This window comes from Butyrivibrio sp., from assembly GCF_017433805.1.
Classification (GTDB): domain Bacteria; phylum Bacillota; class Clostridia; order Lachnospirales; family Lachnospiraceae; genus Butyrivibrio.
On the sequence record NZ_JAFRGN010000033.1, the window covers coordinates 57672 to 115342 of the forward strand.

At 42.2% G+C, this 57671-nt stretch carries 45 protein-coding genes (2 of these 45 cut by a window edge); 44 read left to right on the forward strand and 1 reads right to left on the reverse strand.

The features are described 5' to 3' along the window. From IJI01_RS08515 to IJI01_RS08585, 15 genes are all read left to right on the forward strand, one after another. Positions 1 to 734 carry the end of a LicD family protein gene (locus IJI01_RS08515; protein WP_292188728.1) on the forward strand. Its footprint begins 1435 nt before the window's first position, so only the last 734 of its 2169 coding nucleotides appear in the window; its start codon lies off the left edge, out of view; its stop codon occupies positions 732 to 734. A gap of 728 nt (positions 735 to 1462) precedes the next feature. Beyond that, a complete protein-coding gene (locus IJI01_RS08520) occupies positions 1463 to 2560 on the forward strand; it encodes a radical SAM protein (RefSeq protein ID WP_292188731.1) in 1098 nt (365 codons plus the stop codon). Then, entirely contained in the window at positions 2560 to 3978 is a 1419-nt protein-coding gene (locus IJI01_RS08525; protein WP_292188734.1) for a WecB/TagA/CpsF family glycosyltransferase, read from the forward strand. The genes IJI01_RS08520 and IJI01_RS08525 overlap by 1 nt, the downstream gene beginning before the upstream one ends. Positions 3979 to 4020: 42 nt before the next feature. Further along, positions 4021 to 5568, forward strand: a complete 1548-nt coding sequence (locus IJI01_RS08530; protein ID WP_292188737.1) for an O-antigen ligase family protein — start codon at positions 4021 to 4023, stop codon at positions 5566 to 5568. Continuing rightward, positions 5565 to 6992: a sugar transferase gene (locus IJI01_RS08535; protein ID WP_292188740.1), complete on the forward strand. Its 1428-nt coding sequence runs from the start codon at positions 5565 to 5567 to the stop codon at positions 6990 to 6992. The genes IJI01_RS08530 and IJI01_RS08535 overlap by 4 nt, the downstream gene beginning before the upstream one ends. Before the next feature lie 21 nt (positions 6993 to 7013). Further along, a complete protein-coding gene (locus tag IJI01_RS08540; RefSeq protein ID WP_292188742.1) occupies positions 7014 to 8084 on the forward strand; it encodes an NAD-dependent epimerase/dehydratase family protein in 1071 nt (356 codons plus the stop codon). A gap of 3 nt (positions 8085 to 8087) precedes the next feature. Further along, a complete protein-coding gene (locus IJI01_RS08545; protein WP_292188745.1) occupies positions 8088 to 9236 on the forward strand; it encodes an FAD-dependent oxidoreductase in 1149 nt (382 codons plus the stop codon). Between the two features lie 12 nt (positions 9237 to 9248). Then, a complete protein-coding gene (locus IJI01_RS08550; protein ID WP_292188747.1) occupies positions 9249 to 10187 on the forward strand; it encodes a glycosyltransferase in 939 nt (312 codons plus the stop codon). A 9-nt stretch (positions 10188 to 10196) separates the two neighbouring features. Continuing rightward, the gene (locus tag IJI01_RS08555) at positions 10197 to 10937 is read left to right on the forward strand and encodes a glycosyltransferase (RefSeq protein WP_292188749.1); all 741 of its coding nucleotides are present in this window, start codon (positions 10197 to 10199) and stop codon (positions 10935 to 10937) included. A gap of 21 nt (positions 10938 to 10958) precedes the next feature. Beyond that, positions 10959 to 12053: a DegT/DnrJ/EryC1/StrS family aminotransferase gene (locus IJI01_RS08560; protein WP_292188751.1), complete on the forward strand. Its 1095-nt coding sequence runs from the start codon at positions 10959 to 10961 to the stop codon at positions 12051 to 12053. 18 nt (positions 12054 to 12071) lie between these two features. After that, a complete protein-coding gene (locus IJI01_RS08565; protein ID WP_292188753.1) occupies positions 12072 to 13613 on the forward strand; it encodes a DUF6056 family protein in 1542 nt (513 codons plus the stop codon). Positions 13614 to 13615: 2 nt separating this feature from the next. Further along, positions 13616 to 15169 carry a glycosyltransferase family 39 protein gene (locus IJI01_RS08570; protein ID WP_292188756.1) on the forward strand — a complete coding sequence of 518 codons (1554 nt, stop codon included), beginning with the start codon at positions 13616 to 13618 and terminating at the stop codon, positions 15167 to 15169. A gap of 76 nt (positions 15170 to 15245) precedes the next feature. Further along, positions 15246 to 16265, forward strand: coding sequence for a radical SAM/SPASM domain-containing protein (locus IJI01_RS08575; protein WP_292188759.1), 1020 nt, complete (start codon positions 15246 to 15248; stop codon positions 16263 to 16265). An 85-nt stretch (positions 16266 to 16350) separates the two neighbouring features. Next, positions 16351 to 17292, forward strand: a complete 942-nt coding sequence (locus IJI01_RS08580) for a glycosyltransferase family 2 protein (RefSeq protein WP_292188771.1) — start codon at positions 16351 to 16353, stop codon at positions 17290 to 17292. Continuing rightward, positions 17285 to 18487: a lipopolysaccharide biosynthesis protein gene (locus IJI01_RS08585; protein ID WP_292188774.1), complete on the forward strand. Its 1203-nt coding sequence runs from the start codon at positions 17285 to 17287 to the stop codon at positions 18485 to 18487. Before IJI01_RS08580 ends, IJI01_RS08585 begins: the two co-directional genes overlap by 8 nt. A gap of 34 nt (positions 18488 to 18521) precedes the next feature. Here the strand turns inward: IJI01_RS08585 and IJI01_RS08590 are convergent, their stop codons facing one another. Continuing rightward, a complete protein-coding gene (locus IJI01_RS08590; protein ID WP_292188776.1) occupies positions 18522 to 19787 on the reverse strand; it encodes an SGNH/GDSL hydrolase family protein in 1266 nt (421 codons plus the stop codon). Positions 19788 to 20043: 256 nt separating this feature from the next. Here IJI01_RS08590 and IJI01_RS08595 point away from each other — a divergent pair, with 256 nt between their 5' ends. From IJI01_RS08595 to IJI01_RS08735, 29 genes are all read left to right on the forward strand, one after another. Continuing rightward, positions 20044 to 21627 carry an NAD(P)/FAD-dependent oxidoreductase gene (locus tag IJI01_RS08595; protein ID WP_292188778.1) on the forward strand — a complete coding sequence of 528 codons (1584 nt, stop codon included), beginning with the start codon at positions 20044 to 20046 and terminating at the stop codon, positions 21625 to 21627. An 85-nt stretch (positions 21628 to 21712) separates the two neighbouring features. Further along, positions 21713 to 22651, forward strand: coding sequence for a glycosyltransferase family 2 protein (locus IJI01_RS08600; protein WP_292188781.1), 939 nt, complete (start codon positions 21713 to 21715; stop codon positions 22649 to 22651). Between the two features lie 16 nt (positions 22652 to 22667). Then, positions 22668 to 24152, forward strand: a complete 1485-nt coding sequence (locus IJI01_RS08605) for an MBOAT family O-acyltransferase (RefSeq protein ID WP_292188785.1) — start codon at positions 22668 to 22670, stop codon at positions 24150 to 24152. Between the two features lie 12 nt (positions 24153 to 24164). Beyond that, on the forward strand, positions 24165 to 25661 hold the full coding sequence (locus IJI01_RS08610) for a hypothetical protein (RefSeq protein WP_292188787.1): 1497 nt from the start codon (positions 24165 to 24167) through the stop codon (positions 25659 to 25661). A gap of 24 nt (positions 25662 to 25685) precedes the next feature. After that, a complete protein-coding gene (gene udk / locus IJI01_RS08615; RefSeq protein ID WP_292188790.1) occupies positions 25686 to 26312 on the forward strand; it encodes a uridine kinase in 627 nt (208 codons plus the stop codon). 1 nt (position 26313) lies between these two features. After that, entirely contained in the window at positions 26314 to 27522 is a 1209-nt protein-coding gene (locus tag IJI01_RS08620; RefSeq protein WP_292188793.1) for a DUF6077 domain-containing protein, read from the forward strand. A gap of 27 nt (positions 27523 to 27549) precedes the next feature. Further along, entirely contained in the window at positions 27550 to 28344 is a 795-nt protein-coding gene (locus IJI01_RS08625) for a hypothetical protein (protein WP_292188795.1), read from the forward strand. Beyond that, on the forward strand, positions 28331 to 29122 hold the full coding sequence (locus tag IJI01_RS08630; protein WP_292188798.1) for a LicD family protein: 792 nt from the start codon (positions 28331 to 28333) through the stop codon (positions 29120 to 29122). Before IJI01_RS08625 ends, IJI01_RS08630 begins: the two co-directional genes overlap by 14 nt. Further along, on the forward strand, positions 29122 to 30936 hold the full coding sequence (locus IJI01_RS08635; protein WP_292188801.1) for an aminotransferase class I/II-fold pyridoxal phosphate-dependent enzyme: 1815 nt from the start codon (positions 29122 to 29124) through the stop codon (positions 30934 to 30936). The genes IJI01_RS08630 and IJI01_RS08635 overlap by 1 nt, the downstream gene beginning before the upstream one ends. A 1-nt stretch (position 30937) precedes the next feature. After that, the gene (locus IJI01_RS08640; RefSeq protein WP_292188804.1) at positions 30938 to 31903 is read left to right on the forward strand and encodes an ornithine cyclodeaminase; all 966 of its coding nucleotides are present in this window, start codon (positions 30938 to 30940) and stop codon (positions 31901 to 31903) included. 159 nt (positions 31904 to 32062) lie between these two features. Further along, positions 32063 to 33493: an MBOAT family O-acyltransferase gene (locus tag IJI01_RS08645; RefSeq protein WP_292188807.1), complete on the forward strand. Its 1431-nt coding sequence runs from the start codon at positions 32063 to 32065 to the stop codon at positions 33491 to 33493. A gap of 11 nt (positions 33494 to 33504) precedes the next feature. Then, positions 33505 to 34620 carry a hypothetical protein gene (locus IJI01_RS08650; RefSeq protein ID WP_292188810.1) on the forward strand — a complete coding sequence of 372 codons (1116 nt, stop codon included), beginning with the start codon at positions 33505 to 33507 and terminating at the stop codon, positions 34618 to 34620. A 98-nt stretch (positions 34621 to 34718) separates the two neighbouring features. Then, positions 34719 to 35696, forward strand: a complete 978-nt coding sequence (locus IJI01_RS08655) for an SGNH/GDSL hydrolase family protein (RefSeq protein ID WP_292188812.1) — start codon at positions 34719 to 34721, stop codon at positions 35694 to 35696. Positions 35697 to 35766: 70 nt separating this feature from the next. Further along, positions 35767 to 36264, forward strand: a complete 498-nt coding sequence (locus IJI01_RS08660) for a DMT family transporter (RefSeq protein ID WP_292188814.1) — start codon at positions 35767 to 35769, stop codon at positions 36262 to 36264. Then, on the forward strand, positions 36257 to 36601 hold the full coding sequence (locus tag IJI01_RS08665) for a multidrug ABC transporter (protein ID WP_292188816.1): 345 nt from the start codon (positions 36257 to 36259) through the stop codon (positions 36599 to 36601). The genes IJI01_RS08660 and IJI01_RS08665 overlap by 8 nt, the downstream gene beginning before the upstream one ends. Before the next feature lie 422 nt (positions 36602 to 37023). After that, a complete protein-coding gene (locus tag IJI01_RS08670) occupies positions 37024 to 37935 on the forward strand; it encodes a hypothetical protein (protein WP_292188819.1) in 912 nt (303 codons plus the stop codon). Positions 37936 to 38175: 240 nt separating this feature from the next. Beyond that, a complete protein-coding gene (locus tag IJI01_RS08675; RefSeq protein WP_292188822.1) occupies positions 38176 to 41697 on the forward strand; it encodes a GH25 family lysozyme in 3522 nt (1173 codons plus the stop codon). Between the two features lie 132 nt (positions 41698 to 41829). Continuing rightward, complete coding sequence (gene rfbB / locus IJI01_RS08680; RefSeq protein ID WP_292188825.1) at positions 41830 to 42915, forward strand: dTDP-glucose 4,6-dehydratase; 1086 nt, start codon at positions 41830 to 41832, stop codon at positions 42913 to 42915. An 82-nt stretch (positions 42916 to 42997) separates the two neighbouring features. Then, positions 42998 to 43867, forward strand: a complete 870-nt coding sequence (gene rfbA / locus IJI01_RS08685; RefSeq protein ID WP_292188828.1) for a glucose-1-phosphate thymidylyltransferase RfbA — start codon at positions 42998 to 43000, stop codon at positions 43865 to 43867. Between the two features lie 72 nt (positions 43868 to 43939). Further along, positions 43940 to 44419 carry a hypothetical protein gene (locus tag IJI01_RS08690; RefSeq protein ID WP_292188831.1) on the forward strand — a complete coding sequence of 160 codons (480 nt, stop codon included), beginning with the start codon at positions 43940 to 43942 and terminating at the stop codon, positions 44417 to 44419. A gap of 41 nt (positions 44420 to 44460) precedes the next feature. Then, positions 44461 to 45006 carry a dTDP-4-dehydrorhamnose 3,5-epimerase gene (gene rfbC / locus IJI01_RS08695; protein ID WP_292188835.1) on the forward strand — a complete coding sequence of 182 codons (546 nt, stop codon included), beginning with the start codon at positions 44461 to 44463 and terminating at the stop codon, positions 45004 to 45006. Next, positions 45003 to 46004, forward strand: coding sequence for an ABC transporter permease (locus IJI01_RS08700; protein ID WP_292188838.1), 1002 nt, complete (start codon positions 45003 to 45005; stop codon positions 46002 to 46004). Before rfbC ends, IJI01_RS08700 begins: the two co-directional genes overlap by 4 nt. 30 nt (positions 46005 to 46034) lie before the next feature. Further along, a complete protein-coding gene (locus IJI01_RS08705; RefSeq protein WP_292188840.1) occupies positions 46035 to 47381 on the forward strand; it encodes an ABC transporter ATP-binding protein in 1347 nt (448 codons plus the stop codon). A 35-nt stretch (positions 47382 to 47416) separates the two neighbouring features. After that, positions 47417 to 49576: an SAM-dependent methyltransferase gene (locus IJI01_RS08710; protein ID WP_292188843.1), complete on the forward strand. Its 2160-nt coding sequence runs from the start codon at positions 47417 to 47419 to the stop codon at positions 49574 to 49576. A gap of 11 nt (positions 49577 to 49587) precedes the next feature. Then, complete coding sequence (locus IJI01_RS08715; RefSeq protein ID WP_292188846.1) at positions 49588 to 51702, forward strand: glycosyltransferase family 2 protein; 2115 nt, start codon at positions 49588 to 49590, stop codon at positions 51700 to 51702. 21 nt (positions 51703 to 51723) lie between these two features. After that, positions 51724 to 53769: a glycosyltransferase family 2 protein gene (locus IJI01_RS08720; protein WP_292188848.1), complete on the forward strand. Its 2046-nt coding sequence runs from the start codon at positions 51724 to 51726 to the stop codon at positions 53767 to 53769. A gap of 97 nt (positions 53770 to 53866) precedes the next feature. Continuing rightward, positions 53867 to 55606 (forward strand): phospho-sugar mutase, encoded by a 1740-nt coding sequence (locus tag IJI01_RS08725; RefSeq protein WP_292188853.1) that lies wholly within the window; start codon positions 53867 to 53869, stop codon positions 55604 to 55606. A 23-nt stretch (positions 55607 to 55629) separates the two neighbouring features. Beyond that, positions 55630 to 57081, forward strand: a complete 1452-nt coding sequence (locus IJI01_RS08730; protein ID WP_292188856.1) for a glycosyltransferase — start codon at positions 55630 to 55632, stop codon at positions 57079 to 57081. After that, positions 57081 to 57671 carry the 5' portion of a glycosyltransferase family 2 protein gene (locus IJI01_RS08735; RefSeq protein ID WP_292188859.1) on the forward strand. Its footprint extends 369 nt past the window's final position, so the window shows 591 of its 960 coding nt (coding positions 1-591); it begins with the start codon at positions 57081 to 57083; its stop codon lies beyond the right edge, outside the window. The genes IJI01_RS08730 and IJI01_RS08735 overlap by 1 nt, the downstream gene beginning before the upstream one ends.

Here is a 57671-nt window from a genome sequence, read left to right on the forward strand (position 1 = left end):
CGCTATCTGTCTTGGTTGAACAGGAAGCTGTCATCAACGCCGACAGAGTTATCGTAGAGTCTAGTGCCATGCGAGATTTCTATGTTGCCAGGCTCATCGAGATGTGCGGCGAAGAGACCCGCGGCTACTGGGAGCAGAAGGTCTTGAATATGGAGGATGTGGTCGGAGAAGATACACAGGAAAAGTGCACTGAGGCGGGAAATTATAAAGGAAATACTGGAAACGACGGATCAAGTGAAAAGAATGACATAGATGAATCGGAAGATGAATGGATCAAATTCCTTGGGCAGTATGCAGGTAGAAAGGTCATAATTTACCATGTTTCTATAGCTTTTTTATTACGAGATAAGGAGAAATCTATTGATAAGATCCGTAGATCTCTTGAAGTGTTTGCTGAATCAGGAGACAGAGTCTGCGCTATCATAGTGCCACAGAAGCAGATACTAACTGACCTTGAGCGAATTGATGAGGGCTTGTGGCAGCAGTTCCAGGGGGTGGTAGGAAATATTTCTGTGCCAGAAATGACTAGTGCTGAGAACCCGGAAGATAATGGAAATGCAAATATAAGTGATGCTGAGGGAAACACTTTGATTCCCAATTGCATCTACGATGAAGCAGGCTTCTCGCTGGATTATATGGATAAGTGGAGCGGTTATTATGGCGATGCTGATCCTCTTGTTAGAAAGTGCGTCCTAAAGGGAATCCCGGTGATGATCGAGAATATAGAGATCTAAGCAATGATTGTAACCATATTAGCAATGATAATGATAGTAGTGGTAGTGGTATGGAGTGTAGAAATCATGCTGATTTAGATAACAGGGGTAATAGAATTACAGTATTGGTTTGACGATAGGTATTTAACATATTTATGAGAATAATTTACTGCTAGTATCTGAGAAATTGGAAAATGAACGTAGCCCAATTTTTTCTTTACCGCTAGATTGCTGTTTTTTCTTTTTTGATAGTAAGGTAGGGACAAAATTGAAGCTAAAATTGAAGCTTGCCTACGGCTGGAATCGAGAAATCTTTTAAATGAGAGTAAAAAAGGCTCAAACTAAGAAGAATTTTTGACTTGAATCAAATTTCAAAAGTGAATTCTTACTGCTAGAACTCACTTTTTTAATATACAGCCGTAAGAAAAAAATCAGGCTACCGCTGCAAAACGCTTCTGCGAAAAACAGACGTAAAAATGCACTATAAAATGCAATATGATAGACAATATGCCGAACTGCACCCTCCACGCCACAAAAACTTCCCTGCAGCTGTAACAATACCCCCTCCACAGCCGCAAATTAGAATTGATCCTGCATCTCCAATCCAACATCCCCATTTATCAATATACATAAGATAATTGAGAACTTCGCCCGTATGCTATATAATTACTCTGGGTGTGCATGTTCGCATGCATGATCTGCCTGTATGCTATAGCTGCGGGCAATTGTAATTAATATGGAGAAAAGAAATGCCTAAGAAATTAAACGGAACAGTAATCGTCACCTACAGATGTAATGCACGTTGCAACATGTGCAACAGATATAAGGCACCATCTGATCCAAAGGATGAGATTTCAATAGAGACAATTAAGAAGCTCCCTGAGATGTACTTTACTAACATCACAGGCGGTGAGCCATTTATTCGCGAAGATATCAAGGATATCGTAAGAGAGCTTCGTAAGAAGAGTGATAGAATCGTTATTTCTACTAACGGATTCTTTACAGACAAGATCATTGACCTTTGCAAGGAGTTCCCTGATGTTGGTATCAGAATTTCCATCGAAGGTCTTGAGCAGACTAATAATGAAATCAGAGGCCTTCCTGATGGCTTCAACAGAGGCTACACAACTCTGAAGAAGCTCAGAGAGATGGGACTTAAGGATGTTGGCTTTGGTATGACAGTTCAGGATAGAAATGCTCCTGACCTGTGCGAACTGTACAAGCTTTCTGATGAGCTTGATATGGAGTTTGCGACAGCTTCACTCCACAATAGCTTTTATTTCGTAGAGGCCAAGAACATTATCCACGACAGACAGATGGTTGCTGAGCATTTCGAAGAGCTCATTAACATGCTTCTTAAATCCAAGAGCCCCAAGAAATGGTTCAGAGCATATTTCAACCATGGACTTATCAACTACATCTATGGACAGAAGAGACTTCTTCCATGTGATATGAGTTTTGATACATTCTTTATTGATCCATATGGCGATGTTATGCCATGTAATGGAACCAAGGACAAAGAGGTTATGGGTAACCTCAATACTCAGAGCTGGGATGAACTGTGGAATTCAGAACAGGCTGACAGAGTCAGAAACGTAGTCAGACATTGCGACAGAGACTGTTGGATGATCGGATCAGTTTCACCAGCAATGCATAAGTATATCTGGGTTCCAGCATGGTGGGTTATCCGCCACAAGTTCAAGGCTCTTTTCATGAAGAAGCCGTACTCAATGTATGAGAACAAGATAGTAAGAGACCTTCGCGATGGCAAGGTTACCAAGGAAGAATTGGATAAGTGCAGCACCTGTGATATGTGTGCTGTAGCTAATGACGGACTTAAAAAGTGATGAGCACAGGTAAGAGAATTTCCAAGAAAAAATTATTCGTAATAGATGAACTGGCACTGGTGCTGGGTTTCTTTACTGCGCTCATTGTCAGGTACACCAGAATATTCCACACCTGGACTACATTTTATGATGGTCTTTATGTGTCGCTTCTGGTATTCCTTGTGTTGGTTCAGGCGATTATCTTCATGGGCTATGACGCCAGAAGAGCTTCTATCATGTCAATGGACAAGATTCAGAATGCCTTTTCTGTTATCAAGGGACGCATTTTCCTGTTCATAGCAATGATCATTTATCTCTATGTTATTCAGCAGGCTACGAATTCATCAAGATTTGTAATCCCGGCGATAGTGCTGATGGATGCAATTTATGAGTGTATTTTCAGAATGCTCTTTAAGCGCCATTACATTAACAAGTATGGCAACAATGCTGATGTGGCGCTTGAACTACGAGCTCCTTTCCCAGATGAGAACGGGGTAAAAGAGCTGCTTGCTGGCGGTAAGTACACAAGAGCCCTTATCCATGCAGAAGGAGCTGACGATGCAGAGACTAATAGAGTCGCAGCAATCCTTGAAAAAGAAGGAATTCATCCTTATGTTTCTCTTGATAGTCTTGGCTACGCAGTTAGAAGTGGAATTGTCAGCGATATCAATGATTATGCTTCTATCCCTGTAGCAGTAAGAGGCGAGCACTGTGATCTTTTTGGTATTCACTATGCTGTAGCCAGAACTGAGGAGGCGGTGCTTCATGTGATCCGCCATATTCACGAGCTTTCAGGAGAGTATATCTGTTTTTCAAACGTTCATACTTCTGTTATGGGTAAAGAGAACCAGGATTACAGAAGAGTTTTAAACGGAGCGGCTTTTACTTTCCCTGATGGCAATCCAATTGCTCAGTTCCAGCAGAAGATGGGCCATGAGCTCTCAGAGAGAGTTGCAGGACCTGATTTTATGGAGCATATGTTCAGGAACACAGCTGATGGACAGCTTTCACATTTCTTCTACGGAGCATCCCAGGAAACACTGGATGCGCTCAAGGTTAACCTTGAGAAGAAATATCCTGGAATAGTTATAAAAGGAATGTATTCACCACCATTCAGACCTCTTTCTGAGGAGGAGGACAAGGCAGATATAGAGATGATCAATGCTGCGGGGGCAGACATTGTATGGATCGGCCTTGGCGCACCCAAGCAGGAGAAGTGGATGCAGGCCCACAAGGGACTTATTCACGGCGTAATGATGGGAGTTGGAGCTGGCTTTGATTTCCACGCAGGTACTATTAAGAGGGCGCCTAAGTGGATTCAGAACTTTGGCCTTGAATGGCTCTACAGATTGTTCCAGGATCCAGGACGTCTTGTTAAGAGATATGTCGTGACCAATGGTAAGTACATGTATTACATGTTTTGGGAAAAATTCAGGTAATCTATCATCGTTGTGTTGGGATTTTTAATGGGGAAAAGACATATGAATTCTGAAATAATGAGGAAATTCAAAGATAATAGACAGCAGATTGGAGAAGGAATTTACCTTCTCTATTTTGCTGTTATGATAGGAGCCAGGGCAGCAGGGCTCTATGAAGGAATGACAATCTACAATCTTTCACTGGTCTGTGGCCTTGGCCTTTTTGCACTCAAGATGCTGGTTACCCAGTATAGTCTCAAAGAGTATGCTGTTTGCGCGGGATTTCTGCTTCTGTCTGGAATCGTATATTATAAGACTGGTGAAAAAGGTCTTATTGTCTGCTTCTGCACCATGCTTGGAATGAAGGGTGTCAGTGTCATGAAGGTCGTTAAGACCGGAATCATCGTATCTGGAGTGATCATCCTTGTGAGAATCTTTACTGGAGCCTTTGGACTTGTAAATGGCATCTACTATCCTCAGGTAAGAGAAGGCGTTGGACTGATGTTCAGAGAGTCTCTTGGATATGCTCACCCCAACACTCTTCATATGAATGTACTGATGCTGACCATGCTCTGCATGTACTTTGTCAGCAAAGCGCTCAGAGGGGATAAGGTAAGACTTCTTATGTACTCTGCCTTGGCGTTTTTATTTAATCTGTATGTATTCCAGTTTTCAGGAAGCAGAACAGGACTTTTGGGATGCATAGCTTTCCTTATAGTTAACTTCTGGTTCTCAGTAATAAATGGACCAAGACTTTTTGAGAAGCTTGTGTGCTACGCTGCATTTCCAATCGCATGCTTTTTGGCAATTGTATTTCCATTTATTCTTCCAGAGAGCATTTTTGAAAAGGTAGATACTACTATATTTACAACAAGGCTTTCTATAGCAAGGTACTTCTGGGAGAACAATTCTGTTTCTTTATTTGGAATAAGACTTAACAATCCTCATCATTTGTATAAGACCTATGGTATTGATATGGCTCAGCTATATCTTTTCCTGCAGCTGGGACTTGTGGCCTTTGCTGTGATCAGTGTCCTTACAATATGGTTTATCCACAAGAGCCTCAAGGCTGGACATATGCAGGAGCTGGCAGTTCTCATGGGAATGCTCTTTATAGGAATATGGGAACCTCTTTTATATAATCTTGGATTTAAAAATTTTGTTTATATTTTTATGGGTTCAATGATGTTCAACAGTTTTCAGTTAGAGCTCGCATCGCCTAGAATTTCCGGCATTTCCAGTAAAGTTTTGGGAAGAGCAATTGCTTTTGGAGCTGTTGCCGGAGTTTGCGGAATGATGCTGTTTTATCTGCTCACCAGTGAACCAGCAGCTTTCTATGGCAACAGAGAAGCAGATGAGACAGGTAAGAGCCTTGGAATGGAAGCTATTTACTTAACTGAGACAGAAGTATCTCAGCTCAAGGCAGATGGAGACATTGTTGTAGGGTATGTAGATGCCCAAACACCAATGTACAAGTATGATAGCAGCATTGCCGGAATGGAATACGAAAGACGTGGATTAAGTATTGCGATTTACTTGGCATTGTTTATAATTGTGGTACAATGTTTATTTGTAAAAATTAATAAAAATTTTAGAAATGGGGAAGTATGAGTAACAAGTACAGAACACTGCAGACCTACGTTCTGTGGGTAATTGACATGGCGTGCATTATTGTGACGTACATGTTCTTTTCATGGCTGAGATTTAAGGACAACAACGATTGGGGAGATAAGACACTTCATTATATGGTATGTGTGTTATTCCTGTTGTTTTGTACCGGCTACACTTTTTTGGCTGACTGGAACAGGGATTTCATTGTAAGAGGATATATAATTGAATTCCTTCACGTAGTCAGATTTGTTGATGTTATGATGCTTGCATCTATTGCAGTAGTATATTTTCTTGACTGGGCAAGAATTCTTTCAAGATTTGTTATCCTGAATTTCATTTGGGCTGACATTCTTTTGACACTCATAATCAGAGTGATATTCAAGAATATTTTCAGAAGCTATATCTCCAGCGATATGAACGTTGAGAGAGTAGTTGTTGTAGCAGAAAAAGAGCTTATGGAGAGCACAATCAAGAAGCTCATGCGCAACAGCAAGGGCCTTGGTTACAAGGTAGTAAGAGCATATTGTGTTGATGATGAGAAGACTTCAGAGGAAGAACCTTGGTACATTGATGGTGTTCATGTTCACCATGGTATTCAGAATCTGACTGAGAGACTTATCACAGATCCTTTCGATGAGGTATTCATCAATACTCCTAATATTCCACAGCGCAAGATGGAAGACATCATCCTTGGCTTTGAGGAGATGGGTGTTACAACTCACTACAACCTTGAGCTTCCTGATGTTGGCAAGGCTGTTACAGAGGTTGGGGACTTCCTTGATTATACTGTTATTTCTTATAGTATGTTCCGCAGCAGCTATAAGAGGCTATTCATCAAGAGAATCATTGATATTTTAGGTGGATTAGTTGGACTTCTTATTACAGGAATCATCACACTTTTCCTTGCACCAGCAATCAAGCTTGATTCTCCAGGACCTGTATTTTTCTCACAGGTTCGTATTGGTAAGAACGGCAGACGTTTCAAGATCTACAAGTTCAGATCTATGTACATAGACGCGGAGGAGCGTAAAAAAGAGCTTGAGGCCCAGAACGAGATGAGCGGCCTTATGTTCAAGATGGAGAACGATCCTCGTGTTACTAAGGTTGGTAAGTTCATCAGAAAGACAAGTCTTGATGAGTTCCCTCAGTTTCTTAATGTTCTTAAGGGAGACATGAGCCTTGTTGGAACAAGACCACCGACAGAGAACGAGTTCCAGCAGTACAATGAGCACTACAGAAGACGTCTTTCAATGACTCCAGGTCTTACAGGACTCTGGCAGATCAGCGGTAGAAGTGATATCGAAGATTTCGATGAGGTTGTTAAGCTTGACCTTCGTTACATCGATAACTGGAGCCTTACAGAGGACTTCAAGATCCTTCTCAAGACTGTAGGAGTAGTTCTTTTTGGTAAGGGTGCCAAGTAATTAGATTAGGGGATAAGAGTAATGCTTACTAAGAATATTGATCTTAGCAATAAAAGAGTGATCGTCACAGGTGCAGCCGGCTTCATCGGCTCTAACCTGTGTATGGAGCTCCTTAAGAGATACGAGAATATTAAGATTCTCGGTATTGATAATGTTAATGACTACTACGATGTTGGTATCAAGGAAGACAGACTTAAGAAGATAGTCGGTAATCCTAACTTTGAATTTATTAAGGGTAACATTGCTGACAGGGATGTTATTAACAAGGCTTTTGATGAGTTTAAACCTGAGGTTGTAGTTAACCTTGCTGCTCAGGCAGGCGTTCGTTATTCAATCGAGAATCCTGATGCTTATATTGAGGCAAACCTTATTGGTTTTTACAATATTCTTGAGGCCTGCAGACATTCATATGATGCAGACAAGAAGACAGATGGTTACAACGGTGTTGAGCATCTTGTATATGCATCAAGCTCAAGCGTATATGGTTCCAACAAGAAGATTCCATATAGCACAGATGACAAGGTAGATAATCCAGTGTCTCTTTATGCTGCTACCAAGAAGTCCAATGAGCTTCTTGCTCATTCCTATACCAAGCTTTATGGCATTCCTAGCACAGGTCTTCGTTTCTTCACAGTATACGGACCTGCTGGAAGACCAGATATGGCTTACTTTGGATTCACTAACAAGCTGGTTAAGGGCGAGACTATCAAGATATTTAACTTTGGTAACTGTAAGAGAGACTTTACTTATGTTGATGATATCGTTGAGGGTGTTATCAATGTAATGGAGAAGGCTCCAGATGAGAACGAGAATGGTGTCAGATACAAGGTTTATAACATCGGTAATAATGATCCTGTAAACCTCCTTGATTTCGTAGATATCCTTCAGCAGGAGCTCATCAGTGCAGGAGTTCTGCCACAGGATTATGACTTTGAAGCTCACAAGGAGCTTGTACCCATGCAGCCTGGTGATGTAGAAGTAACTTATGCTGATGTAACACCACTTCAGCAGGACTTTGGATTTAAGCCTAACACTCCACTTCGCGAAGGCCTTCGTAAATTCGCTAAGTGGTACAAGGAGTATTACGGCTAATATATGACACAGGGGATGCACAAGTACGACAGAATAATAATCGGAGCTGGTCTCTATGGTTTATACTCAGCGCTTTTTTGTGGAAAAAAGGGGCTGAGTGTTCTTGTGCTTGAAAAAGAACCAGATTCTTTCTCAAGAGCAACTTATATCAATCAGGCAAGAGTCCATATGGGTTATCACTATCCAAGGAGCTTGTCTACGGCCATGAAGTCAGCAGGATACTTTAAAAGATTTGTAGATGACTACAAGTTCTGTATCCATGACAAGTTCGAGCAGATTTATGCTACCTCTGAGAACTTCAGCTGGACTAATGCTGAGCAGTTTGTGGATTTCTGCAAGGCTGCAGGTATCAGGTGCGACGAAGTGCCAGCCAGCAGATGGTTTCAGAATAAAATGTGCGACGGAGCATTTCTTACTGAGGAATATACCTATGACGCACATGTGCTAAGAGACTATCTCCTTGATGAGATCAGTAAGTTTTCTAATATAGAGCTTAAATTTGGAGCGGACATTGAGACTATAGAAAGAGACGCAGATGAGTACGTTGTAAGTCTCAAAGAGGGAAGCAGGTTTTCATCAGGCTTTGTGCTCAATGCTACCTATGCTTCAGTTAATCAGATACTTAAAAAGGCATTTCCAGATGAGAGTTTTGCAATCAAGTACGAGCTATGCGAGATCATTCTCTGTGATGTAGATGATAATCTCAAGGATATCGGACTTACCGTAATGGATGGACCATTCTTTTCCATTATGCCATTTGGTTTAACTGGCAAGCATTCACTTACATCAGTTACATTTACACCACACGTAACAAGCTATGATGAGCTTCCAACCTTTGGCTGCCAGAAGCGTCTTGAGGAAGTTGGCGGATATAAGTGCACTCCAGAATGCCTTGGCAACTGTAACAGATGTCCGGTTAAGCCTGAGTCTTCCTGGGAATACATGAGCCACCTGGCTCAGAAGTATATTAAGCCTGAGTATGGTTTCTATTATAGGAGTTCACTCTTTTCCATGAAACCAATCCTGAAGAGTTCGGAGATTGATGACTCAAGGCCAACAGCTATCAAGGTTCATTCATCAGAGCCTACATTTATCAGTGTATTGTCAGGTAAGATCAACACGGTCTATGACCTGGATGAATATCTTGTGTAAAAGGAAGCAGATATGGAAAATAAATTCGTTTCAATGGTAGTTTACCTTCATAACGAAGAAAAAAATATAGTGCCATTTCTCGATGTGGCGGTGGATGCCATAGGTAATCTTTTCAAAAAGTATGAGATTATCTGTGTTGATGACGCCTGCAGCGATGGAACAGTAGAGAATATCAAGAAGTATACATATGACAATAAGCTTGATAGCATTGTTTCTGTAGTGCACATGGGCTTTTATCAGGGTATCGAGCCTTCAATGAATGCAGGCAGAGATATTGCTATTGGCGACCTTGTTTACGAGTTTGACCACGTGATCGTTGATTACGACAAGAGTCTTATTGAGGGTGTCTACAATGAGATGGTTAAGGGCTACGATATCGTGGCTGCTTCTAATATCAGGGCACATAGATTTACTTCCAGAGTTTTCTACAATCTGTTTAACAGATGCAGTAAGTCTTTTGCCAAGATTGGCCCTGAGACTTTCAGAATTGTTTCAAGACGCGCTATCAACAGAATCAAGACTATTGGAAGTCATATTCCGTACAGAAAGGCTGTGTATGCCAACTGCGGACTTAACATGACAACTATCACCTATGAGCCAGTTGCGGGCTTTGAGGGTAATAATTCCAAGGCAAGCTTTTCAGAAAGAGGCGGACTTGCGCTTGATACCTTTATTTATTTCACAAATGTAATGGAGAGGGCATCAGCTATCCTGAGCGCAGGATTTCTTTTGGCAACGGTTGTATGTTTTGTGTACGCTATTGTTGACCATTTTATGGAGCAGAATGTGGCATCAGGCTGGCCATCAATGATGGGCTTTATGTCAATTGGATTCTTCGGAGTGTTTGCACTTCTCACAATCGTGCTCAAATATCTGTCTGTTCTTCTTAATCTGGTGTTCAGGCAGCAGAGATACATGGTTGCAGATATAGAAAAAGTAGTTGGAAAGTGATTGATCAGTATGGATATAAATATTTTGTTTCCTGTTCTGAATGAACATCTTAGACTTGAAAAGGGAATAGATAAATGCGTAGCTTACATGAGGGAGAATGTTCACATTCCTTATAAGCTCACTATTGTGGACAATGGTTCAGACGACGATACACCTGAGATTGGTAGGCGTCTTGCTGCTAAATACGATGAGGTTGAGTATGTCCGCATCGAGGAGAGAGGCGTAGGTATTGCCTTTAAGACTGGCGTACTTCGCTGCGAAGCCGATATTGTGGGCTACATGGATATCGATCTTTCCACAGACCTTGAATATCTCAGCAAGACCATTGAGATTTTTGAGAAAAAGAAAAGCGTTCAGTATGTGAACGGATCCAGATTTAGCAAGGATTCCAAGACTCACGGCAGAAAGTGGTACAGGAAGATCACATCAGCCGGCCTTGTGTTTATCTTAAAGGCAATGTTCCAGATGAAGGCGACAGATGCTCTTTGCGGATTTACTTTCCTTAGAACTCCTGTGGCACAGAAGCTGGTTAAGATGTGTTCAGATGACAAGGGCTGGTTCTACACAGTTGAGCTACTTCTTCGCGCCGAGAGAACTGGCGTAAATATAGTGGATATGCCTATTGAGTGGGTTGAGGACTACGACACAACAGTTAACGTTCCCAAGACCATCAAAAACTACATTATCAGAATTTACAAGCTCAAGAAAATGTTCAGACAGGAAAAGAGATACGCTACTGTCAACAGATGATAGATACGAGAGGTCATACAGATGCTTAAGAGAATTGATCTTACAAGAGATTACAAGAGACATGAAGAAGAATACCTTGCTGCCATTAAGGCCTGCTGCGAAGATACAGCTTTTTCTGGTGGCAAGTATGCAGATAAATTTGATAAGGAATTTGCTGAGTATCTTGGAGTTAAGTACGTTCAGGGACTTAACAACGGAACATCAGCTCTTCACTGCGCACTGGCTGCGCTTGGAGTTGGCGAGGGCGACGAAGTAATCGTTCCAGCTAACACCTATATTGCATCAGCCTGGGGCGTAACCTACACAGGAGCTAAGCCAGTATTTGTTGATTGTACGGCAGATACCTGGGAGCTTGATCCTGACAAGATCGAAGAAAAGATTACAGACAAGACTAAGGCTATCGTTGGTGTTCACCTTTACGGACAGCCTTTTGATTTCCCAAGGGTAAAAGAGATTGCGGATAAGCATAACCTCTTTATCGTTGAGGACTGTGCCCAGGCTCACGGAGCCAAGGTAGAGGGCAAGATGGTAGGAACACTTGGCGATATCGGATGCTTTAGTTTCTATCCTGGCAAGAACCTCTATGCTTTTGGTGAGGGCGGAGCTGTCAGCACCAACAACGCAGAGTATGATCATTATATGAATGTCATGAAGAATCAGGGCTGCGAAGTCAGATACTACCACAAGATGATCGGTTACAACTATCGTCTTGAGGGCATTCAGGGAGCAGTTCTTTCTGTATCACTTAAATACCTTCCTGAGTGGACCAAGCGCAGACAGGAGATCGGACGCAGATACATGGCTGAGATCACTAATCCTAAGTTTACACTTCAGGCTCATCCTGATAACACAGAGCCTGTTTTCCATTTGTTTGAAGTTCAGGTAGAAGGCAATCCAGAGGATTTCCTTGCTTACATGAAGGATAAGGATATTGAGTGCAATCGCCATTATCCTGTTCCATGTCATCTTCAGGAAGCTTACGCAGAGCTTGGCTACCACAAGGGAGATTGCCCTAACGCTGAGCAGCTTGCTGATCACTGCGCTACACTTCCTCTTTTTCCAGAGATGACAGATGAAGAAGTTCAGATGGTAATTGATGCAGTTAATGCATACTAATTCTTACAGGAGCAGCTTATGTTCAGCTACAGCTTGCCAGAACTTACCAAAAAGATAAATACGAAAAGACTTAGCATGGTCATGACGGTGATGTATATTCTCAGCGTCATGCCTTTGCTTGTTTTGGGGCATTTTAACTGGCTGTCAGCGGATGATATGTCCATGGCCTATGAGGCGCATGAATATCTGATCGGTGGTGGAAGTGCTTTTGGTTTTATCTTCGAGGTTCTGAGAATTACCTTAGATGAATACATGACCTGGGTTGGCTATTTCTTTTCCGCTACACTTTCAAGCCTCTGCCCTGGAATATTTGGCGAGAAACTGTACTTTCTGGTGGTTTACGAGATTATCGGTATCTTAACCCTGGGAGTTTGCTATTTCTTTAATGCGCTGTTTGTGCACGGATTTAAGGGAGATAAGCATCTTGCAAATGTGGCAGCTATGCTGACACTTATGGTACTCACACAGAGTATGCCTGCCGGAATGGTAAGAGTTGAGGCGTTTTACTGGCATAGTGGCGCGATCAACTACATGTTTATGTTGGGACTTGGACTGTTCTGGGTAGGACTTCTCATAAGAGCAGTTTATGATAAAGCGGACAAGAGAAGAGGTAAGCTTATCTGGGCCTGCATCTGGGGCTTTCTTCTCGGAGGCACCAATTATATGACAGCCCTTGAGCTTGCTATTATTTCCGTGCTGGTGCTGATTATTTTAGTGCTTAGCAGAATTTCTTTTATAAAGCTTGAGAATGTTTCTGATGAGCAAAAGAAATATGTAGGGCTTTTATGGATCCCTGCCTGTCTTAATCTTCTAGGCTTTGTATTATCCTGTCTTGCTCCTGGTAATAGAGTAAGAGGCTCTCAGGTAGAGGGCTTTGGAGCTATCAAGTCTATTATGATAGCTATTTATGATGTGTTTGATATCTGTGTTAATGAGTACACCAGATGGGAAGTTATTGTAGCTTTGATGATTCTGGTTCCAGTGTTCTGGAAGCTGTCAGAGAGCATTGAGCACAGATTTGAGCATCCTTTTATCTTTACACTTTTTGCACTTGGAATGACAGCCTCTAATATGGTTCCACCTCTTTTTGCTACAGCGAATATCGAGGCTGGAAGAATTCAGTCAATTATTTGGGGTGAGTACGTGGTTATGCTGGTGCTCATTACCTTTTATGTGACTGCCTGGGTTAGACAGAACCTGGCTGGAAGTGGCGAGAAGGATGTAGAATTATCAGTGCGTTCATCTACTTGGATCTTTGCACTAGTATTCATTTTGGCATTTGGATCAATACTTTGCATCAAGGCTGATCCTCATTATTATTCAGTTACTTCAGCCTGCGCTGATATAGTATCTGGTGATGCGTACGTTTATAGATCAGAGAACCTTAGTAGGCTTCAGACTCTTAAGGATACTTCTGTTACAGATGTAGTCCTGGATGAATATTCGGTTAAGCCTCAGATGCTGTTCTTTAGTGATATTGAGGATGATACGCAGTTTTGGATCAATACAGTAGTTGCCAGATATTACCACAAGAACTCAGTTCTTCTTAGGAAAAACTAATAATGAAAGTTAAGAGTGTTTTTTATAAGATTATTGTGGCGCTGCTGGCAATAGCCGCATGTGCAGTATTTGTCACAAGTCTTTTGACAACTATATATTATGATATGCATGAAGATGTGGATTTTCCTCATTATGGTAGAGAGAATATTCCACTTCTTTTGCTGTGTATGGCGGTAGTGTTTGGAGTGTTCTTTATCTTGCACAGGAAGGATGCTTTTACTAAGTGGAGTAAAGGGTTTCTTATTCTGGCGCTTATCTTCTGCACAGCCTATTGTCTTACGCTGATACTGGCTATCAAGCCTATTCCAGTCACGGATGCAATGACTCTGGACAAGATTTTTGCTGAGTTTGCAAGTGGCGATTACAGCAATTTGACTGAGAAGGGCGGATATCTTTTTACCTGGCCATTTCAGCTTGGATATGTGTTATTTGGCGAAACGATGGATTCCATCTTTGGTCATGCCAACTATATGGTATGGGATATGTTGCTTCTTTTATCAATTCTGGTCACTGTCTTTTTGCTTTACAAGATGACCTGGGAGATATTCGAAGACAAGGCAGTTTGTAGTATCATGGCACTCCTCAGCCTTGGAATGCTTTTCTTTTACAACTACTCAACCTATGTGTACGGGGATGTTTACAGTCTTTTGCCCCAGTCCATAGCTCTTTATACAACAATTCTGTTTGTGAAAAGAAAAAGAGTGGTTTATGCGGTTATTACATCGATCTGCATGGGCCTTTCAGTTATCATCAAGACTAATAGCGAGATCACACTGATCGCCATAGTGATGATCATGATATTAAGCGCGTGGAAGGATAAGAGCACTGAAGGTTACTATGCTTATGAGTTTGCACATAGGCTGGTGGTGAGAATTCTTTTATCTGTTCTAATGATCGGTGTAGTGATGCTTGGAAAGTGGGCAGTTAATGCCTATTACTGTGAAAGAGCTGGCATAGAGGCTATTCCATCAGGAAGCCCTTCAGCTTCCCACATAGCTATGGGACTTCAGGAGTCTGAACTTGAGGATGGCTGGTACACAGGTTACAACTATAAGATTTTTATAGAAAATGATTATGATACTGAGAAGACCAAGGCTGTTGCCATGGAGGAGATCAGAAGCAGAGTTGATACTTTTGTTCATCACCCCAGATATGCCTTTAAATTTTTTGGACGCAAATTCCTGACTCAGTGGGCAGATCCGGTGTGCATTTCAACTCACAATCTGGACTTTGTGAGTAGGCATGTTGAGAATCCGACGGATTTGATGTATTATATTGTTTTTGGTGATGGTAATATTATCACCAGTCAGATAATGAATGTCTTTATGAGCGTTTGTTATCTTTGCGTATTCATATATCTTTTGACCAGGATCAGAAAAGGGGAGTTTCCTGAGCAGGAGATGCTTCTTTTGATAATGATTTTTGGAGGTATTATCTTCCATGAATTCTGGGAAGGATCATCGAGATACACTATGAGGTATTATGTGTACTGGATGCCATTTGCTGCTTATGGGATGAAGAGTATTCTGGACAGGATTTCACTTCGCAGAAGATGACGATGAATATGCGAACAAAATTTGCATTTTAGGCAATTTTTTGAAAAGATATATAGTAGTAATAGGAGAAATAGAAATGCCAATTAGAGTTAATAGTTTTATGGGGAAGTTTGGATGGTTTGCGAGGAAGCATTTTCCTATGCTTGCAAGTAACGCCTATCTGAAGTTGCAGTTTGTTACAAGAAGTAAGTCACAGAAGGCTTATTGTGATTACTTCCTTAATTCCAAGGAAGTTCCAATGCCTAATGTTGTTAATATCGAGACTATCAACAGATGTAATTCAACATGTTCTTTCTGCACAGCTAATGTTCACGACGAGTGCAGACCACTTGCCAAGATTGACGACAACCTTTACAAGAGTATTATTGATCAGCTTGCTGATTGGGGCTACAAGGGACACCTTACACTTTACGGTAACAACGAGCCTCTTCTCGACACCAAGATTGTTGAGAGACACAAGTATGCAAGAGAGAAGCTTCCTGATAGCTTTATCTTCATGTCTACTAACGGACTTATTCTCACAATTGATAAGGTTAAAGAGGTTGCTCCTTACATTAACCAGCTCATTATCAACAACTATTCAATGGAGATGAAGCTCCACAAGAATATTCAGGAGCTCTATGATTATGTTAAGGCTCATCCAGAAGAGTTCAAGAATCTCGATATCCAGATTCAGATGAGATATCTTCAGGAGGTTCTTACTAACAGAGCCGGAAGTGCACCTAATAAGAAAGAGACCAAGAAGATCATCAAGGAGACTTGTCTTCTTCCTTTCACAGATATGTGGATCATGCCTAACGGTAAGATGGGACTTTGCTGCTGTGACAACGTTGAGACAACAGCTTTCGGTGATCTTACTAAGATGACTCTTAGAGAGGCTTGGGGAAGCGAGAAGTTCCAGGCAGTCAGACGCAGCATTGCAGAGGGACGTCAGAACTATCCATTCTGTAAGCACTGCGATTTCATCGATGCTGGCTTCCGTATGCAGCTTGTAAATGCTATTCTTCGTGGTGATCAGGACGCAGCCAATAAGCTTGGCGGTCATGAGCGTATGAAGATTGGTAATCAGAATAATGCTGATGACAAGATAAAATGATATAGGGGATTAAAGTGAAGCAATCCGTATATCATATATAATGGATAGTTATAGGGGATTACAGGTCTTAAAGAGAGGGTAATAAATGGATAAAATAGCAGTACTCATTCCTTGCTACAATGAGGAAAAAACTATTGGTAAGGTTGTAAGGGATGCCAAGGCAGCTCTTCCAGAAGCCACAATTTACGTATATAACAACAACTCCAAGGATAGAACAGCTGAGATCGCAGCTGAGGCCGGAGCTGTTGTAAGAAATGAATATATGCAGGGTAAGGGCAACGTTATCAGACGTATGTTCCGTGAAATTGATGCCCTTGTTTATGTAATGGTCGACGGTGACGACACATATCCTATGGAGTCAGCAAGAGAGATGGTAGATATGGTTCTCAACCGCAATGCTGACATGGTAGTTGGCGACAGATTGTCATCAACTTACTACCAGGAGAACAAGAGACCATTCCACAACTTTGGTAACAACCTTGTAAGAGGCAGTATCAACAAGCTCTTTGGATGTAACATCAGAGATATCATGACAGGCTTTAGAGCATTCAGCTATGAGTTTGTTAAGACCTTCCCAGTTCTCTCCAAGGGATTTGAGATTGAGACAGAGATGACTATTCATGCCGTTTACAACAACATGCAGATCGAGAACGTAGTCATTGATTATAGAGATCGTCCAGAAGGATCAGTTAGTAAGCTCAACACTTATTCAGATGGCTTCAAGGTTCTTAGAACAATCATGAGACTTTACAGAAGCTACAAGCCTTTTGGATTCTTCCTTATGATCGCTATTGTGCTTGCACTTGTTTCAATTGGATTCTTTATTCCAATTCTTCAGGAATACTGGGCTACTCATATGGTTCCCAGATTTCCTACACTTATTGTTTGCTGCTTTATTATGTTGTCAGCTGTTCAGGCATTCTTTGCCGGAGTTATTCTCTCCACAATGGCAATCGGCGACAGACGTCAGTTTGAGATGCAGCTGAACATGCTCCAGAGACACAAGGAGAATGATTATAATGGCTGATTCTAAGAGGAAAAGCCTTGCACTTAGTGCTTCCAAAGATTTCATATTCAGCGTACTTGCGCTGGTCATCTATAACGGTGTCCTGCAGCTACTCATCTATCCTGGGCTCAATGCCCAGGTTGGTGCAGAGGCTTTTGGCACCGTTTTATATTTGATTTCTATTGTATCTGTCATGGGCGCCGGTTTTGGTACAGCTGCCAGCTATTCACGCATGGTTGCCAAGAAGGACAGAACTCAGGAGAATGGTGACTACAACCTGTTCCTGACTATGATCGCAGGAATTTCTCTCGTAGTTACTTTCGTAGCTCTTTTTGTGTTAAAAGAGCTTACGGTCGCTGTATACTTGCAGATAGCAGTTCTCATGATCGTGACAGTATTCAGGTACTATGCGGATGTTGAATACCGAATGAATATCAGATTCGTCAGGTATTTCGCTTTCTTTACCTGCGTATCTGTTGGATACGTTGTAGGACTTCTCCTGTTCCCGTATACCAAGAGCTGGGTTCTTACCATTCTCATGGGAGAACTCTTTGGCATCATCTACACAGTGCTAAGAGGCGGTATATTCAGGGCACCTTTCACCAAGCTTTCTACCAGCTACAGGGAGAATCTAAGGTCAGCCTGGGTGATTTCAGCCAGCAATCTGATCTCAGCTCTTATTCTTAATTCGGACAGGATTTTGTTAAGACTTCTTGTGGGAGCAAGAGAGGTTACTGTGTTCTACACAGCAAGCCTTATAGGCAAGATTGTAGCTATGCTCACAACACCTCTTAACGGCGTTATAATCAGCTACTTCACTAACTACAAGATAAAGCTTGATAAAAAGAAGTTTGGACTTATTAGCTTACTGATGGTGGTTTTGTCAGTTATCGGCGCACTGGCTTGTACTTTGGTTTCCATGGTGTTTGTTAAGATCATGTATCCGGATGTATTCGAGGAAACAAGAAAGTACTTCTTCCTGGCCAATCTGGGACAGATAATGTACTTTATTTCCGGTTCACTTATGGTAATCGTTATGAGCTTTACCAAGGAGAAATTGCAGCTCATTATCAATATCATCTACATCGCTGTGTTTGCAGTAGTGGTTATTCCTGCGACTTTGCTGTTCGGCCTTGATGGTATGGCAGTTGGACTGGTTATTGTATCTTTGGTTCGATTACTGGTTACAGCAGGCTTCGGACTAAAAAAGCTTTAATCCGCGAGGATTAAAGCTTTTATTATTATTATTATTATTCCTGAGTGGCTTCCTGAGAGCTCTGAGATTCTTTAGCTGCCCAGGCCTCCTTAGCCTGCTCAAGTGTTGGTGTATTCTCATTAGGTTTAACGAGCTTGTACTCTCCATTAACGAGAAGCTCGAACTGATCTGGGAAAGCATCCATGAGGACACCGTCGTCGAGACGATAGAACTCATCTGGATCAAAGGTAGCAATGTTAACAAAATCAGATTCTCTGTAGGCCTTAGGCTCATTGAACTCAAATCCATTTGGCCAGTGGGCACACATCCTTGCAAGGATACGTCTGCCGGTTTCTGTAAGGTGAACATTGTCCATCAGGTACTGATCTGCTGTATCAAGGTATAAGTCAAATCTTGACATGAACATTGCATCTACAAGGAAACAGTTTTCTTCGTCTGCTGATACATTTCCCATCTTCTTGGCATAATCTGAAAGTGTTCCAAAACCATTACTTACAACATAGGAATCTCCGAGGTAGTTACCGCTGTTGTCTTTGTAGATTCCATATACAGGAGAGATCAGGAAGAACTTTGCGTTAGGGCTTGCCTGTCTGAGCTCTGAAATTCCAAGACGAAGCGCTCCGTAGTAGGTGTAGATATCTTCGTAGTGTACATCTGTGTTGAACTTATCAAGTGGAACCTTGGCAAAGAAGTCGTTGGCACCATACTCGATGAAGTAGTAATCTACGTCAGCAGGGTTAACTGAATCCATTGCTGTAATGAGGGCTGGCATTGAGCTAAGAACATTGTCCTTTTTAACCTTGCCTGTGAAGGCGTGAACCATACCTACAAAGCTGTTGGAGGTCCAGTTCTCATAGTCCTGATAGTTGGCTGTTGAAGCTTCCAGGGAAGCAGTTGTTCCGCCGATTGCCAGGTTGATTGAAACGGAATTAGGAACTCTCTGTCCTACAAGTGTTGGGATATCTGTACCATCGTTTCTACCATTGGCTATCTGGGAATCTCCGAAGAATACCATCACAACCTTGTCTTCTTTCTCGGGTTCCTGTGTAGTTGCTTCTGTTGTAGCTTCTGTAGTTGCAGCTGCTGTTGTGTAATCTTCAAAATCAGGTGTTGCAAGATCCTCAGCAACGATTATATTTGTGACACTATCAAGAGCTGAACTGTCATCAGTGGCATTAAGAGTTTCATCATTTATATATTCTGTAGCTTCCTTGGTGTCATCTTTTCCAAGGGAACAGCCGGTGATCATCACGGAAAAGGCCATGGTGAGCGCAGCTGCGGTCATCAATTTCTTCTTCATATCATAAAACCTCGCTTCTTTAAACTACTTGCAATTATAAACACCATTTTTTTCAATGTGAAGAGTTTTGGACCAATCTTAAGAAAGTCTTAAAGAATTAACGATATAACGTTAATGCATTCCGGCCATATGTCCTAATATATATACATACGAACCATTACAATAAGTGGCATTACAATTATTGAAGAAATAGACCATTTAGGATATACTACTTATGTTGTATTTTAGCAGTATTATGAAAACAGAGGGAATGCGTATGAAAAAGGCGTTGATAATCGGAGCAGGTCCTGCAGGACTTACTGCAGCCTATGAGCTTTTGACCAAGTCTGATGATTATCAGGTTATAGTTTTTGAGGAGACACAGCAGTTTGGAGGTATTTCCAGAACTGTTAATTACAAGGGAAACCGTATGGATATGGGTGGCCACAGATTCTTTTCCAAGGTGCCTGAGGTCAACGAATGGTGGCAGAAGATGTTACCACTCCAGGGTTCTCCAACATATGATGATATAGTACTTGACCGTCCTATGAAGATGGCGGAGGGTGGCCCTGATCCAGAGAAGGAAGACAGGGTTATGCTGAGAAGACACCGTGTTTCTCGTATCCTTTTTGATTCTAAGTTCTATGATTATCCTATTTCACTTAAGGCTGAGACTTTCAAGAATTTCGGCTTTTTGACAACTCTTCAGGTTGGATTCTCTTATATGGGATCTGTATTCCACAAGAGACCTGAGGATAATCTTGAGAATCTATATATTAACAACTTTGGTAAGAAGCTCTATTCCATGTTCTTTGAGTATTACACAGAGAACCTTTGGGGCAGACATCCAAGTGAGATCGATGCATCCTGGGGTAAGCAGAGAACCAAGGGCTTGTCTATCTTTGGAATTATTAGAGATTATCTTGGAAGACTCTTCAAGGTCAAGAATCGTAAGGTTAACACATCTCTTATTGAAGAGTTCAGTTATCCTAAGCTCGGACCGGGTCAGCTCTGGGAAGTTACAGCTGATGAGATCAAGAAGCTTGGCGGTACAATAATCATGAATGCCAAGGTTACTGGAATCCGCAAGGATGGTAACCATGTTAAGGGCGTTACATATCTTCAGGATGGCAAGGAAATCGAGATCGATGGCGATGTAGTTATCAGCTCAATGCCAGTTAAGGATCTTGTAGCAGGAATGAATGATGTTCCAGCTGAGCCAGCAAGAATCGCAGCTGGTCTTCCATACCGTGATTATATGACTCTTGGTGTTCTTGTTCCTAAGCTTAATCTTCAGAACAAGACTAACATCAGAACTATGGGCAATATCGTTCCAGATAACTGGGTATACGTTCAGGATAGAACAGTTAAGATGGGACGTTTCCAGATTTACAACAACTGGTCTCCATACCTGGTTAAGGATCTCGAGCATACAGTTTGGGTAGGCCTTGAGTACTTCTGCTTTGAAGGCGATTCAATGTGGAATATGACTGAGGATGAGTTTGCCAAGATGGCAATCGATGAGATGGTTAAGCTTGGTCTTATTAACAGTGCATCAGAGGTTATGGATTATCATATGGAAAAAGTTAAGAAGGCATATCCTGCTTACTTCGATACATATGATGAGATGGACAAGCTGGTTGATTACCTTAACACCATCGACAATCTATACTGTGTAGGACGTAATGGCCAGCACAGATACAACAACATCGACCACTCAATGTGCACTTCATTCGAAGTTGTTAAGAACATTGTCAGTGGCGCTACAGATCGTAGCAACATCTGGAATGTCAACACTGAGGAAGAGTACCACGAGACCAACGACAACGCAGAGTCTGAGGACGAGGTTGAGTTGGACTAATAAATTACAGATATTTTATGCGGTGCAGGGGTTCTTTGCACCGCATTGTTGTGTGAATAGGGCACGACAGATTTAGAGAGGTTTTATGAAAAAGATTAGTATTCTGATTCCATGTTTTAACGAAGTGGAAAATGTAGAGCCAATCTCAGCAGCAGTAGAAAAAGTACTGCAGGAGAAGCTCTCTGCCTATGATTATGAGATAGTATTTATCGACAACGCATCAACAGATGGCACAAGAGATAAGATCGAGAGCATCTGCGCTGGTAATCCCAAGATCAAGGCTATCTTCAATGTGACCAACTTTGGCCAGTTCAATTCACCATTCCATGGCATGTGCAGCCTTGATGGCGACTGCGTGATTCCAATCTGTGCAGACTTCCAGGATCCGGTTGAACTGATCCCTGTGTTTGTTGAGAAGTGGGAACAGGGCCATAAGATTGTAAGTGGAATCAAGTCCTCCAGTAAGGAAAACGGATTCATCTATTTCCTCAGGACAATGTATTACAAGCTGATCAAGAACATGTCCAATGTTAGAATGATCGAGCATTTCACAGGCTTTGGTCTGTATGACAAGACTTTCATCCAGCTTCTTCGTAAGCTCAACGATCCGGTTCCATTCATCAGAGGAATCGTTGCTGAGTACGGCGAAGGCTTTAACATGACAACAATTGAGTATGAGCAGCCACAGCGCCGCGCAGGTAAGACTCACAATAATTTCTACACACTTTACGACGCAGCAATGCTGAGTATCACCTCCTACACCAAGGTAGGCCTCAGACTTTGCACTATAGCTGGATTTGTATGTGCACTTATTGATGTTATCGTAGCTTTAGTGTACCTGATACTCAAGCTTACACACTGGTACAGCTTTCATGCCGGCTACGCTCCAATGATCATCGGTATGTTCCTTATGGGAGCTATACAGCTCTTTTTCATAGGACTTATGGGAGAGTACATTCTGAACATGAACACCCGTGTGATCGGAAGACCACTTGTGGTTGAGGAAAAGAGAATCAATTTCTAAGTAAAATGGGGGAATTATGCAGGTTACATCATTTGCATTTCTAGTATTTTTATTTGCAGTTGCAGCACTTAATTACTGCCTGCCACGTAAGTTTAGATATATTCTGCTGCTGATAGCCAGCTTGGGATTCTATGCAAGCCTTGATGTTAAGGGATGCATAGTCCTTGCAATATCAATACTGACAACCTATGCAGCTGGTCTTCTCATGGATGGTAGCGCTGGAACTGATGGCCAGGCAGGAGAGGATAAGAACGGTGGTTTCAAATCCAACAATCTTGTCTTTGCCCTCTGCATCGTCCTCAATGTAGGCATGCTTGTAGTGTTCAAATACCTTGGCTTCTTTGCTGGTTCAGTATTTGCAGTAATGGGTAAAGAGGCGCCGACTATCAGTATTCTGGCGCCAATCGGAATTTCTTTTTACACACTTAAGGCCTTGTCCTATCTGATCGATGTTAAAAGAGGCACCATTAAGGCAGAAAGAAACCTGGCTAAATACGTGCTTTACGTTTCATTCTTTACTCAGATCATTTCCGGCCCTATCGACAGAGCAGACAATCTGATATCTCAGTTCAACTACCCTGTAACGGTTGATATCGAGATGCTCAAGGATGGCTTTTTACAGATACTCTGGGGCTATTTCATGAAGCTGGTTCTGGCTGACAGAATGGCAATCTTTGTAGCTGATATTTATGGAAATCCTGTTCCAGGAACAATCACATTTATTGGAACACTTTTGTACACACTTGAGATTTACTGCGACTTTGCAGGTTATTCGCATATTGTGATAGGAGCAGCAAGGATTCTTGGAATCGATGTTATGAACAACTTCGAAGCTCCTTACCTTTCAGGCTCAATCGCAGAGTTCTGGCGCAGATGGCACATTTCACTTTCCAGCTGGCTCAAGGATTATATCTATATTCCACTTGGCGGCAACAGGAAGGGAGTGGCTCGCAAGTACCTCAATATCCTCATTGTATTTGCAGTGAGCGGATTGTGGCACGGAGCAAACTGGACCTTCGTTGTATGGGGACTTCTCCATGGCCTGTATCAGGTTGTAGGATACCTCATGAAGCCGGTGAGAGACTTCTGGGTAAAGCTGTTTGCAGTAGACAGAGAGTCTTTTGCACACAAAGTGGTTAAAACTGTTATCACATTCCTTTTAGTTAATCTTGCATGGGTGTTCTTCAGAGCAGATACTATCGGAGCAGCCTTCGATGTGATCGGTAAGAGCTTATCTTTTACCCCATGGGTTCTGACAAATGGCGAGCTGTTTAGGCACGGCCTTGACCAGGCGAACATGTTACTACTCCTTATCGGCGTGGTTATCGTATTTATTGTGGACCTTATGAACGTGAGAGGAATCATCCTTAGGGAAAAGATATTGAGACAGCCTTTATGGCTCAGATGGCTTATCATGATCGTCGCAATCCTTGTGGTTGCTGTTTGCGGAATCTGGGGCCCTGGCTACGATGCTTCTAGCTTTATTTATCAGCAGTTCTAACTGGAGTGAGATATGAAAAAGAGGATAATAAATCTAATTAAAATAGCTTTATTTGCCGCAGTTGTCCTGGCATGTATTGTTGTGGCAGCGACAGTTGTGCGTAGAAAAGAAAGTAATGATAAATACGCGGACTTTTTTACCCAGGCAGAAAAAGGCAATATAGACGTTCTTTTCATGGGCTCATCCCATATGATAAATGGCGTTAATCCAGCAAGCTTGTATAAAGATTATGGAATTACTTCCTACAACATGGGTGGACATGGTTCCGTAATGCAGGCTACATATTGGGAGCTTATTGAAGCTCTTGATTATTGCAGCCCCAAGTGGGTTGTGGTTGATGCCTACATGCTTGAGAAGAACTATCAATACCTGGATGTCATGAACGAGAACACACCACAGGAGGACATTGATACATCAATCGATCAGCTTCACCTTAACATGGACTGCTGGCCACTTAACAGACTTAAGCTTGCTGCTATTTCCGATCTTATTCAGGATAAAGAGATCAGAAAAGAGTTTCTGTTTGACTTCATCGTATATCATGACAGATGGAACGAGCTGACCAAAGAGGATTATCAAGTTCTGTCTGGTCAGAACGCTAGTAACAAGCTACTGGGCGGAGAGCTTAGATATGAGGTTGAACTCAAGCCTTCCACAAGTCCTGATCCTGCTGAGGGAGAGCAGCTTTCTGAGCACACAGTTGGTCAGGAATATCTCATGAAGATAATCGATGAGTGCCAGAGACGCGGAATTGGCGTACTTGTAACATACCTGCCATTCTGCCCGACAACAGAGGATAAGATTGCAGCTAACAGTGCAGGCGTTGTCGCAGGCATGTACGATGTTCCCTATATAAATATGCTAGGTTTAGGTATAATAGATGTATATACTGATCTTAATGATACAGGTCACCTGAATGCTCTTGGAGCCAAAAAGGTTACAGATTATCTTGGTAACTGGCTTGTTGCAACTGGAGATCTTGAAGATCACAGAGGACAGGCTGGCTACGAGTACTATGATGAGTGCGCAGCCAGATACGCTGAGGATATGAGAAACTTTAGCGGTAGTGTGAATAACCTCTATTCACAGCTTGAGCTTCTAAACTTTGGAGATGTGGGCTCAGTAGTATACTTTAATCAGGGCTCGGGTTCTTTTGCCGATGCGAGTGTTAAAGAGCTGGTGGCACAGATTACAGGAACTGACAAGATCAAAATCTTAAGTGATGGCCCATACATCATGATAAATGACGCAGGCTCAGGTAATGTATATGAAGCAAGCGGAGAAGAGGCGCTTTCCGGAGTGGCAACAGCTATGGGCACAATGGTTTATCAGCCTGTTGAGCAGCGCTTCAGATTCCTGTATGCGCAGGAGAATGAAGAGGTTAACTACCTCTACGATGATGACCATATCTGGTATGATATTCAGGTCATCACCTATGACAAGAATTCGGGAGAGGTGCTCTCTCACAAGTATTACAGATCCTACGGCAGCAAGTACCGTGAGGACTAAAGTTTTTATGAAAGGAAAAGAATTATGAGCGATAAGGTTTGTATAGTAGGAATTGCAGGAGGAACAGCGTCAGGTAAGACTACCATTGTGCGCAGGATCAAGGAGAAGTTCGGGGATGATATCGTTGTAATCAACCATGATTCATATTACAAAGCACATGATGATCTTTCTTATGAGGACAGATCAAGACTTAACTATGACCATCCGGAATCTTTTGATACAGATCTGATGATCGCTGATGTTAAGAAGCTCAAGAACAACGAAGAGATCGATATGCCTGTTTATGACTACACAGTGCACAACAGATCAAGTGCTACAGTTCACGTAGTACCCAAGAAGGTTATCATTGTTGAGGGTATTCTTATTCTTGAGAATAAAGAGCTCAGAGACCTGATGGATATCAAGGTTTTCGTTGAGACTGATGCTGACGAAAGACTTATGAGAAGAATTCGTCGTGATATGGTAGAGAGAGCCAGAAGTATCGACTCTATCCTTACTCAGTATTCAGAGACTGTTAAGCCTATGCATGAGCAGTTCGTTGAGCCTAGTAAGAAATATGCAGATATCATCATCCCAAGAGGTGGTGAGAACCTGACAGGTATCAGCATCCTTCAGGAGCACTTAAATCTCGTTCTTAGCAAAGAGAGATAATATGATCGCAGCTTTGTTTTCTGTCTTGAAATTAATATTGTTTATGTTCGTGATCCCATTCTGCATCGGAGTACTGTTTAACAGCATACTTCCGGTTGTCAGGAGGACTGTGGGCATCACCTTTATATTTGGATACATGATTTATTTTGCTGTGTTTGAGATCATAGCGATACCATGTATGCTTTGCTATGTCTACAATGCCTTTTCCTACTGTACCAGATTTTATCTGATATTCAGTATTGTTCTGGCTGTGGCGGGAGTTGTTAAGGCTGTTATACTTCTTAAGAAAAACGGACTGGATTATCTGGTTCTTTTCCCTGGTGAGACTCATGCAACAGCTCATGAACTCTTAAGCCCAAGGTCAGACCCAAGGATGCTCAAGCTCAACTATTCACTTGAGAGCCGCATTTACTGGGTGATTTTCTTTGTGCTGTTAGTTGTTCAGATGGTGCTGTCAGTGGTAATGTCCAGCTTTGACGGGGATGATGCCTACTATGTTGTGGAATCACTTCTGGCGCAGCAGGCGGATGTTATGAATACGATCCTGCCTTACACTGGAACTTCCACTTCGCTTGATATCAGACATGCGCTGGCTGTAATTACCATGTGGATAGCCTTTATGGCAAGGGTGAGCGGTGTTCATGCGACAATCATGTCTCATTCAGTTATGCCAATCCTGGTTATTCCTTTTGTTTATCTGGTGTATGTTGAGATCGCGAGAATTCTCTTTAGGAGAAGGCAGGAGGTTATTCCTGTTTTCATGATCATCGTTTCCTTCCTTATGATGTTTGGTAATATCTCAATCTACACACCGGCAACATTTTTCCTGACCAGAACCTGGCAGGGTAAGGCAATGGTTAACAGCCTTGTTTTCCCTCTTATCATGTGGGTGTTCCTGTGGATGCTTGAAGATAGCAGGAAAAGACCTCTCTTTGGGCCTAAGGTTGATAATAACACTGAGTCCTACGAGGAGTACAAGGAGCACAAGATCATATTCAAGATTTCACCCTGGATTTTCCTGACACTTATCAATATGCTGTCTGGAATGTGTACTTCAATGGGAGTTATCTTTGGAACTGGGCTGGTAGCTCTTTTCACATTGGTACTTCTCTTATTCGAGAGAAATCTACGAGTTATACTGGGAGCAATCTGCTGCGTGATTCCTAACGCGCTGTATCTACTGGTATATCTTGGTTTGTTCCATCGCTGATCTGACTTTTTTATATATGAGGTTTGTATGTACGGAATTTTCATGGAGTGCTGGGTTGCCCTTAAGCTTTATGGCGGAAACGGAGTTTTACTTCTTCTGCTGGTAGCGTCCAGTATTTATCTGGTGGCAACAGAGAAAAGCATCAAAAAGAAAATAATGCTTGGCATAATACCGCTTCTGATTCTCTTGGGATTTCTTTTACCAATTACCAAGATTGTGTATGTGGCGGCATTTAATAGTGAGGGCAGTGATACCTATTACAGGCTGCTGTGGCTCATTCCAACTTATGTGACTATTGCCTTTGCGCTGTGTAAGGTTATCTTTTCACTTAAAAAGGCGATGTATCAGAGAATCGCGTTGGTAGTGACACTGGCGTTTATCGCTGTTACCGGTTCACTTGTGTATGCCAATAATAACGTCAAGGTTGCTGAGAATCTGTATCACATTCCACAGCACGTTATTGATATCTGCGATGAGATCGCACCTGCTGATGGCGAGCCAAGAGTTCGAGCAGCATTCCCTTCTGAGCTGGTTCATTTCGTGAGACAGTATGACACTGACATTCTTCTTCCTTTTGGTAGAGAGATGGTTGTAACTCAGTGGGATTATTACAATCCAGTTTATGAAGTAATGGAGAAGCCTGAGGTTATAGATGCCAAGGCTCTTTTGGAGGCAACAAGAGAGACCAAGTGCAGCTATATTGTTCTGGCTGAAAATAGAAAGATAGATGGAGATCTGGTGGATATGGGGCTTGAGCTTGTGAATACGCTCCACGGCTATTATATCTATGCTGATCCGGTGGTGATAAATGAAGAAAGCTAAATCAATAGAGGAGCTTCATGGCATATTGTACGATATGCTACTTGAGGTTGATAGAATCTGTAAAGAGAACAATATTAGATATTTTCTGGCCTTTGGTACGGAGATAGGCGCGGTGAGAGACCATGCGTTTATTCCCTGGGATGATGATATAGACATCAAAGTGATGCGTGAAGACTATGAGAACTTTAAGGCAGCAATGAAGGCTAATCTGAAAGGGCCGCTCAAGTTCACAGAGCCAGTGGATTTACGGCCTTATTTTTTTGACTTTGTACCAAGAGTCATTAACACGGAATACACCTTGAGCGATTCCGAGATGCTTCAGGGACATCCGGCTGTTGATGTGTTCCTTGTGGACCACGTTCCAGCTGGCAGAGTTTTCCAAAAGGGAATGTATCTCAAGCTCAAGCTGATCCATGCTCTCAGTATTTCCAAGAGGCAGTGGATTGATTATAAAGATTATCACGGGCTTCAGAAGGCGGGCATTTTTCTTTTGAGCAGCGTTGGTAAGCTCTTTTCCCTGGATACGCTTATCAGAATGTATGACAGGCAGCAGAGGAAGTACGAGAAGGTGACTACACCTTATAGATTTACCAGCAATTTTGCCTTCGGAATTCAGGCGATGTACGACTTTGATATTTACGAGAAATCTATAGACGTAGTGCTGGAAAGGGATTCTTTTCCATGCCCTGAGAGATATGACGAAGAGCTGAGACTGGTATACGGTGATTACATGACTCCCAGGAAAATGGGAATAGTTCATTATGAGGAGAAGGAGTAATGCAGGCGATTATTTTGGCGGCTGGAATGGGTAAGAGGTTAAAAGAGCTTACTCAGAATAATACAAAGTGTATGGTAAAGGTCAATGGTGTTGCGCTTATTGACAGGATGCTTCATCAGATAGAGAAAAAGAACCTTTCTCGAATTGTCATTGTTGTGGGATATGAAGCTGATAAACTCAAGGATTATATCGCTACGCTGGATATTAAGACACCTATCGAGTATATCGATAATCCTATCTACGACAAGACCAACAATATTTATTCCCTGTCACTTGCAGGAGATTATCTGGTAAAAGAGGATACGGTTTTATTCGAGTCCGACCTTATTTTTGAGGATTCTGTTCTGGACGCTTTACTGGAGGACCCAAGAGATACTCTGGCACTTGTTGATAAATATGAATCCTGGATGGATGGAACCTGTGTTAAGCTCTCTGATAATGATGACATTGAGGCTTTTGTTCCAGGCAAGAAGTTCAAATTTGATGAGATAAAAGAATACTATAAAACTGTTAATATCTATAAATTCAGTAAGCACTTCTCTGAGACTCATTACGTTCCATTTCTCAAGGCTTATCAGTCTGCCCTTGGACAGAATGAGTATTATGAGCAGGTTCTACGTGTGATAACAATGCTTGATGATCCTGAGATCAAGGCCAAGAGGCTTGATGGACAGAAGTGGTACGAGATTGATGATATTCAGGATCTTGATATTGCAGAGTCTATTTTTACACCGGATGAGGATGAGAAGGTAAGTCTCCTTCAGGGACGCTACGGCGGTTATTGGCGCTATCCCAAGCTCATCGATTTCTGCTACCTTGTAAATCCTTATTTCCCACCTGACAAGATGAAGGATGAACTCAGGGCTAATTTCGATCTTCTTTTAACTGAGTATCCATCAGGAATGAGGGTAAATAGTCTCCTGGCTGCCAAGAACTTTGGTGTTCACAGTGAGAATATCATTGTTGGAAACGGGGCAGCAGAGCTGATAAAGAGTCTTATGGAGAACCTTACTGGCAAGACTGGCTTCATCCGTCCTACCTTTGATGAGTATCCTAACAGATACGACAAGGAAACATCGGTTTACTTTGTCCCGGATAATTCTGATTACTCTTATACAGCTGATGATATCATGAACTTTTTTGCGGAGGCTGATATCAGTAACCTGGTGGTGGTTAACCCTGATAATCCAAGCGGTAACTACATTGCCAAGAAAGATCTGCTGCGCCTTATTAAATGGTGCGCTGATAAGGGTATTAAGCTTGTTGTGGATGAGTCCTTTGTGGACTTTGCCGATGAACCGGACAATACGCTGATCGATCAGAAGCTCCTTGCTGACAATAAGCATCTTTATGTGATGAAGAGTATATCCAAATCCTACGGAGTACCAGGCCTTCGCCTTGGAGTTCTGGCATCCGGAGATACTGATACAATCAGTGCCATGAAAAAAGATGTTGCCATCTGGAACATCAATTCTTTTGCTGAATTCTATATGCAGATAGAAGAAAAGTACAAGAAGGACTACGTTAGTGCACTTGTACGTTTCAGAGAAGAGAGAAAGAGGTTTGAAGAAGAGCTTTCCAAGATAAAGGGAATACGCGTGATTCCTTCTCAGGCCAACTTTGTTATGGCTGAGCTTGATGCGGACATTTCACCTAAGGCGCTTCTTAAGACCTTGCTTATCAGGCACAATCTTTTGATAAAAGAGCTGACTACTAAGACAAACGGCAGGAACTACCTGCGTCTTGCTGTTAGAAATACTACAGATAATGACATTTTGCTTGCAGCTCTGAGGGATGAGCTGGGAGATAGATGATATGAAGATCATTAGCTTTGAAGATATTAAGAATATGAAGCTGGAGCCTTCTCTTTGCTATGAGTGGGTTAGCGACATGATTGCTGATAAGGGCAAAACTCAGCTTCCACCCAAGACTCATATGACGCTTCCTGGAAATATTTTTTGCAATGTCATGCCTTCTATGATAGAGGCGTCTATGGGCATCATTGGCGGAGTTAAGGTTGTGACTCGCTATCCAGAGAGGAAGCCATCACTTGATAGTAAGATACTTCTTTTTGACGGTGATAGCGGAGAATTTCTGGCTCTTATGGATGGGAACTGGATAACTGCTATGAGGACAGGCGCTGTTGCAGCTCATAGCGTTATGCATCTGGCTAAAGCTGGTTTTAAGACATTAGGTCTCATTGGACTTGGTAATGTTACTCGCAGTACTATGATCGTTCTTGCCAGTCTGTGCAGTGACAGAAAGCTGACTGTTAAGCTCCTTAGATACAAGGACCAGGCAGAGAGCTTCATGGAGAGGTTCAAGGATTTTGACAATCTAGATTTTGTCATTGTAGATACTGTCCGTGAGTGCATTCAGGGATCTGAGGTTGTTATCTCTGGTGCCACTTATTTTGAAAATGATATAGCAGAAGATGAGTGGTTTGATGAGGGCGTTTTAGTTGTACCCGTTCACACAAGAGGCTTTACTAACTGCGATCTGTTTTTTGACAAGGTATTTGCTGATGATACAGGGCATGTAGACCATTTTGGGAATTTCTCCAAATTTAAGTATTATGCAGAAGTAAGTGATGTGGTTAATGGCAGGGCTGAGGGCCGTACCAATGATAAGGAGAGGATACTTGCCTATAACATTGGAGTATCTATCCATGACATCAATTACGCTGCACTTATTTATCAGCTTATGTCAGAGGATAAAGAAGTTTTTGGTAGTCTTGCTGATGCGGAGATGAAGGAGCCTTCTGAGAAGTTCTGGATATAATGCATTCGCGAATTATAATCTTACTGGATTTGGATTCGAGATGTCATAAATAAGGATAATTTTATGGTTTTTAACTCCTATGAATTTGTGCTTTTATTTCTGCCTTTGTTCCTGATAGCTTATAACCTGTTAAGGAGCATAGGGCGCAAGAAGGGAAATGTGAGGATACTGGTAGAGCTGTGTATCATACTGGGATCCTTGTGTTTCTATACCCTTTTTGGAATGCAGAATCTGGCTATTTTGCTAATGAGTATCTGCTTTAATATCTGCACTTCGATTCCGATGAGTTTTATGAGAGAGCACAGTACAGAGCTTTCTTTGTTTGGCAAAAAGATTGCGGTTCAGAAGCTGTGGCTTTCTTTTGGAATAATCTTTAACATAGTTCTTTTGCTGTTCTTTAAGCTGTGGGGAGTTTTCCTTCCTATCGCTATCAGTTTTTATACCTTTAATCAGATTTCATATATTGTGGATCTGGAGAGGGGAGATATTGAGAAGTTCGAGATAATGGACTATCTTGCATATATTCTCTTTTTCCCCAAGCTCTTGCAGGGACCACTTATGGGATATGGTGAGTTTAATGCAAGACTCACAGAGGCGCTTGATAAGAGCTTTGAATATGAGACTTTTCTTCGCGCTATGTATCTCTTTTCCATAGGCTTGTTTAAGAAAGTTATCATGGCAGACACCATTGGTAAGGCTGTTGATGCTAACTTTGAATGGCTGGTTGGTATGGGAAGTCTTGAGGCTGTCATGACAGCAGTGTTCTATTCATTCCAGCTGTACTTTGATTTCAGCGGCTACTGCGATATGGCCGCAGCAGTGAGTATGCTTCTTGGAATAGAGCTTCCCATCAACTTTGATTCACCTTACAAGGCGGTGAATATTGTTGATTTCTGGAAGAGATGGCATATCACCCTCACTAAGTTTTTTACTAAGTATTTGTATATTCCTCTTGGTGGCAACAGGAAGGGCGAGGTCAGGACTTACATTAACTTCATGATCATTTTCCTTGTGAGCGGTTTCTGGCATGGAACAGGCTGGACCTTTATCGTGTGGGGCGCTATGCACGGCGTGCTGTATGTGGTGACCAGATGGATTGGGAAGAGGAAGGAAGCTGGGACAGGTACAGCTAAGTCTGAGTTGGCGAAGTCTGATACAGGAAAAGATGAGACTGGTATTGGATATAGACTTGTTAACGCCTGCAAGATTGTACTGACATTTATGTATGTTACTGCAGCCTGGGTGTTCTTTAGAGCCAAGACAATTGAGGATGCGCTGATTTTATTTGGGCAGATATTCAGAGGCGGCGTACGACCTTTTGGAAATAACTTCTCTGCGGCTTTCCAGATTGATGAGCTGTGGTATGTGCTTAAGGTTACACCTCTTATGAAGCTTAGTAACGCATGGGAGCTGTGCGCTTGGATATTTATGGCAGTTTCGGTGGTGATGATTTTCTTTTGCCCAAATGCGATCAGAAGATGCAAGGAGTGTAAACTCGGGGTTGGAACAACACTCATGACTGTGCTCCTGTTAGTGTGGAGTGTTGTGAGCTTTGGTGGAGTCAGCACTTTCCTGTATATGAATTTCTGATGTGGGTACAGATGAAAAAGATGAAAGAAAATACTTTTGATAAAAAGAAATTGAATAATAGCAGATATCGCGGCTTGTTTATTGCTTTCTGGGCGATTCTACTTGTGGTAGTTGTGGCGGTGGCTGGGATAGTGGTTTATGTGGATCCATTTTTTCACTACCATAAGCCGCTTCCGGGATTTCCTTATGTAGTGGATAATCAGCTAAGTCAGAATCCTGGAATGGCGAGGAATATGAATTACAATTCTTGTATCATCGGTTCGTCAATGACAGTTAACTTTGATACGGATGATTTCAAGGAATTGATGGGGCTGGATACACTGAAGCTTAGCTACAGCGGAGCGTATCCCAAGGATGATTCAAATATTCTTTCTATAGTGTTTGATGAAAGCAGCCTTGCGAGGAAGAATAGTCCGGTTGACGCTGTGTTTTTTGCCATGGATATTCCTGTAATGGCGGCGGATACTGAGACGGTCAAGTACGAGAGACCAGAGTATCTATATGATAAGAACATTTTCAATGATGTTAAGTATGTGCTAAACAAGGATGTGATCATGCAGTACATATTCAGGCCTATAGTTCAGAGGCAGGGAACAGACTTGTCTGAGGCGTATTTTAGCTGGTGGACTCCGGAGTATTACAATATTCAGTGGGTTATGCACACCTACGAGGAGCCTGAGAAGGTGGAGGAAGAGCTTCCGACAAATGCAATGCTGGAGCAGACAGAACTTAATCTGGATGTGAATATCTTGCCTTTTGTGGAGCAGCATCCTGAGACTCAGTTTTATTTCTTTTTCCCACCCTACAGCATTTTGTACTGGCACAATGTTCTGCAGGAGAATTCACTGGAAGCCACAATGGCGCAGTATGAGTATGTTGCTTTTAGATTGCTTCAGTATGACAATGTACATCTTTTCTACTTCCAGAACATGGATGAGGTGACTGACCTTAACAACTACGCTGATTATTCTCACTACAAGCCAGAAATAAACAGATACATGGTTGAGTGCTTTGCAAGCGGAGAGCATGAGGTTACTACCTATGATGAGATGCATTCGGAACTTTCCAAAATGCGTGGTATAATAGACGAGTTTGATTTTGAGGAGTTATTTTCTAAAGAGTGGTAATGCTGATGTTTGTATGATATTAGTTATACAATGACATCGTCTTAGTATGCGACTATGAAATGCAGCAAGAGATTGGCAATCATGAGGAGAATGATTATATGAGAAGAGAAGAAAAGAATTTTAGCTTTGAGGATATTCCTGGCTGGGTACATTTTGTATTCATCGGAATTATCGTACTTGTAATAGCTTTTTCAATTTTTAAGCTTGTTCGCTGGAATATGGGAACTGCTGAGCTTGATACTTCTGATACTGGAAGCCTTGAGGTAGAGGTGCTGGATCAGGTATTTCTTTTAACTGATGATAAGAAGGCTGGCCATGAGTACGACGACGAGGAGACAATTCTTTTCCTTGGAAATGATGCTCTTACTTATGATAAAGGTGAGACTGGCGTTGCAGCGCAGATTGCAAGTAAGCTCGGTGCTACAGCTATCAACTGTGCATTCCCTGGATCAACAGTAGCCAACAAGAATGTTGAGTTTTCTGATGATTATAAGCTTGATGCTTTTAGTTTTGTGAATGTAGTTAACAGTATTGTATCCGGAGACTTTAGTCTGATGGAAAGTGTTCAGTCATCTTTTGATGATTACACATATACTCAGACTTCGTGGGACCTTAAAAATGTAGATATGAATAAGGTTGATACGATTGTTATCTACTATAACGCGCAGGATTATCTGAACATGAGAATCGGTATGAACCCAGACAACGAGTTCGATCCTGTGACTTACAGAGGAGCGCTCAATTCCGGAATCAAAGCACTTCAGGAGGCGTATCCATTCATCAGGATTGTTTGTATGTCTTTTACCATGTGCTATGCGTATGATTCAACTGGAGCGCTGGTAAGCGGCGACAGAGTGGACTTCGGAAATGGTAAGCTCACAACCTATCTGCAGTTTATGATCGATGTATCAGGAGAGAGAGGAGTTACCTTCATCGACAATTACTACGGAACAATTCACGAGGACAACAGTTCAGAGTGGCTTCTGGACAATATCCATGTCAACGCAGCCTGCAATGAGCACGTTGCGCAGCACTTTGTGAATGTGATTTATCCGAATGGGATTGGAAAGAATTGATCTGAGGATAGATTGATGATCAGGAATAGATGATTAGAAATTGATGTTTAGAAATGGATCTGATGAGGAAATGGAAAAAGAAATTAAGAAAAGGAAGATTGGTCTTGTAGATATTCTGCAGCTTCAGGGCGCGGTTGTTGTGTATTCTCTTTCAACTGTGGCTGGAAAGCTTGCATCTGACTACGAGTTTTTATCATTTAAATATATTTTGTTCTTTGGCTTGGAGTTTGTAATCCTTGCTGTATATGCAATCATCTGGCAGCAGATGATCAAGAAGTTCCAGCTGTCTATCGCCTGTGCCAATAAGGCTCTGACCCTGATGTGGTCCATGCTGTGGAACTTCCTTATCTTCTCAACTGGCATTACAGTTTGGAAGGTTGTAGGAGTAGCGCTTGTAATCATCGGCGTCGTGATCATGAATTCTGATGAAGATAGTTCGGAGTCTGCTGATTGTGTAGTAGCATCTGATGATGTATCTGCCGGTAACTGCGTAGATGCAGCGAATGATGGATATGACGATAATGGTGTTTGTGAAGTGACAGCCAGAGAGGAGGACGACAATGTTTAATGTGTTCTTCTTTCTAATGATTCTTGCAGAGCTTGTAGCAGCCAGCTCTCAGATGCTCCTTAAAAAGAGTGCAGGAAAAGAGTATCCTTCCTTTATCAGGGAGTACCTCAATATCCTGGTTATGAGCGGATATGGCCTCTTGGTTGTATCCATGGTCATCACAATTTTCTGCTACGGCGGCCTAGGCTACATGGGCACTGTAGTAATGGAGCCAATTAACTATATTCTGGTTATGGTCATGTCCAGAACCTTCTTTAAAGAGAAGTTTACTACTAAGAAGATCATCGGCGTGCTCTTCATCATCGCTGGAATCGGCGTGTTCTACGGGATTGGGTGAGTGAATATAAAGCTGAAATTCGCACTGGCTGCGGGTTTCAGCTTTTTCTATTTACATTTTTGATACGTTATAGTATGATTCCGAAGGTCGATTCTTCTTCTAGAGAATCGGGAATCTAATTATTTCAAAATTCGATGCATTTTGGGTGAGCTGGCATATAGCTGAGGCGCAACTTAGGTGTAGCTTTGGCTGGTTGATGGCGCAGCTTGGACAAGTTGAGGGCGTGATATCCATTCTTTGCATCAAAATCCCATTAGATTGGCAAAATAGATGCACATTTTTGATTGATAAATGTGGTAAGTGCATCGGTAATAGGCATTTTTACGAAATAGATGCAGGAAAAGAGCTTTGACGGATTGAAAGTGCATCTATAATGCCAAGAGTTCTTTTTCCGGTGTAAAAGAGATGAGAAAGCTGGGAAAATGGGCATCGGAATTAGTGGTTTCATTGAAATAGATGCAGAATCGGCAAATACAGATGACAAGGAGAGTTATAAAACGAGTAAACGAAAAGAATTAAAGCTAATTAGGCCAACAATGATGTATCAAGAAGCCAAGAGAAGATACGATGAGCTGATTGGCATCAAGTTGGAAAAAGAAAAGGCGCTAGAAAAAGCGCCACCTGAGAAAATTCATGTCATTAAGACTAGTAAAAGAGTACAATATTACCTCAGGAAAGATGCTGCTGAAAGGACTGGCGAGTATATACCAAAGTCGGAAACAGAAGTAATAAGAAAGTATATCCAAAAGTCTTATGACGAAAAGGTTCTAAAGCAAATCAATGTTGAGCTTAAGAATCTTGAATCATATCTAAAAAAATCTGATCAAATCATAGAGAAAATTCGACAATTCTATTCAGATAATCCTGATGAAATCAAAGATTACATTATCCCAGTAGATGTTTCAGATGAAGATTATGCAATATTCTGGCAAAGGATTCCTTTCGATGGTAAGGAGATTCCAGACTACGTCCCGTTTCTTGAAACTAAAAGAAAAGAGCGAGTAAGGTCAAAATCAGAACTTAATATAGCAAATATGTTGGATAAACATGGGATTCCCTACAAGTATGAATGTCCTATCATGTTATCTAATGGGAAAATGGTTTATCCAGATTTCACAGTATTAAATGTGAAGGATAGAAAAGAGTACTATTGGGAACACCGAGGCATGATGGATGACAAGGAGTATGCTAGGCAGGCAGTTTTTAAAGCAAAAAGCTTTCTTAGAAATGGAATTGTTGCTGGGAAAAATCTCATAATAACTGAAGAAACATCAACTAATCCACTTGGAACAGATGAAATAGAAATGATAATTCAACAATTCATCAAGAGCTGAAATGGCTTGATCTGAGCTGTGAGCTAGGAAGAATAGCAACATTTAAGTTGTGGATATAGTGCATGGGTGGTAAAATGGCACTATATATGGTGTAAATTGGAGTTATTGTGTGCACCTGAAATGTTGATGATAATTAAGCGTTCTTGAGATAAGAATAAGCACGTATTTACTGCTGCTTGTCGTGAATGCGATTATAGGGACTCTGTAACTTTGGAGTTCAGGTTGTTAAGGGGATTTAGTATGAAAAAAAGATTGTTTGGGCTTAAGGCCAAAGATAAGAGAAATCTGTCCAGGTATAAAGAAGACGTCGTGGATTTCGATGAAGATTTCGATGAAGATGATTATCGTGATGACTACGATGATGAAGATTACCAGGATGATTATGAAGACGACGATTATCCGGATGAAGACTATGAGGATGATGACCGCTACGAGGATGACGAGTATTATCCGGAAGAAGTAGAGAATCGCCGTGAAGAGAGATATAGCGAAGATGATCGCTATGACGATGAAGATGACTACCCGGAAGATGAGGTAGAGGATGACCGTTATGAAGATTATTCCGAGGAAGAGGTAGAAGATGACCGCTATGAGGATGACGATTATCCAGAGGATAATTACGAGGATGAAGAGTATTATCCTGAAGACGAGGATGAAGACGCATATTATCCTGGTGATGCGAGATATGAAGATAGACGTGGACGCGGTAGAAGAGACAGAGACCGCGGCGAATCTATACCAGCTAAGATTTTTGGATTCCTTGCAAATACCTCTGCAACTGAGAGAATTGCAGCTATCTTTGCAATCCTGATTCTTGCAGGTGGTATAGCTACAGCATCTTTCTATATGAAAGCAATGGGCAATAAGCAGCAGCTTGACTCATTTGTAGAAGTTGGTTCTGAGCTTGGTACTGAGACCATCTATGGTCAGAGTGGTCTTATTGCAGTAGCTGATGCTGAAAGAGCAAGAGCTATGGCTGCAGAGCTTATCTCAGATGATGCATTTATGGAGGAAGAGGAGGAAGAAGTTCCAGACGATGCTGAGGATGTAACAATCAAGATGACTCTTACCAGTATCAAGAGTGATATGAAGGTTAAGTTCATCAATTCTCAGACAGGTAAGCTTGTTGCTAACCTCCCTCTCGAAATAGATGTTGAAACTCCTGATGGATCCAAGGTTACGTACAATGACCACGATCAGGATGGAATTATATATAAAAAAGATATCACAGCAGGCGTTTACAAGATTACTCCTAAGTCCCTTCCAAGTGGCTACGAGAACTACAAGCTTGAGATCAAGACTCAGAGCCTTACTGTTAAGGATCAGGTTGAGATGAAAGCTGTCGACGTCAGCAACGAGGTCAAAAAAGAATCCCAGGTCAACGCTGCAAAAGAGGATACAGCTGTTAAGACTGAGGTTGAATCACAGCTTCAGGATACAGTTGAGTGGGTTGAGAGTACTAAGGTCGCTGTGGGCGAGAGTACAGACGGTACTTATTCTTATGAAGAAGTAAACAGAGACACTGTACCAGATCCTGCTAGTGGAACTATGGTTGGTGTAAGACCATGGATGTTTATGGCGCTGGCAAGAAGTTCAACTACATCAGCATCTATAGGTGATGATGAAACTCCTAAGTCTAATGAGCCAGGAGAAGGAAATAGCAAGTCAGAAGATAATGGTGGAAGTGGTAATTCTAGCGAAGGCGGAAATACAGGAGGCGGAGAAACTCCAGCAACTAAGGAAAAGATAAGTATTTCTGTTGATGAATCTGCAATGACAGTTGGAGATACTAGAACTATTTCAGCTTCTGTTTCCGGATCAACAGTAAATGCAACATTTTCATCAAGCAATGATGATGTGATTTCCGTTTCTGGAAACACACTTACAGCTAAGGCTGCAGGTACTGCTACAATCACTGCTTCAGCAGATAATTGCGAATCAGCTACTGTAACAATTACTGTTAAGGAAAAAGAGAAGGAAAAAGAAAAGAGCAAGTTTAACGTAAATGGTAACACTATTACAGTTAAGGTTGGAGCATCTGCTTCAATAGGCGCATCAGCTAATAGCACTATTACTTATAAGTCAAATGATACAAGCATTGCTACTGTTTCTTCAGATGGAACAGTAACAGGCGTAAAAGAGGGTAGCACTACAATTACACTCACTGCTGCTGACTATGAAGAAGGTACAGTCAACGTTACTGTTTCAAAGGCTGACGACAAGGAGATGACAGGCTACACAGCTAGCATGACACTTAAGGTTGGCGGTTCTGAAAAGATAAAGCCTGGTACTCCTTCATCAGTAACATTTAAGTCAGAGAATGAAAAGATTGCCACTGTTGCCAGTGATGGAACAGTAACTGCTGTCGCAGAAGGTACAACCAATATTGTTCTGAGTGCTTCTGGATATAAGGATGCAAAGGTTGCCGTTACTGTTGGTAAGGCTGATGACAAGACGATGAAGGTTGAGCCTACAGCAGTAACAGTAAAAGTAAGCGAAGAAATTCAGCTTAAGGTAACTGAACCTAAAAATGTTAAATACGAAACTGATAAAAAGGAAGTAGCTACAGTAACAGAAGCTGGTTTGGTAAAGGGTGTATCTGTAGGTACAGCAAATATCAAGATAACAGCGGAAGGATATACTCCAACTACTGTTGTGGTTACTGTAGTAGCAAAAGAAGGCACCAAGGTTCCTATGAAAGTTACTAAGGTAACTCTTGTTGAGGGACAGTCAGTTAAGCTTGCATCTTCAGAGGCTAAGCTGGCAATTAAGCTTGCATCAAGTGATACAAGTAAAGTTGCAGTTTCAGACACTACTATTACTGGTAAGGCTGTAGGTGAAGCAACAATTACTGTTTCTGCTACAGGCTATGCGGATAATACAGTAGCAGTATCAGTAATTAGTAAGGGTAAGACTCTTAAGGATAAGAGCGGAAATGTTCTTTATGTCAAGAACGATGATGGAAGCTACAGAGAAGCTGTCTATGAAGATTATTACAAAGGAACTAAGCTCTATCTTAGAAAGGCTGCAACTAACTTTAAATACACCGGTTGGCAGACAATTGATGGCAAAACATATTTCTTTGACAAGAACGGAAATGCAGTTACTGGTGAGCAGGTAATTCAGGGTGCCAAGTACTCTTTTGGCTCGGATGGAGCTCTTGCTATCAGTGCTGGTGGAAGAGGAATTGATGTCAGCAAGTGGAACGGAAACATTGACTGGGCAGCAGTTAAGAATTCCGGAATTAACTTCGTAATCATCAGATGCGGATACAGAGGTTCATCTGAAGGTCAGCTTATTGAGGATCCTACATTCAGAAGAAATATTCAGGGTGCGCAGAATGCTGGAATCAGAGTTGGTATCTATTTCTTTACACAGGCTGTAAATGAGGTTGAGGCTGTAGAAGAGGCTTCTATGGTTATCAATCTGATCAAGGGTTACAACATCACTTATCCTGTTTACCTTGATGTTGAGGCCAGCCATGGACGTGGAGATGGAATAAACCCAGCACAGAGAACAGCTAACATCAAGGCTTTCTGTGGAACAATTCAGAACGCTGGATACAAAGCTGGTGTATATGCGAACAAGACCTGGTTCACAAGTTATATCAATACATCACAGATCACAAATTACAAGATCTGGCTTGCACAGTATGCTGAGGCTGTAACATATTCAGGCAGCAGATATGATATGTGGCAGTACACATCAAAGGGACGAGTAACAGGAATCAACGGTTTTGTAGATATGAATATCTGCTACTGATTATTAAAGCCGGATTATACAATCAGGCCGCACTATTAGCGGAATTGAAGACAAAACTTTTACTTGACTTTGTCTTGTGGTATAATATGTCAGTTAAAATTTGAAATTTTTTAGAACAATGAGGAAAAAAGAATGAGAACTTACTTGGTTACAGGTGGAGCAGGTTTCATTGGCTCTAATTACATTAACTATATGTTTAAGAAGTACGACAATGAGATCAGAATCATCAACGTTGATGTACTTACTTATGCAGGCAATCTTGAGAATCTGCGCGATGTAGAGAACAGAGACAACTACACATTTGTTAAGGCAGATATCTGTGACAGAGACGCCATCAACAAGATCTTTGAGGAGAATGACATCGACAGAGTTGTTCATTTTGCTGCGGAGAGCCATGTTGACAGATCAATCGTTAATCCTGAGGTATTTGTCCAGACTAACGTTCTTGGTACAGCTACAATGCTGAACGCTGCCAAGAAGGCATGGGAGCTTCCTGATGGAACATTCAAGGAGGGCAAGAAGTTCCTTCATGTTTCTACAGATGAAGTATATGGTTCACTTGATGATGATCCAAATGCATACTTCTATGAGACAACTCCATATTCACCACACAGCCCATATTCAGCTAGTAAGGCAAGCTCAGATATGCTTGTTAAGGCATACATGGATACTTACAAGTTCCCTGCTAACATTACTAACTGTTCTAATAACTATGGACCTTTCCAGTTCCCTGAGAAGTTGATTCCACTTATCATCAACAACGCTCTTGCTGGCAAGGATCTTCCAGTATACGGTGACGGTAAAAACGTTCGTGACTGGCTCTTTGTTGAGGACCATGCTAAGGCTATCGATATGGTTCAGGAGAAGGGCAGACTCTTTGAGACTTACAATGTAGGTGGTCACAACGAGAAGCAGAATATTGAGATCGTTAAGACAATCATCGACGTTCTTAAGGAAGAGCTTGATGATTCAGATCCTAGAAAGGCTCATCTTTCATATGACCTTATCAAGTATGTATCAGACAGAAAGGGTCATGACAGAAGATATGCGATCGCACCTGACAAGATCAAGGCTGAGATCGGCTGGGAACCAGAGACAATGTTCAACGAAGGTATCCGCAAGACAATTAAGTGGTACTTCGAGAACCAGGAATGGATGGAGCACGTAACCAGCGGCGATTACGAGAAGTATTACGAGAAGATGTATAGCAATAGATAATAATACAAATTGATTGTGCTTGCACAAAAATCATGTTCGTATTAGTTATCCGTATCATATACTGATGTGGAGGAATTCATAAATGAAAGGTATTATTCTTGCCGGAGGTTCCGGTACTAGATTATATCCACTTACAAGAGCTATGTCCAAGCAGATGATGCCTGTTTACGACAAGCCTATGATCTATTATCCACTTTCAACACTTATGCTTGCAGGAATCAGAGAGGTTCTGATCATCTCTACACCTAGAGATCTTCCTGCATTCAAGGAACTGTTTGGAAGCGGAGAGCAGCTTGGTATGCACTTTGAATATGCAGTTCAGGAGCAGCCAAGAGGACTTGCAGATGCGTTCATTATCGGAGCTAAGTTCATTGGTTCTGATTCAGTTGCACTTGTTCTTGGAGACAACATCTTCTATGGCCAGAGCTTTTCTAAGCTCCTTAGAGAGGTTGCATCAAGAGAGAGCGGAGCAACTATCTTTGGCTACTATGTAAGAGATCCTAGAGCTTACGGCGTAGTTGAGTTTGATGAGAATGGTAAGGCTATCAGCATCGAAGAAAAGCCTGAGAACCCTAAGAGTAACTATGCGGTTCCTGGACTTTACTTCTACGACAACAAGGTTGTTGATATCGCTGCCAATGTACAGCCTTCAGCCAGAGGTGAGATTGAGATCACCAGCATCAACAATGAGTACCTCAGAAGAGGTGAGCTCTCTGTTGAGACAATGGGAAGAGGATTTGCATGGCTTGATACAGGTAACCATGATTCACTTCTTGATGCATCTGATTTCGTATGTGCATTCCAGAAGAGACAGGGACTTTATATTTCCTGTATCGAGGAGATCGCTTACAAGCGCGGATTCATCAGTAAGGAGCAGCTCCTTAAGCTTGCTGAACCTCTCATGAAGACAGATTATGGTAAGTACCTCGTAGAGGTTGCCAACGGCCTGTAATCAGAACTGTGCATTTACTGTACTGTTCGCTAGATAATAACTTTTTTGTGGGGATAACATGGGGGACGACACATGGATAAAAAAGTATTCACAATGGCCCTGATGACCATATTAAGCGCTTTTATCCTGGTAGTAGTTATTATTTATGCCACAAATGCTGACAAGATCAACAAGATGCTTGGGAGAAAAGACAACAGCGCTTCGGTGGAAGTATCCACAGAAGAGCTGTCAGTTCCTCAGGAAGTCTACGGTCAGCAGATTGGGGATGATTTAAAGAGCTTTCTGTACGACGAGGACTTTTTTGACGAAGCAGAGAAGGTTCCTGCTGTAGTAGTTATCCAGCAGAATACCAAGACTGTTAACAGTAGTTCAGATTCATCAAGTGCAGAAGAGGGACAGACAGGCGGCTCAGGAATGGCTGTTGTAGGACAGCTTGATAATCCCGGAGCAGCAGCTTCTTTTGGAAGCAGCATGGGACCTGGAACTGAGATTCCTCAGGGGCCTATACCTGGCTCAGAGACAATTGGTGGAACACCAGTTGGTAATCCATGATTACAATACTTATAAAATATATAACGGAGTAATAAGAGAAAATGGGTAAGATAACAGTTGAAACATGCGAAATTGAAGGACTTAAGGTAATCACTCCTCAGGTGTTTGGTGATCCAAGAGGATACTTTGTTGAGACATACAATAAGAGAGATTTTGAGGAAGCTGGCATTACCTGCGAATTCGTACAGGATAATCAGTCAGCTAGCAAAAGAGGCGTTCTAAGAGGCCTTCATTTCCAGAAAGAGCATCCACAGGATAAGCTTGTTCGCTGCATTAACGGTGAAGTATTTGACGTTGCAGTTGATCTTAGAGAGGGCTCCAAGACATATGGTAAGTGGTTTGGAGTAGTTCTTACAGCTGAGAACAAGAAGCAGTTCTTTATTCCTAAGGGATTTGCTCATGGTTTCCTGGTACTTTCCGATTATGCTGAGTTTGCATATAAGTGTTCTGACTTCTATCATCCTAACGATGAAGGCGGCATTATGTGGAATGATCCTGATGTTGGGGTTGAATGGCCACTTCAGGAGGGTGTAGAGCTTCTTTTCTCTGAGAGAGATACAAAATGGGGAGGAATCAAGCAGCTTTGAATAAAGGGTTAAGAAAACTTCCCAAGCATACTGGCTTGGGCATTTTCTATGTATTGGCGCTTACACTTGCGCTTCTATTAGTGTTGCATAATAACCCGCTTGCAGATCCACATACAGAGATGCTCAAAAAGATATGTGGCTGCGTTCTGATCGGAGTGAGCTGTGTTCTGGCGTTTGCCTGGTATGACAAGTTAACTGTTCTGCCGGTAGAACTCTTTCATTCCAGAAATCTTATCAAGAGATTATCTATCAATGATTTCAAAAAGAGATATGCGGGATCATATATGGGAATCGTGTGGGCACTGGCACAGCCGGTGGTCACTGTTGCCATGTACTATGTTGTATTTGATGTTATCTTCCAGTCAAGAGCGCAGGCAGTATCTGGTGGAATCGAGATGCCTTACGTTCTGTTCCTGACAGCTGGTCTTGTACCTTGGTTCTTCTTTACAGAGGCCCTTACAAACGGTACTACATCACTTCTGGAATATAACTATCTGGTTAAGAAGGTTCTTTTCAAGATCAGTATATTACCTATCGTTAAGATAATTGCTGCAATGTTCATTCACATTTTCTTTATCTGTGTAATGCTCATCATTGCCTGTGTTTACGGCTATTATCCAAACGTTTACTGGATTCAGTTTATTTACTACATAGGATGTGAATTTATTCTGGTATTGTCACTTAGCTACGCTACATGCGCTATCGTAGTTTTCTTCAGGGACTTACTTCAGATCATCAATATCGGACTTCAGCTTTTCCAGTGGTTTACACCAATTCTTTGGAATATTGCTATTGTGCCAGATGAGTATAAGTGGATCATCAAGCTTAATCCTATGGCATACATTGTAGAGGGATACAGGAACACTATAAGTGGAGACACTTGGTTCTTTGAACATTTCTATTCTTCAACATATTTCTGGTTATTTGTGGTTGCTACATTCTCTATTGGTACACTGATTTTCAAGCGTTCCAAGCCACACTTTGCGGATGTGCTGTAATTGCGTATCCATAACCTATCGGAGACATAAATGGAAAACAACGTAGCGATTGAGGTAAAAAACCTCACCAAATCGTATAAATTATATGACAAGCCCATGGACAGACTCAAAGATTCGCTTGGCCTTGCTGGTAAAAAGAGATTCAAAGAACATCTGGCACTTAATAATGTCAGTCTTTCTGTCAAAAAGGGTGAGACAGTAGGTATTATCGGAACAAACGGTTCAGGTAAGTCTACAATCCTCAAGATCATTACAGGAGTTTTATCTCCTACTTCCGGCGAAGTCAATGTAGATGGTCATATTTCAGCTCTTTTGGAGCTGGGCGCCGGCTTTAATATGGAATACAACGGAATTGACAACATTTACCTCAATGGTATGATGATTGGTTTTTCCGAAGAAGAAATAACCAAGAGACTTGATGCAATCCTTGAGTTTGCTGATATCGGAGACTATGTATATCAGCCTTGCAAGACCTATTCAAGCGGTATGTTTGTAAGACTTGCTTTTGCGGTCGCTATCAATATTGATCCTGAGATCCTCATTGTTGATGAAGCTCTTTCTGTAGGAGATGTATTCTTCCAGGCTAAGTGCTATCACAAGTTTGAGGAATTTAAGAAACAGGGTAAGACTATTCTTTTTGTATCTCATGATCTGTCCAGTATCAGTAAGTACTGCGACAGAGCGATTCTCTTGAATCAGGGTGTGCTCCTTGGAGAAGGAACTCCCAAGAAGATGATCGATATTTACAAGCAGGTACTTGTTGGACAGTATCCACTTCCTTCAAGTGATGTAGAGAATCTTCTTGATGACGAGCAGATCAGAGCAGCAGCTGCTGATGCAGATGAGAAGGCTAATTCCAAGATCAAGGGTGACAAGTCTTCTGATAAAAAGAGTAGTGATGACAATAAGGCAATGGGTGAGAATCCTGATACTCTCGAGTATGGCGACGGCGCAGCAACTATAGATGAGTTCTATGTTACTGATGCTAACGGACTTAGAGCCAGTTCTATCATCAAGGGAACTGACTTTACAGTTCATATGAGAGTTAAGTTTAACAAGGACGTTTCAGCACCTATTTTTGCATTTACTTTCAAGAATATCCTTGGTATCGAGATTACTGGTACCAATTCAATGGTTGAGAAGGCATTCCTTGAGCCGGTCAAGGCTGGAGATGTCAAAGATATTTCTTTTACCCAGAATATGACACTTCAGGGCGGAGAGTATCTGATAAGCTTCGGTGTTACAGGCTTTGAGCAGAATGACTTTACTGTATATCACAGGTTATATGACGCACTTAACATTACAGTAGTATCAGACAAGAATACAGTTGGATATTACGATATGAATTCTGTATGCAAAGTTGAAGATGCTAAATAAGACGTCTATGTATAACACCTGAGAGGAACGAGCAGATGCAGGAAGAAGTAAAGATTGGCAAGGTAACGCTTAATTTCAAGCATTATTCAGGGGTTGATCTTTATAGTGATGGAGCTATAGAGAATGACCTTCTTGAAATTGTCAAAAAATATAAAAAAGAAGAATATCCCAAGGTAATTGAAGAGAGGGGCAATTGGCCTATTCTCTATCATTTGTCTGAGCAGAGAGCCAATATTGTAGAGTGGATCCCTATGGAAAAGGGTGCCAAGGTACTGGAGGTTGGCTCAGGTTGCGGAGCTATTACAGGAATGCTGGCTCAGAAGGCTGGCGAGGTTGTAGCCTGCGATCTTTCAAGGAGACGTTCCGAGATCAATGCCACAAGGAATCAGGACTGCGACAATGTTACTATTCACATCGGTAACTTCAGAGATGTTGAGCCTGATCTTCCCAAGGACTTCGACTATATCTTTTTGATCGGTGTGTTTGAGTATGCCCAGGGGTACATCGGAACTGAGAATCCTTATGAGAAGTTCCTGAGAATGATGAACAGACATCTCAAAAAGGGCGGTAGAATCGTAATCGCCATTGAGAACAGACTGGGACTTAAGTATCTGGCTGGATGTGCTGAGGATCACCTTGGAACCTACTTTACAGGTATCGAAGGATACTCTGCAGACAGCGTAGCCAAGACTTTTACTAGAAATGGACTCATCAACATTTTCAAGAAATGTGGAATGAAAGAGTATCATTTCTATTATCCATATCCTGATTACAAGCTGATGACTCTTTTACATTCAGATTATTATCTGCCTGGCTTTGGAGAGCTTCAGGATAACGTCAGGAACTATGACAGGGACAGAATGATTCTCTTTAACGAGAAGCACGCCTATGAGGATCTGGTAAAAGATGGAATGTATCCAGATTTTGCTAACTCCTTTGAGGTAATCATCGGACCTGGCTTTGATACGATTTATAGTAAGTACAGCAATGACAGAGTTGATGAATTCAAGATCAGAACTGACATTGCTATCAGCAGAACAGGCAGGAAGATCATCAAGAAGTTCCCTCTTACAGAGGCTGCCAAGGAGCATGTATTTGGCATGAGAGATGCCTATGCAGGCCTTGTGGAGAAGTACAGAGGTGGCGATCTGGAGGTCAACGACTGTCAGCTTGATGAGAAATCCGGCTGTGCCATTTTCTCTTTTGTCAACGGAGTTCCACTTGCGTCGCTCTTGGATGAATGCCTGGATAAAGATGACATGGATGGCTTCGATGCACTTATAAATGAGTACATCCGCAGAATTAACCACAAGCCTGATTATCCGGTGTCCGATTATGACCTAATTTTCTCTAATATTATGGTTAATGGGCCTATTTGGACTATAATAGATTATGAGTGGACCTATGGTAAGTGCATTCCAGCCAAGGAACAGATTTGGAGAGCGCTCTACTGCTACAGATTAGAGGATAGGAAAAGAGAAAAGTTCGATCCTAAGGGCGCTTTCGAGAGACTGAACCTTTCTGAGGATGATATCAAGACTTTGCTTGAAGAAGAATATGCTTTCCAGAAGTATGTGACTGGAAGCCGTAAGTCTATGGTTGAGATCTGGAAGGAGATTGGCCGTAAGGTCATTGTACCTAAGGAAATGGTACATCCTACCGAGGGAGCAAGACCAGATGACTGCATTCAGATCTACCTCGATGAGGGAGAGGGCTTTTCAGAGGACGACTCTATTTTCCCAGAGGAGCAGTATGATGAGAAGAATACTGTAAGCCTGGATATCAGAGTCGATTCTAATTGCAGAACAGTGAGAATTGATCCAGCTTTTGCACCATGTATGGTTACTTTGGTAAGTGCCACATGGAATGGGGAGGCCTTTGCTGATGATATTTCGGATGTTTCCATTCATCCGGTCAATGGTAATTGGATATCAGATGATTCAATGATCTTCAATACAGATGATCCTAATATTGAGTTTGGCCTTACATCTGACAAGCTCAGTGTACAGGAGAGAAATCACCTGTGTATCAAGATGATAATGACTCTTTTACCAAGAAATGCAGCTCAGGCGGTTGTAGAGTCGCTACATGTTGAGGAGGAGCCACCACAGCCCAAGGACAATATCATCAAGAAGATTGGCAAGAAGATAATTCAAAAGCGTGAGGAGCGCTATTACAGAGACGAAGAGGAGTGACGGTTGGGGATATGCTAAAGGACATAGCTAAGTCAGTTCTTGTAGGAAAAAGAGTAAGCAAATACAACAAGATAGTTAAGGCGAAATCTTCTGCCTATGACAAGTGGCAGAAGGCCAAAGAAAAAGAGCCTGTGTTAACCGCAGAGGCTCCTATTAGCTATGAGACTTTAGAGACCGGAGAGGTTGTTCCCCATAAGCTTCCTGAGCCCAGAGTCAAAGTTGTTCCTTATGCCAAGGTCTGGGAAGTTTCAGTTGATAAAAATGATGACAATGTAGTTTATCTTTTTGTGAGCCCTAAGGGTAAGCTTACAAAAAGAGCTACAGAGGTCGTTAAGCAGTACTTTATAGCTCATCCTGAGCACAACGTGGTATACGGTGATGAGGATGAGACAGGAAAGGGTGGTAAGTACATTCACCCGTTCTTTAAGCCGGACTGGTCTCCGGATTCATATTTAAATGCGTTTTACATCGGAAGTTTCTTTGCTTGCAGAGCGGCAACCCTGCGCGAATCTGGCGGTGAATACGACAATGCAGTCAGAATGCTGGGTGGCACTGCTAATAAAAAGAACTCGCCTGAACAGGTGGGCCTTGAAGCATCCTTGCTTTCAGCGGATGTTCTTTTCTGTATGCTGGCGATTCATGAGCATGCCTTTGCGAAAAGAACTGGAGTAGAATTTCCAATTGGTCACATAAGGGAAGTTCTTTTCCACAGAAGCCCTGAGCAGGATGTTTTTTATGGCAGAAACTATCACAATTCAAGGCATATGCTGCTAAAGCCTACAACAGTCAGTATTGTTATCCCATCCAAGGATCATCCTGAGGTTCTCAAGAGATGCCTTGAGTCAATTGTTGAGACTACAAGTGAAAAAGACAATATCACTTACGATATAGTTGTTCTTGATAATGGATCAGATGCCAAGAACCGCGTCAGATACGGCGTTTTCATTGGCAAGATTCCAGCCAGGAACGGACTGACCAAGATCAATTATCTGTACAGGCTTGATGAATTCAATTTCTCAGCTATGTGCAATAAGGGAGCCAAGAATACAAGGGGAGAATATCTTCTTTTCCTGAATGATGACATTGAGTGTGTCAAGGAGGGCTGGCTTCGTGAGATGGTTTCCCAGGCTCAGCTCAAGCATGTTGGCGCTGTTGGAGCCAAGCTGATCTACCCTGACACTGACCTTATCCAGCACGCTGGAATTGCCAATGTCAGACGTGGCCCTGTGCACAAGCTTCAGAAGATGCACGACAACAAGAGCCACTACTTTGGATACAACAGAGGTATCCACAATAATATCGGTGTTACTGCAGCATGCCTTCTTATCAGCAGGCAGAAGTTCAATGCTATCGGAGGTTTCCCTGAGGAGCTGAAGGTTGCGTTTAATGATGTTGATTTCTGCTATTCTCTTTTTGAGAAGGGCTATTACAACGTGTGCTGTAATCACATATATCTGCGTCATCACGAGTCTCTTACCAGAGGCCTTGATAACCTGGATCCCAAGAAGATGGAGAGACTTGCGGTTGAGGGCGATACTCTCATGAGACGTCATGCGTTCCTCTACAATGAGGATCCATTCTACAGTCCACATCTTACTGAGGATGAGACTATTTCTGCGATCATCCCAAGAGAGGATTACACTGCTGTTGAGGATATCGCGTATTCGAGTGCATCAATACATGACAAGGGTATTCGCGGAGCCAGAGAGGATCAGTGCCTTAGAATTGGCTGTGAGTATAACGGAACACTCGATAACTGGTTGTACGGTGTTACAGCTGAGGGACATGAGGAAGGCTATTACCTCAAGGGCTACAGCTTTGTTATTGGCTCAGACAATGCTCTTTTTGAAAAGAGACTTCTCCTTCGCAAGGTTGAGAGGAATGAGAGCGGTGCTGGCCCAGTTAACAATAAGGTTTACAGCTTCCCTATTTATACCTGGTACAGACCGGACATAAGGGTACGACTTCAGGATCAGGTAAACGTTGATCTTACTGGTTACAAGGTTAAGATCAAGAATAACGTGCTTGAGCCTGGTTATTACCAGATTGGAATGCAGGCAACGGACAAGACAAGCAGACTTAAGCTTGTGAACTGGGTTCCAAATATTTTGAACGTAAAGAGATAAATTCAGGAGTATTTATTAGTAATGAGTGAAATGGATTACAAGGCAGCCTACGAGCGCGAGAAGCTCAAGAGCGCAGACCTGGCTGAGAGAATTGCAGAGCTTGAGGACAAGAATCAGGAACTGCAGTTTAAACTGGATAGGATCAAGAATAACCCAATCTGGAAGGCATCAACTCCTGCCAGAAATGCTATGCACTGGGTTATCAGACAGAGAGACAGGGTGAGGAACCAGGGCTCTCTTCGCGGAGTTATCGCCAAGATCAAGTACAAGCAGATCGAGAAAAAGGCAATGACTCACTACGGAACAGAGAGTTTCCCAAGTGAAGAGACAAGAAAAGAGCAGGAGGCTGCTGTATTTGAGAAGATGCCTCTTATCTCAATTCTGGTACCGTTGTACAACACTCCTGAGAAATTCCTAAGAGATATGATCGAGTCTGTTATAGCTCAGACCTACAGCGGATGGCAGCTATGCCTTGCTGATGGATCTGATGCTGAACACGTTGAACTTGTCAGCAGAATTGTTAAAGAATATCAGGATAAAGAAAAAGACTATCGCGGCGGCAAGATCTCTTACATGAAGCTTGAAAAGAATGAAGGTATTGCCGGAAACACCAACCACTGCCTTGAGATGGCTGAGGGTGAGTATATAGGTCTTTTTGATCATGATGATATCCTTCATCCAGAGGTTCTGTACTGGTATGTTAAGGCTATCAACGAAGAGAATGCTGATTACATTTACTGTGATGAGACCACCTTCAAGGGTGAAGACATCAACAAGATGATCACAATGCACTTTAAGCCTGATTACGCTATTGATAATCTTCGTGCTAATAACTACATCTGTCACTTCAGCGTATTTAAGAGAACTCTTCTTGATGGAACAGAGCTCTTTAGAACTAAGTTTGACGGAAGCCAGGATCACGACATGATCTTGAGACTTACTGACAGAGCTGAACATATCGTTCACGTGCCTAAGCTTCTGTACTACTGGAGATCACATGCAGGAAGCGTAGCTTCTGGTATCAGCGCTAAGCCTTATGCTATCGAGGCTGCCAAGGGAGCTGTTGCTGATCACTTGAGACGTCATGGCTATGACCACTTCAAGATCACCAGCACAAGAGCGTTTGAGACTATCTTCAAGATCACCTATGAGGTTCAGGGAACACCTAAGATTTCTATCGTTATCCCTAACTGCGAGCATGCAGAGGACCTTAAGAGATGCATTGACTCAATTTATGAGAAGTCAGTTTATGACAACTACGAGATAATAGTTGTTGAGAATGGCAGCACAGGCTCTGAAATTAAGGGCTACTACGAGGAGCTTAAAAACGGTTCCCGTAAGGATGTTGTCAAGGTTGTTGATTACTATGAGAATGGTGCACATCTTAATGCTGATGGCAGCAAGCCTTCCTTTAACTACTCAGCTGTAGTTAACTACGGAGTTGCTCATAGTACTGGAGAGTACATCATACTCCTTAACAACGATACACAGGTTATTACAGTTAACTGGATGGAAGAGCTTTTGATGTATGCTCAGAGAGCAGATGTTGGAGCCGTTGGCGGTAAGCTCTACTTCCCAGACCGCAAGATTCAGCACGCTGGTGTTGGTCTGAAGCTCGGTGCCCACAGAACTGCTGGCCATTCACATTATGGACAGGCTGGAATGAATCTTGGTTATATGGGCAGACTTTGCTATGCCCAGGATGTTAGCGCTGTTACAGGTGCATGCCTTATGGTTAGCCGTGCCAAGTATGACGAGGTTGGCGGCTTTGATGAGGGCTTTGAGGTTAGTCTTAATGATGTTGACTTCTGTCTTAAGCTCAGAGAAAAAGGCTATCTTAATGTCTTTACACCATTTGCAGAGCTGTTCCATTATGAGTCTCTTTCAAGAGGCCTTGACCTTGAGGGCAAGAATGCTGAGCGCTATGAGAAGGAGTCAGAGCACTTCCGCACTAAGTGGAAAGAGGTGCTTGATAAGGGAGATCCTTATTACAACCCTAACTTCTCACTTGACCGAAGCGATTTCTCTTTAAATGTAGAGGGATACTCAAGCCTAAGGACACAGTGAAGTCCAAAAATATGATATAATTTTAGTTGCGTAGTGAATTATTTTAAATTCAATATATATGTTTAGTTACATGATTTGTGACGAGGAGGATATTATTATGAGTGATGCTCAGAAGCAGTTTGAATACTGGCTTAACGATTCTTACTTTGATGAGGCTACCAAGCAGGAGCTTCTTGCTATCAGAAATGATGAGGCAGAGGTAGAGGATAGATTTTATAGAGAGCTTGAGTTTGGTACTGGCGGACTCCGTGGTGTTATCGGAGCTGGTACTAACAGAATGAACAAGTACACAGTACGTAAGGCTACACAGGGCCTTGCTAATTATATCAAGAAGAATGGCGGAGCTGATGCAGCTAAGAGAGGAGTAGCTATTTCTTTTGACTGCAGAAGATTCTCACCTGAGTTTGCAGAAGAGACAGCTCTTTGCCTTGCAGCTAACGGAATCAAGGCTTATGTAAGTGACATTCTTCGTCCTACTCCAGAGCTTTCTTTTGCACTTAGAGAGTTCGGATGTATCGCTGGTGTTATGGTTACAGCTTCTCACAACCCACCAGAGTACAACGGCTACAAGGTATACTGGGAGGATGGCGCACAGATCACACCTCCTCACGATACAGGAATCATCTCAGAGGTAATGGCTATCACTGATTACCATGAGGTTAAGACAATGTCTAAAGAGGATGCTGTTGCAGCTGGTCTCTATGTAGCTTTCGGCGAGGAAATCGACGACAAGTACATGGTAGAGCTCAAGAAGCAGATCATCCACAAGGACGTAATCGGTGAGATGGCTGATAAGTTCACTATCGTTTACTCACCATTCCATGGAACAGGTAACCTTCCTGTTAGACGAGTACTCAAGGAGCTTGGCTTCAAGAACGTATTCGTAGTTCCTGAGCAGGAGCTTCCAGATCCTGACTTTACAACACTTGATTATCCTAACCCAGAGGATCCTAAGGCTTTCGAGCTTGCTCTTAAGCTTGCCAAGGAGAAGGATGCAGATATCGTACTTGCTACTGATCCTGATGCTGACAGACTTGGTATCTATGCAAAAGACACTAAGACAGGCGAGTATGTAGCATTTACTGGTAACATGTCTGGTATGCTCATCGGAGAGTATATCCTTCGTGAGAGAAAGGCTACAGGAACAATGCCTGCTAACCCAGCATTCGTTACAACTATCGTTACAACTAACATGGCCAAGGCAGTTGCTGAGGACTATGGCCTTCACTATATCGAGGTTCTCACAGGCTTTAAGTACATTGGTGAGCAGATCAAGTTCTTTGAGGAGAATGGCCAGTCTCACAACTATGTATTCGGTCTTGAGGAGTCTTATGGATGCCTTGCTGGAACACATGCAAGAGATAAGGATGCCGTTGTTGCAGTTATGATGCTGTGCGAGCTTGCAGCCTTCTACAAGAAGCAGGGCAAGACTGTATGGGATGCAATGATCGACATTTATGAGAAGTATGGCTACTACAAGGAAGGCCAGTACTCAATCACAATGAAGGGTAAAGAGGGTGCTGAGCAGATCGCAGCACTTATGGATAGACTTCGTAGCAATCCTCCTAAGGAGTTTGGCTCATTCAAGGTTGAACAGTTCAGAGATTACAAGACTGGCAAGACTCTTGATATGGCTACTGGAAAAGAGGGTGAGACAGGACTTCCTACATCTAACGTTCTGTACTTTGCACTTGATAACGATGCTTGGTGCTGCGCTAGACCTTCAGGAACAGAGCCTAAGATCAAGTTCTACATGGGTGTTAAGGGCACAAACCTCGAGGATGCTGACAAGCTCCAGAAAGAGCTCACAGATGCTGTAAAGGCAGTAATCGGCTGATAATAATAATTAAGGAAAAATTTATGGGTATAAGAAATGCGGTCCGTAAGACAATTGCATATCAGAAACGCAATGGGACAAGGGCCGCATTTTTTGCTGCCCTTGAACGTGTTTCTGACAACTTTAAGGATAAGTACGAGTATGTACCTCTTCCAGAGGATGTGAAACAGGAACAGAAGCGGGAGTACAAGCTCCTTGCTGAGGCGGGGAACTGCGTTAGATTTAGTATAGTAGTTCCTCTTTTTAATACTCCGGAAAAGTATCTTAAGGATATGATCGAGTCAGTTCTGGCACAGACCTATGGTAACTGGGAACTGGTTTTGGCTGACGCTTCCCTTAATACTTCTGACGTAGCTAAGGAGTATGCGGATGAAGATCCGCGTATCAAGTACTATCATCTTGATAAAAATGCCGGAATTTCTGAGAATACCAATAGAGGCCTTGAGAAAGCTTCCGGTGATTATATAGGTCTTTTGGATCATGATGATATCCTGACTCCTGATGCACTCTACGAGGTTTCAAGAGTTATCAGAAAGAGCATGAAGCAGAATAAGCTCGTGAGGTTTCAGGATTGTCCAGTGAGGCTTATTTATTCTGACGAAGACAAGTATGATGGCGACAGGGACAAGTATTATGAGCACCATGCCAAGCCATCTTTTAATATGGATTATCTTTTATCCAATAATTATATCTGCCATTTCACAGTGATGAGGGCAGATGTGATCAAGAGGCTCAAGTTAAGGAATGACTATGACGGAGCCCAGGATTTTGACCTGTTCCTGCGTGCAACAGCTGAGGCTACATTGGATATGCCTATGGCTTCAGGTCAGATTGTGCATATAGCTAAGGTTTTGTATCACTGGAGATGCCACAAGAATTCTACAGCAGCTAATCCAGCCAGTAAGACCTACGCTTATGAAGCCGGCAAGAATGCTATTGCTGATCTCATGCGCAGATACAAGATAAATGCAGAGGTTGAGCCTTTGCAGCATTTGGGATTTTACCGTGTCAATTATGTGCCTGACATTTTCTCTGGAAGACGAGATGTGGGCTGCGTTGGCGGCAAGATTCTGAACAAAAAAGGACGAATTGCAGGTGGCGCCTACACCAAGGATAAGGCTTTGATGTACGCGACCCTTCCAGAAGGCTACAGTGGTGGCCTTCAGCATAGAGCTGTGCTCCAGCAGGACTGCGCTGCAGTGGATATAAGATGTCTTTCAGTAAGACCTGAGCTTGTTCCGCTCTATGAGCAGGTAACTGGGGTGAAATACGTGGATGCATATGGAGAAGCTATCGCCCAGGCGAAAATTGCAGCAAAAGAGGGCAGACACAAGGTTGTTCAGGCTGCGGATGATAGGTTTATATCTCTCAATCAGCAGGAGATAGTTGACCTAAGCTTTAAATTATGCGAAGAAATCAGGAAAAAGGGCTACAGGATCGTATGGGATCCAAGGGCTGTGCAGAGGATTAGTTGATGGAATCTGTTGCGGTTATCATTCCAAATTATAATGGGCAGAAGTATCTGACTGATTGCCTTAAGAGCCTGCGCAAGCAGACATATCGTGGTTTTAAGGTGATCATGGTGGATAACGGCTCTACAGATGGCAGTATTTCTCTTGTGCAGAGAGATTTTCCTGAGGTAGAGGTTATTGCTCTGCCTGACAATACGGGCTTTGCCAATGCAGTTAATGTAGGAATCAAGGCAACTCAGGCTGAATATGTATTTCTTTTAAATAACGATACGATATGCGAAGAGGGCGTTATTGCTGCGCTTGTGGGTGTTCTGGATAAAAAGCCTGCAGTATTCAGCGCTCAGGCCAAGATGCTACAGATCAAGGAGCCGCATCTCATCGATGATGCAGGCGATTATTATTGTGCTCTTGGCTGGGCTTTTGCTCCATCCAAGGATAAAGATAATTCTAAATATTCCAAGAGAATAAATGTGACAAGTGCCTGTGCAGGAGCTGCCATGTACAGAAGACAGGTATTCGAAGAAATAGGATACTTTGACGAGGAACATTTCTGTTATCTTGAGGATGTGGATGTTGGTTATAGGGCGAGGCTC

Excerpts from the sequence above, each read along its gene's own strand:
- IJI01_RS08520 (WP_292188731.1), top strand. The coding sequence starts at position 1,463 with ATGCCTAAGAAATTAAACGGAACAGTAATCGTCACCTACAGATGTAAT.
- IJI01_RS08525 (WP_292188734.1), top strand. The coding sequence starts at position 2,560 with ATGAGCACAGGTAAGAGAATTTCCAAGAAAAAATTATTCGTAATAGAT.
- IJI01_RS08530 (WP_292188737.1), top strand. The coding sequence starts at position 4,021 with ATGAATTCTGAAATAATGAGGAAATTCAAAGATAATAGACAGCAGATT.
- IJI01_RS08535 (WP_292188740.1), top strand. The coding sequence starts at position 5,565 with ATGAGTAACAAGTACAGAACACTGCAGACCTACGTTCTGTGGGTAATT.
- IJI01_RS08540 (WP_292188742.1), top strand. The coding sequence starts at position 7,014 with ATGCTTACTAAGAATATTGATCTTAGCAATAAAAGAGTGATCGTCACA.
- IJI01_RS08545 (WP_292188745.1), top strand. The coding sequence starts at position 8,088 with ATGACACAGGGGATGCACAAGTACGACAGAATAATAATCGGAGCTGGT.
- IJI01_RS08550 (WP_292188747.1), top strand. The coding sequence starts at position 9,249 with ATGGAAAATAAATTCGTTTCAATGGTAGTTTACCTTCATAACGAAGAA.
- IJI01_RS08555 (WP_292188749.1), top strand. The coding sequence starts at position 10,197 with ATGGATATAAATATTTTGTTTCCTGTTCTGAATGAACATCTTAGACTT.
- IJI01_RS08560 (WP_292188751.1), top strand. The coding sequence starts at position 10,959 with ATGCTTAAGAGAATTGATCTTACAAGAGATTACAAGAGACATGAAGAA.
- IJI01_RS08565 (WP_292188753.1), top strand. The coding sequence starts at position 12,072 with ATGTTCAGCTACAGCTTGCCAGAACTTACCAAAAAGATAAATACGAAA.
- IJI01_RS08570 (WP_292188756.1), top strand. The coding sequence starts at position 13,616 with ATGAAAGTTAAGAGTGTTTTTTATAAGATTATTGTGGCGCTGCTGGCA.
- IJI01_RS08575 (WP_292188759.1), top strand. The coding sequence starts at position 15,246 with ATGCCAATTAGAGTTAATAGTTTTATGGGGAAGTTTGGATGGTTTGCG.
- IJI01_RS08580 (WP_292188771.1), top strand. The coding sequence starts at position 16,351 with ATGGATAAAATAGCAGTACTCATTCCTTGCTACAATGAGGAAAAAACT.
- IJI01_RS08585 (WP_292188774.1), top strand. The coding sequence starts at position 17,285 with ATGGCTGATTCTAAGAGGAAAAGCCTTGCACTTAGTGCTTCCAAAGAT.
- IJI01_RS08590 (WP_292188776.1), bottom strand. The coding sequence starts at position 19,787 with ATGAAGAAGAAATTGATGACCGCAGCTGCGCTCACCATGGCCTTTTCC.
- IJI01_RS08595 (WP_292188778.1), top strand. The coding sequence starts at position 20,044 with ATGAAAAAGGCGTTGATAATCGGAGCAGGTCCTGCAGGACTTACTGCA.
- IJI01_RS08600 (WP_292188781.1), top strand. The coding sequence starts at position 21,713 with ATGAAAAAGATTAGTATTCTGATTCCATGTTTTAACGAAGTGGAAAAT.
- IJI01_RS08605 (WP_292188785.1), top strand. The coding sequence starts at position 22,668 with ATGCAGGTTACATCATTTGCATTTCTAGTATTTTTATTTGCAGTTGCA.
- IJI01_RS08610 (WP_292188787.1), top strand. The coding sequence starts at position 24,165 with ATGAAAAAGAGGATAATAAATCTAATTAAAATAGCTTTATTTGCCGCA.
- udk (WP_292188790.1), top strand. The coding sequence starts at position 25,686 with ATGAGCGATAAGGTTTGTATAGTAGGAATTGCAGGAGGAACAGCGTCA.
- IJI01_RS08620 (WP_292188793.1), top strand. The coding sequence starts at position 26,314 with ATGATCGCAGCTTTGTTTTCTGTCTTGAAATTAATATTGTTTATGTTC.
- IJI01_RS08625 (WP_292188795.1), top strand. The coding sequence starts at position 27,550 with ATGTACGGAATTTTCATGGAGTGCTGGGTTGCCCTTAAGCTTTATGGC.
- IJI01_RS08630 (WP_292188798.1), top strand. The coding sequence starts at position 28,331 with ATGAAGAAAGCTAAATCAATAGAGGAGCTTCATGGCATATTGTACGAT.
- IJI01_RS08635 (WP_292188801.1), top strand. The coding sequence starts at position 29,122 with ATGCAGGCGATTATTTTGGCGGCTGGAATGGGTAAGAGGTTAAAAGAG.
- IJI01_RS08640 (WP_292188804.1), top strand. The coding sequence starts at position 30,938 with ATGAAGATCATTAGCTTTGAAGATATTAAGAATATGAAGCTGGAGCCT.
- IJI01_RS08650 (WP_292188810.1), top strand. The coding sequence starts at position 33,505 with ATGAAAAAGATGAAAGAAAATACTTTTGATAAAAAGAAATTGAATAAT.
- IJI01_RS08655 (WP_292188812.1), top strand. The coding sequence starts at position 34,719 with ATGAGAAGAGAAGAAAAGAATTTTAGCTTTGAGGATATTCCTGGCTGG.
- IJI01_RS08660 (WP_292188814.1), top strand. The coding sequence starts at position 35,767 with ATGGAAAAAGAAATTAAGAAAAGGAAGATTGGTCTTGTAGATATTCTG.
- IJI01_RS08665 (WP_292188816.1), top strand. The coding sequence starts at position 36,257 with ATGTTTAATGTGTTCTTCTTTCTAATGATTCTTGCAGAGCTTGTAGCA.
- IJI01_RS08670 (WP_292188819.1), top strand. The coding sequence starts at position 37,024 with ATGGGCATCGGAATTAGTGGTTTCATTGAAATAGATGCAGAATCGGCA.
- IJI01_RS08675 (WP_292188822.1), top strand. The coding sequence starts at position 38,176 with ATGAAAAAAAGATTGTTTGGGCTTAAGGCCAAAGATAAGAGAAATCTG.
- rfbB (WP_292188825.1), top strand. The coding sequence starts at position 41,830 with ATGAGAACTTACTTGGTTACAGGTGGAGCAGGTTTCATTGGCTCTAAT.
- rfbA (WP_292188828.1), top strand. The coding sequence starts at position 42,998 with ATGAAAGGTATTATTCTTGCCGGAGGTTCCGGTACTAGATTATATCCA.
- IJI01_RS08690 (WP_292188831.1), top strand. The coding sequence starts at position 43,940 with ATGGATAAAAAAGTATTCACAATGGCCCTGATGACCATATTAAGCGCT.
- rfbC (WP_292188835.1), top strand. The coding sequence starts at position 44,461 with ATGGGTAAGATAACAGTTGAAACATGCGAAATTGAAGGACTTAAGGTA.
- IJI01_RS08705 (WP_292188840.1), top strand. The coding sequence starts at position 46,035 with ATGGAAAACAACGTAGCGATTGAGGTAAAAAACCTCACCAAATCGTAT.
- IJI01_RS08710 (WP_292188843.1), top strand. The coding sequence starts at position 47,417 with ATGCAGGAAGAAGTAAAGATTGGCAAGGTAACGCTTAATTTCAAGCAT.
- IJI01_RS08715 (WP_292188846.1), top strand. The coding sequence starts at position 49,588 with ATGCTAAAGGACATAGCTAAGTCAGTTCTTGTAGGAAAAAGAGTAAGC.
- IJI01_RS08720 (WP_292188848.1), top strand. The coding sequence starts at position 51,724 with ATGAGTGAAATGGATTACAAGGCAGCCTACGAGCGCGAGAAGCTCAAG.
- IJI01_RS08725 (WP_292188853.1), top strand. The coding sequence starts at position 53,867 with ATGAGTGATGCTCAGAAGCAGTTTGAATACTGGCTTAACGATTCTTAC.
- IJI01_RS08730 (WP_292188856.1), top strand. The coding sequence starts at position 55,630 with ATGGGTATAAGAAATGCGGTCCGTAAGACAATTGCATATCAGAAACGC.